Origin of the sequence: Hanamia caeni, assembly GCF_003721595.1 — a bacterium.
GTDB lineage: Bacteria > Bacteroidota > Bacteroidia > Chitinophagales > Chitinophagaceae > Ginsengibacter > Ginsengibacter caeni.
In genome coordinates this window covers 403700-461370 of sequence record NZ_RJJR01000002.1, presented here as the reverse complement: position 1 = coordinate 461370, position 57671 = coordinate 403700, and the positions used below count along the sequence as shown (strand labels likewise).

General features: G+C 38.8%; 46 protein-coding genes and 1 pseudogene (2 of these 47 running past the window's edge). 19 read left to right on the top strand and 28 right to left on the bottom strand.

Annotated features, from left to right (window positions below):
- Together EFY79_RS05210 and EFY79_RS05205 are read left to right on the top strand one after the other, a co-directional pair.
- Positions 1–778, top strand: partial view of a RapZ C-terminal domain-containing protein gene (locus EFY79_RS05210; protein WP_123119616.1) — the 3' portion only. The gene continues 680 nt to the left of window position 1, outside the view; only the last 778 of its 1458 coding nucleotides appear in the window; its start codon lies off the left edge, out of view; the stop codon is at positions 776–778.
- A 6-nt stretch (positions 779–784) separates the two neighbouring features.
- Entirely contained in the window at positions 785–1507 is a 723-nt protein-coding gene (locus EFY79_RS05205; protein ID WP_123119615.1) for a nucleotidyltransferase family protein, read from the top strand.
- Positions 1508–1571: 64 nt separating this feature from the next.
- On the opposite strand, the gene EFY79_RS05200 is transcribed toward EFY79_RS05205, so the two are convergent.
- On the bottom strand, positions 1572–2588 hold the full coding sequence (locus tag EFY79_RS05200; RefSeq protein ID WP_233577923.1) for a homoserine O-acetyltransferase family protein: 1017 nt from the start codon (positions 2586–2588) through the stop codon (positions 1572–1574).
- A 106-nt stretch (positions 2589–2694) separates the two neighbouring features.
- The gene (locus EFY79_RS05195; protein ID WP_123119613.1) at positions 2695–3996 is read right to left on the bottom strand and encodes an O-acetylhomoserine aminocarboxypropyltransferase/cysteine synthase family protein; all 1302 of its coding nucleotides are present in this window, start codon (positions 3994–3996) and stop codon (positions 2695–2697) included.
- 468 nt (positions 3997–4464) lie between these two features.
- Here EFY79_RS05195 and EFY79_RS05190 point away from each other — a divergent pair, with 468 nt between their 5' ends.
- Together EFY79_RS05190 and EFY79_RS22080 are read left to right on the top strand one after the other, a co-directional pair.
- Positions 4465–6690 carry a RelA/SpoT family protein gene (locus EFY79_RS05190; protein ID WP_123119612.1) on the top strand — a complete coding sequence of 742 codons (2226 nt, stop codon included), beginning with the start codon at positions 4465–4467 and terminating at the stop codon, positions 6688–6690.
- A gap of 235 nt (positions 6691–6925) precedes the next feature.
- A complete protein-coding gene (locus EFY79_RS22080) occupies positions 6926–8443 on the top strand; it encodes a peptide ligase PGM1-related protein (RefSeq protein ID WP_123119611.1) in 1518 nt (505 codons plus the stop codon).
- Here the strand turns inward: EFY79_RS22080 and EFY79_RS05180 are convergent, their stop codons facing one another.
- On the bottom strand, positions 8444–9436 hold the full coding sequence (locus EFY79_RS05180) for a Gfo/Idh/MocA family protein (protein WP_123119610.1): 993 nt from the start codon (positions 9434–9436) through the stop codon (positions 8444–8446).
- Positions 9437–9620: 184 nt separating this feature from the next.
- On the opposite strand from EFY79_RS05180, the gene EFY79_RS05175 reads away from it, so the two are divergent.
- The 5 genes from EFY79_RS05175 to EFY79_RS05155 all read left to right on the top strand — a co-directional run bounded on the left by EFY79_RS05175 (position 9621) and on the right by EFY79_RS05155 (position 16510).
- Positions 9621–11993: a S9 family peptidase gene (locus tag EFY79_RS05175; RefSeq protein WP_123119609.1), complete on the top strand. Its 2373-nt coding sequence runs from the start codon at positions 9621–9623 to the stop codon at positions 11991–11993.
- Positions 11994–12262: 269 nt separating this feature from the next.
- The gene (locus EFY79_RS05170) at positions 12263–13612 is read left to right on the top strand and encodes a hydroxymethylglutaryl-CoA reductase, degradative (protein WP_199727442.1); all 1350 of its coding nucleotides are present in this window, start codon (positions 12263–12265) and stop codon (positions 13610–13612) included.
- Between the two features lie 9 nt (positions 13613–13621).
- Positions 13622–14512: a GYDIA family GHMP kinase gene (locus tag EFY79_RS05165; protein WP_123119607.1), complete on the top strand. Its 891-nt coding sequence runs from the start codon at positions 13622–13624 to the stop codon at positions 14510–14512.
- Positions 14513–15562, top strand: coding sequence for a diphosphomevalonate/mevalonate 3,5-bisphosphate decarboxylase family protein (locus tag EFY79_RS05160; protein ID WP_123119606.1), 1050 nt, complete (start codon positions 14513–14515; stop codon positions 15560–15562).
- Positions 15563–15571: 9 nt separating this feature from the next.
- Positions 15572–16510: a mevalonate kinase family protein gene (locus tag EFY79_RS05155; protein WP_123119605.1), complete on the top strand. Its 939-nt coding sequence runs from the start codon at positions 15572–15574 to the stop codon at positions 16508–16510.
- A 269-nt stretch (positions 16511–16779) separates the two neighbouring features.
- On the opposite strand, the gene purH is transcribed toward EFY79_RS05155, so the two are convergent.
- Both purH and EFY79_RS05140 read right to left on the bottom strand, forming a co-directional pair.
- Complete coding sequence (purH, locus tag EFY79_RS05145) at positions 16780–18300, bottom strand: bifunctional phosphoribosylaminoimidazolecarboxamide formyltransferase/IMP cyclohydrolase (protein WP_123119603.1); 1521 nt, start codon at positions 18298–18300, stop codon at positions 16780–16782.
- Between the two features lie 22 nt (positions 18301–18322).
- Positions 18323–20416, bottom strand: coding sequence for a ComEC/Rec2 family competence protein (locus tag EFY79_RS05140; protein ID WP_123119602.1), 2094 nt, complete (start codon positions 20414–20416; stop codon positions 18323–18325).
- Positions 20417–20602: 186 nt separating this feature from the next.
- Between EFY79_RS05140 and EFY79_RS05135 the strand changes: the two genes are divergently transcribed.
- A complete protein-coding gene (locus EFY79_RS05135) occupies positions 20603–22081 on the top strand; it encodes a YitT family protein (protein WP_123119601.1) in 1479 nt (492 codons plus the stop codon).
- A 15-nt stretch (positions 22082–22096) separates the two neighbouring features.
- Here the strand turns inward: EFY79_RS05135 and EFY79_RS05130 are convergent, their stop codons facing one another.
- The gene (locus EFY79_RS05130; protein ID WP_123119600.1) at positions 22097–24403 is read right to left on the bottom strand and encodes an ATP-dependent helicase; all 2307 of its coding nucleotides are present in this window, start codon (positions 24401–24403) and stop codon (positions 22097–22099) included.
- A gap of 292 nt (positions 24404–24695) precedes the next feature.
- Between EFY79_RS05130 and EFY79_RS05125 the strand changes: the two genes are divergently transcribed.
- Both EFY79_RS05125 and EFY79_RS21385 read left to right on the top strand, forming a co-directional pair.
- Positions 24696–25961 (top strand): adenylosuccinate synthase, encoded by a 1266-nt coding sequence (locus EFY79_RS05125; RefSeq protein ID WP_123119599.1) that lies wholly within the window; start codon positions 24696–24698, stop codon positions 25959–25961.
- Positions 25962–26046: 85 nt separating this feature from the next.
- Entirely contained in the window at positions 26047–26451 is a 405-nt protein-coding gene (locus EFY79_RS21385) for a hypothetical protein (RefSeq protein ID WP_158605155.1), read from the top strand.
- 189 nt (positions 26452–26640) lie between these two features.
- Here EFY79_RS21385 and EFY79_RS05115 read toward each other — a convergent pair whose 3' ends face one another.
- The 7 genes from EFY79_RS05115 to EFY79_RS05085 form a co-directional block, all read right to left on the bottom strand.
- Positions 26641–27780: a lytic transglycosylase domain-containing protein gene (locus EFY79_RS05115; protein ID WP_148041856.1), complete on the bottom strand. Its 1140-nt coding sequence runs from the start codon at positions 27778–27780 to the stop codon at positions 26641–26643.
- On the bottom strand, positions 27777–29228 hold the full coding sequence (gene gatA, locus EFY79_RS05110) for an Asp-tRNA(Asn)/Glu-tRNA(Gln) amidotransferase subunit GatA (protein ID WP_199727441.1): 1452 nt from the start codon (positions 29226–29228) through the stop codon (positions 27777–27779). Before gatA ends, EFY79_RS05115 begins: the two co-directional genes overlap by 4 nt.
- 88 nt (positions 29229–29316) lie before the next feature.
- Entirely contained in the window at positions 29317–29580 is a 264-nt protein-coding gene (locus tag EFY79_RS05105) for a Sec-independent protein translocase subunit TatA/TatB (RefSeq protein WP_233577922.1), read from the bottom strand.
- A gap of 312 nt (positions 29581–29892) precedes the next feature.
- Positions 29893–30243 (bottom strand): 50S ribosomal protein L19, encoded by a 351-nt coding sequence (gene rplS, locus EFY79_RS05100; RefSeq protein WP_123119597.1) that lies wholly within the window; start codon positions 30241–30243, stop codon positions 29893–29895.
- A gap of 110 nt (positions 30244–30353) precedes the next feature.
- Complete coding sequence (gene rny / locus EFY79_RS05095; protein ID WP_123119596.1) at positions 30354–31916, bottom strand: ribonuclease Y; 1563 nt, start codon at positions 31914–31916, stop codon at positions 30354–30356.
- A 201-nt stretch (positions 31917–32117) separates the two neighbouring features.
- On the bottom strand, positions 32118–33371 hold the full coding sequence (gene fabF, locus EFY79_RS05090; RefSeq protein ID WP_123119595.1) for a beta-ketoacyl-ACP synthase II: 1254 nt from the start codon (positions 33369–33371) through the stop codon (positions 32118–32120).
- A gap of 29 nt (positions 33372–33400) precedes the next feature.
- Positions 33401–33637 carry an acyl carrier protein gene (locus EFY79_RS05085; RefSeq protein WP_123119594.1) on the bottom strand — a complete coding sequence of 79 codons (237 nt, stop codon included), beginning with the start codon at positions 33635–33637 and terminating at the stop codon, positions 33401–33403.
- A gap of 283 nt (positions 33638–33920) precedes the next feature.
- Here EFY79_RS05085 and EFY79_RS05080 point away from each other — a divergent pair, with 283 nt between their 5' ends.
- Both EFY79_RS05080 and EFY79_RS05070 read left to right on the top strand, forming a co-directional pair.
- Entirely contained in the window at positions 33921–34361 is a 441-nt protein-coding gene (locus EFY79_RS05080) for a GNAT family N-acetyltransferase (RefSeq protein WP_123119774.1), read from the top strand.
- A 206-nt stretch (positions 34362–34567) separates the two neighbouring features.
- Complete coding sequence (locus tag EFY79_RS05070) at positions 34568–35344, top strand: M90 family metallopeptidase (RefSeq protein WP_123119773.1); 777 nt, start codon at positions 34568–34570, stop codon at positions 35342–35344.
- Between the two features lie 3 nt (positions 35345–35347).
- Here the strand turns inward: EFY79_RS05070 and EFY79_RS05065 are convergent, their stop codons facing one another.
- From EFY79_RS05065 to pdhA, 5 genes are all read right to left on the bottom strand, one after another.
- Positions 35348–38152, bottom strand: coding sequence for a T9SS type A sorting domain-containing protein (locus EFY79_RS05065; RefSeq protein ID WP_123119592.1), 2805 nt, complete (start codon positions 38150–38152; stop codon positions 35348–35350).
- Between the two features lie 288 nt (positions 38153–38440).
- Complete coding sequence (locus EFY79_RS05060) at positions 38441–39163, bottom strand: (Fe-S)-binding protein (protein ID WP_123119591.1); 723 nt, start codon at positions 39161–39163, stop codon at positions 38441–38443.
- Between the two features lie 30 nt (positions 39164–39193).
- Entirely contained in the window at positions 39194–39685 is a 492-nt protein-coding gene (ribH, locus tag EFY79_RS05055) for a 6,7-dimethyl-8-ribityllumazine synthase (protein WP_123119590.1), read from the bottom strand.
- 11 nt (positions 39686–39696) lie between these two features.
- The gene (locus EFY79_RS05050; protein ID WP_123119589.1) at positions 39697–40404 is read right to left on the bottom strand and encodes a tetratricopeptide repeat protein; all 708 of its coding nucleotides are present in this window, start codon (positions 40402–40404) and stop codon (positions 39697–39699) included.
- 32 nt (positions 40405–40436) lie between these two features.
- Positions 40437–41429, bottom strand: coding sequence for a pyruvate dehydrogenase (acetyl-transferring) E1 component subunit alpha (gene pdhA / locus EFY79_RS05045; protein ID WP_123119588.1), 993 nt, complete (start codon positions 41427–41429; stop codon positions 40437–40439).
- Positions 41430–41675: 246 nt separating this feature from the next.
- Between pdhA and EFY79_RS05040 the strand changes: the two genes are divergently transcribed.
- The gene (locus tag EFY79_RS05040) at positions 41676–42950 is read left to right on the top strand and encodes a UDP-N-acetylmuramoyl-tripeptide--D-alanyl-D-alanine ligase (protein WP_123119587.1); all 1275 of its coding nucleotides are present in this window, start codon (positions 41676–41678) and stop codon (positions 42948–42950) included.
- 67 nt (positions 42951–43017) lie between these two features.
- Here the strand turns inward: EFY79_RS05040 and dgoD are convergent, their stop codons facing one another.
- The 4 genes from dgoD to EFY79_RS05020 all read right to left on the bottom strand — a co-directional run bounded on the left by dgoD (position 43018) and on the right by EFY79_RS05020 (position 48393).
- Entirely contained in the window at positions 43018–44166 is a 1149-nt protein-coding gene (gene dgoD / locus EFY79_RS05035) for a galactonate dehydratase (protein ID WP_123119586.1), read from the bottom strand.
- A gap of 11 nt (positions 44167–44177) precedes the next feature.
- Complete coding sequence (locus tag EFY79_RS05030; protein ID WP_123119585.1) at positions 44178–44804, bottom strand: bifunctional 4-hydroxy-2-oxoglutarate aldolase/2-dehydro-3-deoxy-phosphogluconate aldolase; 627 nt, start codon at positions 44802–44804, stop codon at positions 44178–44180.
- Positions 44805–44878: 74 nt separating this feature from the next.
- A complete protein-coding gene (locus EFY79_RS05025) occupies positions 44879–46639 on the bottom strand; it encodes a peptide MFS transporter (protein ID WP_123119584.1) in 1761 nt (586 codons plus the stop codon).
- 203 nt (positions 46640–46842) lie between these two features.
- Positions 46843–48393, bottom strand: a complete 1551-nt coding sequence (locus EFY79_RS05020; protein ID WP_123119583.1) for a peptide MFS transporter — start codon at positions 48391–48393, stop codon at positions 46843–46845.
- Positions 48394–48577: 184 nt separating this feature from the next.
- Between EFY79_RS05020 and purD the strand changes: the two genes are divergently transcribed.
- Positions 48578–49891, top strand: coding sequence for a phosphoribosylamine--glycine ligase (gene purD, locus EFY79_RS05015; RefSeq protein ID WP_123119582.1), 1314 nt, complete (start codon positions 48578–48580; stop codon positions 49889–49891).
- A gap of 13 nt (positions 49892–49904) precedes the next feature.
- On the opposite strand, the gene EFY79_RS05010 is transcribed toward purD, so the two are convergent.
- The 3 genes from EFY79_RS05010 to EFY79_RS05000 form a co-directional block, all read right to left on the bottom strand.
- Positions 49905–50762, bottom strand: a complete 858-nt coding sequence (locus EFY79_RS05010; protein WP_123119581.1) for a bifunctional helix-turn-helix domain-containing protein/methylated-DNA--[protein]-cysteine S-methyltransferase — start codon at positions 50760–50762, stop codon at positions 49905–49907.
- Between the two features lie 126 nt (positions 50763–50888).
- Positions 50889–52130 (bottom strand): M16 family metallopeptidase, encoded by a 1242-nt coding sequence (locus EFY79_RS05005; protein ID WP_123119772.1) that lies wholly within the window; start codon positions 52128–52130, stop codon positions 50889–50891.
- A 113-nt stretch (positions 52131–52243) separates the two neighbouring features.
- Positions 52244–53428, bottom strand: a complete 1185-nt coding sequence (locus tag EFY79_RS05000; RefSeq protein WP_123119580.1) for an aspartyl protease family protein — start codon at positions 53426–53428, stop codon at positions 52244–52246.
- 89 nt (positions 53429–53517) lie between these two features.
- Here EFY79_RS05000 and mqnC point away from each other — a divergent pair, with 89 nt between their 5' ends.
- Positions 53518–54642, top strand: coding sequence for a cyclic dehypoxanthinyl futalosine synthase (mqnC, locus tag EFY79_RS04995; protein ID WP_123119579.1), 1125 nt, complete (start codon positions 53518–53520; stop codon positions 54640–54642).
- A 19-nt stretch (positions 54643–54661) separates the two neighbouring features.
- On the opposite strand, the gene EFY79_RS21555 is transcribed toward mqnC, so the two are convergent.
- Together EFY79_RS21555 and EFY79_RS21985 are read right to left on the bottom strand one after the other, a co-directional pair.
- Positions 54662–54823 carry a hypothetical protein gene (locus EFY79_RS21555; RefSeq protein WP_199727440.1) on the bottom strand — a complete coding sequence of 54 codons (162 nt, stop codon included), beginning with the start codon at positions 54821–54823 and terminating at the stop codon, positions 54662–54664.
- 93 nt (positions 54824–54916) lie between these two features.
- Positions 54917–55148, bottom strand: a pseudogene (locus EFY79_RS21985) (ORF6N domain-containing protein).
- 115 nt (positions 55149–55263) lie between these two features.
- Here EFY79_RS21985 and EFY79_RS04985 point away from each other — a divergent pair.
- Together EFY79_RS04985 and EFY79_RS04980 are read left to right on the top strand one after the other, a co-directional pair.
- Complete coding sequence (locus tag EFY79_RS04985; RefSeq protein WP_123119578.1) at positions 55264–55743, top strand: regulatory protein RecX; 480 nt, start codon at positions 55264–55266, stop codon at positions 55741–55743.
- A 71-nt stretch (positions 55744–55814) separates the two neighbouring features.
- On the top strand, positions 55815–56624 hold the full coding sequence (locus tag EFY79_RS04980; RefSeq protein WP_123119577.1) for an amidohydrolase: 810 nt from the start codon (positions 55815–55817) through the stop codon (positions 56622–56624).
- Positions 56625–56780: 156 nt separating this feature from the next.
- Here the strand turns inward: EFY79_RS04980 and clpX are convergent, their stop codons facing one another.
- Positions 56781–57671, bottom strand: the 3' portion of a protein-coding gene (clpX, locus tag EFY79_RS04975) for an ATP-dependent Clp protease ATP-binding subunit ClpX (RefSeq protein WP_123119576.1). It continues 345 nt past the right edge of the window; the window shows 891 of its 1236 coding nt (coding positions 346–1236); its start codon lies off the right edge, out of view; its stop codon occupies positions 56781–56783.

The window sequence follows — 57671 nt, the reverse complement described above, 5'->3', positions numbered from 1 at the left end:
GCTATGGCAGGCAAGGGCGAATCTTTCAGATGAATGGAAAGATTCATTGCTCGGATATTACATGGATTGCGCATCTGAGGTGTTGGGAAAAGAGCTTGACAGGCCACGGTTTATTAATCAATACAACGGATATGTGTTATTAAGATTGATGCAGGTGCTGGGCGCGTATGGCTTTCGCGGATTGTTTGAAAGAAAGGCGCAATTTTTAACCAGCATTCCATTGGCATTAGAAAATATAAAATGGTTTGTCGGCAACAGGAAAATCGGAATCGAATTGTCCGAATATGAAAGGATTTTACAATTAATAGTACAGGATGAAATTATTAACCGCTTCAAACCTTTACAGGCAGACGATCTCACGCCGCTGGTTGTAACCATCAATAGTTTTTCTTATTTAAAATCAGGATATCCGCCAGATAAAAGTGACAATGGTGGCGGCTTCGTTTTTGATTGCCGCGGGATTTTAAATCCGGGCCGGTTCGAAGAATATAAAAAAATTAATGGCCGCGATAAACCCGTGATAGATTTTTTGGAGCAGCAAACATCCATGCCCGAATTTATGAACAGCGTTTATAACATCGTTGACATCTCCGTTGAGAATTATATTCAAAGAAAATTCTCATCGCTCTGCATAAGCTTTGGCTGCACCGGCGGCCAACACAGAAGCGTGTATGCAGCGGATGCACTTGCGCGGTACCTGCGAAACAAATTCAAAGTAAGAATTGAATTAAACCACCTGGAACAGGGAATTCATGAACTAAAGGGTTTTGAAAAATAATGATACATGAAAGCAATGATACTGGCAGCAGGGTTAGGAACCAGGCTGAAACCATTCACTGACCATCATCCCAAAGCATTGGCGGTGGTAAATGATAAAACAATTCTTCAAAGAAATATAGAATATCTCGCCTCATTTGGAATTAAGGATATCATCATAAATGTTCATCATTTTGCCGAACAGGTCTTTTTATTTATGGAAAAAAATAATGGTTTTGGAAGTAACATTTCTTTTTCTCATGAAATGGATGAAGTGCTTGAAACCGGCGGTGGCCTTAAAAAAGCTGCCTGGTTTTTTGAAAAACAAAATGAGCCATTTGTGGTAATGAATGTAGACGTGTTAACGGATATGAACCTTGACGCAATGATTTCGCTACATCAAACTAAAAGCCCCATAGCCACCTTAGCCGTTTCATCAAGGCAGACTTCGAGATACTTTTTATTTGATAAATCCAACATTCTTTGTGGATGGAAAAATGTAAAAACAGGAGAGCAAAAAATAAGCAGGCAATCTTCAGAATATATTGAAAAAGCCTTCAGCGGCATTCATGTTATTTCACCCGGAATTTTTTGTTTAATCAAACAGGAAGGTAAATTTTCGATGGTAGATGTATACCTGGAACTTGCCAAAACCCAGGTAATCCAAGCCTTTGACCATACCGGTTCAAAATTTATTGATGTGGGCAAGCCGGAAAGTATTTTGCAGGCAGCACAGATTTTTCCTAAATAAAAAAAAGATTTTTTGTTCTTTTACTGTCATCTATAGTGGCGGAAAAATGGCTTAAATACCAAAGCTATTTTGACAAAAAACCAGCGATAATTTTAGTTATCTGCTCAAATTCCAGCAAGAATCCATCATGGCCATAATGTGAATGAATCTCAACAAATTCTCCGTTCGGAATATATTTACCCATTAACTTTTGCTCATTCACAGGAAATAAAATATCGGTGGTGATTCCAATGGCAAGCGCCTTTGAATTAATTCTTTGCAATGCCTTTTTAACACTTTCCCTTCCACGCCCGACATTGTGAGCGTCCATTCCTTTACTCAAAAAATAATAGCTGAATGCATTAAATCTTTTTGCCAGCTTTTCACCCTGGTATTTTTGATAAGACTCACTTTTAAAATCTTCAATCTTATTTAAATTCTCCTCGTGTTGAGTAACGTCATACGTCTCATAATTCCTGTACGAAATCAACGCTATGCTGCGAGCGGCTTTCATGCCTTCCATGCCGGCCTGCTTATTTTTTTGTTTCCACGTGGTGTCTGCTTCTATGCACATTCTCTGCGAAGCGTTTAAAGCAATTCCCCAGGGAGAATGTTGCGCATTGGTGCCAATTGGAAAAATATATTCAAATAAATCCGGTTCTTCTATTGCCCATTCCAGTAGCTGCTGTCCGCCCATTGAACCACCAATTCCGATTTTCACTTTTTCGATACCCAAAAATTCCTTCAATGGCTTATAAGAACGAACCATATCCCTTGGCGTAAAAAGGGGGAAATCATGATAATAAATTTGCCCGGTTTCAGGATTTTTATCAAAGGGACCAATGCTGCCATAGCAGCTTCCCGGCATATTTACACAAACAATAAAATATTTTTCGGGATCGAATAATTTTCCTTCACCCGCTAATCCCGGCCACCATTCTGTAGGAACACTGTTGGCTGTAAGCGCGTGAAAAATCCATACTACATTATCCTTTTTGTCATTCATTTTTCCATAGGTGGTATATGCCAAATGATATTCAGGAAGAACATAGCCGGATTCGAGTGTGAGAGGCTTCTTCGATGAAAAAATACTTTTCGTCAAAATCTGTATTTTGAAAATTTTTGCAAAAATAAATGATAACCACATTGCCTGCAAACGAATTCAATTGCAGGCAATAAGGTTATCAGGCAATACTTAATGCAGTCCTCTATTTTGGAAATACCTTTTCAAAGGCCTGTTCTATATCGGCCTTAATATCGTCAATATGTTCAATGCCTACGGCAACCCGCAACAGGCCAGGAGTCACGCCTGCAGACAATTGCTCCTCATCAGATAATTGCTGGTGCGTGGTTATTGAAGGCTGTATAATGAGTGTTTTTGTATCACCAACGTTTGCCAGGTTGCTGATCATTTTTAAATTATCCACAAACTTGGTCGCATTGTCTTTACTGCCCTTCACTTCAAATGAAAGTACGGCGCCGGCGCCCTTTGATAAATATTTTTGGGCATTGGCATAATGAGGGCTGCTTTGCAGGCCCGGATAATTTACCTTTTCAACATTGGGATGTTCTTCAAGCCATTGCGCTAACGCCAGCGTGTTCTGCACATGGCGTTCAACGCGTAATGAAAGTGTTTCCAAACCCTGAATCAGCAGGAATGAATTAAACGGAGAAATTGCAGGCCCAAAATCTCTGAGCCCTTCTACACGGGCGCGGATAATAAACTGGATATTTCCGAATGGCCCTTTGCTGCCGAAAACATCGTTAAAAACCAAACCATGGTATCCTTCAGATGGTTCAGAAAACATAGGATACTTGCCGTTGCCCCAATTATAATTGCCGCCATCGACAATTACGCCGCCGATGCTGTTTCCATGTCCACCAATCCATTTGGTAGCGGCCTGTACCACTACGTTTGCACCATGTTCCAACGGGCGAAACAAATATCCTGCGCAAGCAAATGTATTATCCACTATCAGAGGTAAATCATGTTTTTTAGCCAATTCAGCAAGCTTATCAAAATCAGGAATGTTGAAATCGGGGTTGCCAATAGTTTCTGTATAAATGGCTTTTGTTTTTTCATCAATAAGGCTTTCAAAATTCTCAACATTGTTGTCTTTTGCAAACCTGGCTTCAATGCCGAAACGTTTCAGAGAAACTTTAAATTGATTGAACGACCCTCCATATAAAAAAGGGCTTGAAACAAAATTATCGCCCGATTGTAAAATATTAGTCAACGCCAAAAACTGCGCTGCTTGTCCTGAGGACGTAGCCAATCCAGCAACACCGCCTTCCAAAGCTGCCACACGTTTTTCAAAAACGTCTGTAGTTGGATTCATGATGCGTGTATAAATATTGCCGAACTCTTTTAGTGCAAAAAGATTAGCCCCGTGCTCTGAGTTTTTAAAATTGAAAGAGGTGGTTTGATAAATAGGAACAGCCCTTGAACCGGTGGTAGGGTCAGGCTCCTGGCCTGCGTGCTGCTGTAAGGTTTCAAAATGTTGACTCATAAATGAAAATTTATTTTTTAAAAAATGAAATATTTATAATGGATAGCGCATAGCGCCAGTGATGGATGGTATGAAGTTTTTTTATGCCTTACGGCATACAACGATTATACATGCAAGTATTACAGCAGGTTAAGGATATCATTGAAATTGAAAGATGATTTATAATTAATATCCTACAAATATAGTAGGGAAATAACAAGAACAGCAAATTTTTTTTATTTCAAAAAAAATAAGGCCAGTAAAGCAGCAAAAAGCCGGATTTTATATTTCCTTCTCGAAGCATGTTTATCCGCATACTTTTTCAAAAAGAAAATAAAAGCAAGGTTAAAAATGTGTGGCAACAGGTATTGCAGGTAAAATAAATTCCCCGGTTTTCCGGCCAGAGTTGGCTTTAAATCAACCCTTTCAAATTATTAAAGAGATTTTAATTATTATTTTTCAAAAAAAATTGCTCGTAATTTCGTATCAATGGCACTGGCACTTGATATCCCAAAATATACGATGAACGAAGAAGAAGAAAAGAAAGAAATTCTTCGTAAGTACCGTGCTTTGCTTCGCGCTCTCAAACCCAAGTTAAAACCCGGCAGCAAAAAACAGATAAGGGTTGCTTTTGAAATGGCGGCTGAGGCGCATAAAAACATGCGGCGCAAAAGTGGAGAGCCTTATATTCTTCACCCGTTGGCAGTGTCCATGATTTGCGTGGAAGAAATCGGCCTTGGCGTTCGCAGTACTATTTGTGCTTTGCTTCATGATACGGTTGAAGATTCAGATGTTACGCTGGATATGGTGTCACGCGAGTTCGGCCCGGAAATAGCCAAAATTGTAGATGGCCTCACCAAGATTTCGAATGTGCTGGATGCCAATTCTTCCCAGCAGGCAGAAAATTTTAAAAAGATATTACTGACGCTTACCGACGACCCCAGGGTAATTTTGATTAAACTGGCCGACAGGCTTCACAATATGCGCACACTCGGCAGCATGAAGCGGGAAAAACAGTTAAAAATCGCTTCCGAAACAGTGTATGTTTACGCTCCGCTGGCTCACCGCATGGGCCTTTATAATATCAAAACGGAGATGGAAGACCTCTCCATGAAATACATGGAGCCTGATAGCTATCGCTACATTGCAGAAAAGCTGGCAAATACCAAAAGAGAACGTACGCGGTACATTAATGATTTCATCAGGCCGTTAAAAGAAAAATTAAAGCAGGCAAATTTTGATTTCGAAATCTATGGCCGTCCTAAAAGCATTCATTCTATCTGGAACAAAATGAAAACCAAAAGTGTTTCATTTGAAGAAGTGTACGACCTGTTTGCTATACGGATTATTCTGAATTCGCCTCCCGAAAGGGAAAAAGAAGATTGCTGGAAAGTGTATAGCCTGGTAACTGATGAATACAGCCCTTCCACTAAAAGGCTGCGCGACTGGCTAAGCAATCCCAAAAGCAACGGCTATGAAGCGCTGCATACTACCGTGATGGGGCCGCACGGCAAATGGGTAGAAGTGCAGATACGCACCAAACGCATGAACGATATAGCAGAAAAAGGTTTGGCTGCCCATTGGAAATATAAAGAAGGTACCACTGTTGAAAACCGGTTTGACAACTGGTTTAAGCAAATCCGCGATATGCTTGCCGCACAAGATACTAACTCTGTCGACTTTTTACAGGATTTTAAAGTGTCGTTCCTTGCTGAAGAAATTTATGTCTATTCCCCGAAGGGAGATATTAAAATGCTGCCCAGTGGCGCATCTGCTTTGGATTTCGCTTTCGCCATCCACACTGCCATTGGCGAAAAATGTATTGGAGCAAAAGTGAACCACAAATTGGTGCCAATAGGTTTTAAATTAAGAAGCGGCGACCAGGTAGAAATTATCACTTCCACCAAACAAAAACCCAAAGCAGAATGGCTAAAGATGGTAGTCACCAGCAAAGCCCGTTCTAAAATAAAAGATTCATTAAAAGAGGAGAAAAGGAAAATAGCGGAAGAAGGAAAAACTGCGCTGCATAAAAAATTAGAGGCAATGGGAGTTCCGATGAGCCAGGGGAATCTTGATGAGCTTGCAGAATTTTATAAAGTAAGCTCTCACCTGGATCTGCTGTATGACATTTCTGTTAAAAAAATTGATCTTCATGAGCTGAAAGATTTTAAAATACTAGGCGACAAACTTTCTATTCCGAAGGTGGTGAAGCTACCTGAAGAAAAACCGGAACTTAAAGATAAAAAAGACAAAAAAGATAATGAACTAATCATCTTTGGCGAAAGCAGCGATAAAATCATGTACTCGCTTGCCAACTGCTGCAAGCCCATCCCCGGCGATGATGTGTTTGGTTTTGTAACACAGGGAGAAGGATTGAAAATTCACAGAACTAACTGTCCCAATGCAGCCAGGTTATTATCGAATTACGGGCACCGCGTAGTTAAAACCAAGTGGGTTAAAAATAAAGAAATCTCTTTCCTTACTGGCATCAAAATAATCGGGCTCGACGATGTAGGCGTTATCAATAAAATTACCAACCTTATCAGCGGCACACTAAAAATAAATATCAACGCGCTTACTATCGAAGCTAAAGAAGGCCTCTTTGAAGGAAATGTAAAAGTATATGTACATGATAAAGACGAGCTTGATGCATTGGTTACCAATCTGAACGCTTTGCCAGGCATCGAAAGCGTGGAAAGGTATGATATGGAATAACTTTTCATTAGCAGTAAACCAGTAAATACCGCGTAATTTTATTTTGCAGCTTGCGTTAGCCCTCCCCTTTTTCTTTATCCCAATAGTATTTTCAGGCATATCTTTTTGATGCATTTAGTAGCCATTGATAAAAATTGAATGAATAAATAACGGGCTAATTTTCATAATTTACAGGACAAAAAATTTTTACCAACCAAAAAGTTGATGAGTTGTAAACTCTTAATTCATTAGAAATATGGTGAAGCATTCCGGCGTTTCGGCTGATTTTAAAAAATTACAAAAAAAGTTTTCTGCTGAATACAGTTCTGTTTTTTCTGAAAGAATGACGCAAAAGGCGATAGTAATTGTTCCCAGCATAACCATGGACCAGGAGATTCTGGCAAAAATTGACGGGGTAAATCATTATGAAGAAAGAATGCTTTGCATGTTAATGCTTTTGCGCATGCCCAATACACATGTGATATATGTAACCAGCATGCCGGTGCATAATATCATCATGGATTATTATTTACACTTGCTGCCGGGCATCACAGGCTATCACGCACGCCAAAGATTGAAAACTTTAGCTTGTTTTGATTCATCTCCCAAATCGCTCACCGAAAAAATTCTTGACCGCCCGCGCCTGATAGAACGGATTAAAAAACATATTCCTAATGGTTTTGCTTCGCACCTGGTATGTTTTAATGTGACGGCTGCCGAACGCAAATTAGCCTTGCAACTGGGCATTCCCATATACGGATGTGACCCTGACCTGCTGTATCTTGGAACAAAAAGTTTTAGCAAAAAAATTTTCAGAGAATGCGGCATAGATACGCCATTCGGTTATGAAGATTGCCAATCGGAAGAGGATATTATCGAAGCGCTGTTTTCGCTTAAAAATAATTTTCCAGAAATAAATAAAGCGGTAATAAAACTAAACGAGGGATTCTCAGGCGAAGGCAATGCGATATTTTCTTTTGACAACGCACCGGCAACAGAAACGTTGAAATCCTGGATACACAAAGTTCTTCCCACCCGTTTGCAAATCGTTGCCCGCGAATTAAGCTATACTGGTTTTATTGAAAAATTAAATAAAATGGGCGGCATCGTGGAATCATTTGTAAGCAGCGATACAATCACGTCGCCATCGGTGCAATGCCGCATAACGCCAACCGGCGAAATCAATATCATATCCACGCACGACCAGGTGATTGGCGGCAATATCGGCCAGGTATTTCTGGGTGCGCATTTTCCTGCTGATGCGGAATATGCAGCCACCATCGGCGAATATGGAAGGCATATTTCAGAAAAACTTAAAGAGTATGGAGCAATGGGAAGATTTTCGATCGACTTTATCTCTGTAAAAAGTGATAATCAATGGAAGCACTACGCAATCGAAATTAATCTAAGAAAGGGAGGCACTACACATCCCTATTTGATGCTTCAATATCTGACTGATGGAAGCTATGATTCATCCAAAGGAATCTATCTTACTGCCAGTGGCCAGCAACGATTTTATTTTTTTTCTGACAACCTTCAAAGTGAAAACTATAAAGGCCTGACGCCTCACGACCTGATTGAAATTGCTACCGCAAATGACCTTTTATATGATGGCAGCACCCAGCAGGGAATTATGTTTCACATGATTGGCGCTTTATCGCAATATGGAAAATTAGGTATCCTTTGCGTTGGCGATACCCGCAAAAAATCAATGGAATATTATCATAAAATTGTAGAAGTGCTTAACAGGGAAAAGCACAGTTATGAATATTGACTATTTTGATTCAAAAGGATATTTCAACCCTATTTGCCTGCGAATGGCCGTCATTGTTTCGTGAATACTATGGGAGCGTGAATGTGGAATAATATCACTTTCGATTCTTCCTGATAAGATTTTATCATTGGCATGCTGCATTTCAAAAATAAATCCATGTGAAGTACGATGGTCTTCGTAAGTTTCCACATGATTAAATTCTTTATCGAATATTCTTGCCGCGCCCGCTTTCCAGAAATCAGGAATTTCAATGTAACCTTCTTCGCCAAACAGTTTCAACGTATTGCCCATGCGAGTCACCATGGAGGTAAACAAATCAGCCGTAACATCGCCGTATTGAAAAATCATTCCTACGCTTTCATCCACGCCTGTATGAGTCATCACACCTGAAGCTGTAATTTGCTCAGGCGATTTGCCGGCAAAATAATAAGCCAAAGATATCGGATACACTCCCAGATCCAGCAGAGCGCCACCAGCAAGGTTAGGATTATACATTCTGCCTTGCATATTTTTTTCCATATTAAAAGCAAAGTCGGCCTGGATAACTTTTAGCTTCCCGATGCGGCCTTGCGCGAGCCATTCTTTGGCTTTTTGAATGGCAGGCAAAAAATAAGTCCACATGGCTTCCATCAAAAAAACATTCTTCTCTTCTGAAACAGACAATAGTTTTTTAAACTGGCTATCATTTACAGTAATTGGTTTTTCACACAACACTGCCTTTCCATTTTGCAAACACCGCATCGCTTGTTCAAAATGAAAGTTGTGAGTGGTAGCAATATAAACAGCATCTATACTATCGCTGTTAAATAGCTCTTCATGGCTTATTGCCTCCGGAATATTGTATTCCTTCGCAAAAGAAGCTGCCTTTTCTTTATCGTTGGAAGCAACGGCTATCAACTCTGCATTTTGCATCAAATAAAAATCTTTTGCAAATGCATTCGCAATTCGGCCGGCTCCTAATATTGCCCAACGGACTTTATTTTTTTCGCTCATTGTTTTTTAGATTATGGCTGAAGATAAAAATTCAATTACAATTCATCAAATGAAGTTCAATTAACGTTACTTATATCGGACCATATACCTGAATGCGAAATAAAAATCTGAATTATTTGTTGCTTTACTGCAACGATTCGTTAATTACCTTCACTGGCAAAATGAAATTCAAATATTATTAACAATGAAATACCTCTGTTTTTTATCATTTTTATTCTTTTCGTCTTTTTCATTTGGCCAGCAACGTTTGGATTCTTTAACCATAGAAAAAATAATGAGCGATCCAAAATGGATGGGCTCCTCACCGTCCAATCCTTTCTGGAACGCAGACGGCACGAGGTTATATTTCGACTGGAATCCGGAAAATGCACCGGCTGATTCGTTATATTATATCACTACAAAAAATAAAACTCCCGTAAAAGCCACTGCTTCAGACAAACAAAATATAGTGGCTGCCTATAGCGCGGTTTATAATTTACACAGGTCTGCTTATGTATACGAGCTTGCAGGTGATATTTTTTATAAAGAAATAAAAACAGGTAAAATTTATCGTATTACAAATACAGAAGAAACAGAATTCAGTCCGCAGTTTTCTTTTAATGAAAGCCAGATTGCTTATCAGCAAAATCAGAATTTATATGCATGGAACATGCAAACAGGCGAAACGCAACAGCTTACCAATTTTGTGAAAGAAGATAGTAAAACAGAAGATGAAGAAAACCTGTCAAAGGAAGACCAATGGCTTAAAAATGAACAAATTCAATACATGAAGGTTTTGCGTAAAAGAATAGAGAAAAAACAACTTCAAAAAATGTACGACAGCATTCATGAAAAAAATAGATTGAAAAAAATTGTTACCGGCAACAAAACCGTTCGTGATCTCGCAATAAGCCCTGACGGAAGATTTATCAATTACGAATTATATCAATCACCGGAAAAATCAAAGCCTACTATTGTTCCTGATTATGTAACGGAGTCAGGATACACGAAAAGCATTCCTGGCCGCCGAAAAGTGGGCCAGCCCGAGGGTATGTATCAATTTTATATTTATGACAGGCAGGCGGACAGCATCTTTGAAATAAAGACTGATTCGATAGAAGGCATCAGAGACATTCCCGAATTTATCAAAGATTATCCAACAGAGTGGACGGAAAGAAAAAAGCAAAACAAATTGCGCAACGTTTATTTCGCTTCAGCACAATGGTCGCCACACGGTAAGAATCTTATGCTGGATATTCATGCACAGGATCATAAGGACCGGTGGATTATGCTATGGGACACAGCCACAAAAAAATTAAAATTGATGGATCGTCAGCATGACAGCGCCTGGATTGGAGGACCTGGCTTATGGAACAGCGGATGGATAAATGACGAAGAATATTGGTTTCAATCAGAGGCGACGGGCTTTTCACATTTGTATTCGGTAAATGTGAACACTGCAAAAAAGAAAGCGCACACTACGGGCAACTATGAAGTATTGGATGCGCGGCTTTCCAATGATAAAAAATATTTTTATATATCCACCAATCAAAGCGAGCCAGCGCAGCAACAATATTATCGTTTACCCCTCACCGTTAGTAAGGCTGAAAAAATAACGGACATGATGGGTGGAAACGAAGTAACTCTTTCACCCGATGAAAAAACCATTGCTATATTGTATTCATACACTACCAAACCGTGGGAATTGTATGTGCAGCAAAATAAACCTGGTGCAAAAGCAATACAGATAACCAACAAAGCAGAAAGCGATGAATATAAATCTTACGCCTGGCGCGATCCGGAGATTTTCACTTTCGCCGCACGGGATGGAGCAATGGTGCATGCAAGAATATATAAGCCGGCAAAGCCCGCGGCTGAAAAGCCTGCCGTAATTTTTGTGCATGGCGCGGGCTATCTGCAGAATGTAGACAAATGGTGGAGTTATTATTTCAGAGAAACGATGTTTAATAATTTATTGGCAGACCATGGATATTATGTAATGGATATTGACTATCGTGCCAGCGCAGGCTATGGGCGCGATTGGCGCACAGCCATCTACCGGCACATGGGCGGCAAAGACTTAACGGACAATGTAGATGGCGCAAATTATCTTGTGAAAAAATTTGGAGTAAACCCAAAAAGAATTGGAATATACGGAGGTTCTTATGGAGGATTTATAACGCTCATGGCAATGTTTACCACGCCGGATATCTTTGCTGCTGGCTCAGGCCAGCGCTCTGTTACAGACTGGGCCAATTACAACAACGGCTACACTTCCAACATTCTCAATAAGCCGTATGAAGATAGCATTGCTTACAAAAGAAGCTCGCCCATCTATTTTGTAAATGGCTTAAAAGGGCATTTGTTAATGTGCCATGGAATGTTAGATCAGAATGTGCATTTCCAGGATATAGTAAAAGTTACTCAAAGATTAATAGAGCTCGGAAAAGATAATTGGGAGTTAGCATCTTACCCGATGGAGGATCACGATTTTGAAGATGCATCAAGCTGGACCGATGAATACAAAAGGATTTTTAAATTATTTGAAGATGTTTTGAAAAGCAGGGACAGTGAATAAATAAATAAGACAGAATTATTTCGTACTGGTACGGTTAGTCTAATTACAAATCCCTTACAATCACGGAAAACGCAAAAACCAGTTTGTTCAACAAACAATCGTCCATTCGATTTAATAAAAACACTTTTCGTAATTTCAGGTGAATTTTAATTTACCTGGTCTGGTTAAAAAATTGCAATGGCCTTCTCAATTGCAGTTCTCAAAATAGGTTTATCCGCAGCTTGCTACATCGGATTGGACTTTATAAATTATAGAACAAATTGAAAAATATGTCAAATGTTTTAGAGGGGTTTTCAAAAAAGAATAAAGAGGAAAAGCTCGAGGTGATTGGTAATTTTTTCAAAAACAAAACAGAAATTATCCGATATTTTAAAAGCTTCCATCACCAGGACAAGGCCATCCAGGAACTGATTGAAGAATTTAGTGAAAACACGATTTCCAATTTCCATTTGCCTTATAGTGTAGCACCAAATTTCTTAATTAATCAAAAAGTATATACGCTGCCGATGGTAATTGAAGAGAGCTCTGTAGTAGCAGCAGCTTCGCATAGCGCAAAGTTCTGGTTTGCGCATGGCGGTTTTAAAAGTGAAATCGTTGCGACTGAAAAAGTAGGCCAGGTTCATTTTATATGGAGGGATAATCTGCAATTATTGCAAAGCAGTTTTGCTGAATTAAAAAAAATTCTTATCTCCTCAACAGATTCCATTACTGAAAATATGCGCCGGAGAGGTGGAGGAATTACGGACATTATTTTAAAAGATTTGTCCGGTGAAGAGCCAGGACTAATGCAGCTTTTTTGCACCTTTGAAACAGTAGATTCAATGGGTGCGAATTTCATTAATTCATGCCTTGAACAATTTGCAATCACCTTCAAGAAATGGTACGCTTCACAGCCTGGTTTTTCAGGCAACGGCCTTGAGATTATCATGTGTATACTTTCTAATCTGACACCACGCTGCCGTGTAAAATGTTGGGTTGAAACGCCGGTAAATAATTTTAATAAAGCTGTTCCCGGCTTAAGCGGCCAGGAATTTGCACGCCGCTTTTATATGGGAGTGAGAGTAGCAGAAGTAGACCCGTTCAGGGCTGTAACGCACAATAAAGGAATTTTTAATGGCGTGGACGCTATCGTATTAGCCAGCGGGAATGACTTTCGGGCAGTAGAAGCTTGTGGGCATGCGTACGCAGCGGCAACCGGAAAATATCAGCCGCTAAGTAAAGTAATTTTAGAAAAAGATAACTTCAAATTTATTTTAGAATTGCCACTTGCACTCGGTGTGGTGGGCGGATTAACTAATCTTCACCCACTAGTAAAATTGTCATTAGAATTGTTGAGGCATCCTTCGGCGAAAGAATTAATGTGCATCGCAGCGGCTTCCGGGCTGGCTAACAATTTTTCAGCCGTGAAATCATTGGTAACAACAGGCATTCAAACGGGTCACATGAAAATGCACCTGTTTAATATTATGAAACAATTAGAGGTGCCTGAACAGTATAAACAAAAGATCGTAGAACATTTTAAACATGAAAAAGTTTCTGTGTCCGCAGTCAGAAGAATAGTAGAAAATTTAAAGAAAAATGAAATGTTGACGCCCTCTGAAAAACCGGTAAAGATATAATTAGCCACCATGAACTTTTATGCCTCAGGAAAACTCTTATTATTCGGTGAATATCTTGTGCTCAGGGGATCCGGATGCCTTGCTATTCCACTAAACTATGGCCAAAAATTGCAGGTGGAATCTTCAAAAAATGATTTTTTTGAATGGACCAGCAATTACAATGATGCCACATGGTTTTCATGCATTTTTTCTAAAACGCTCGAAATTATAAATACCTCAGATTTACCAAAAGCGCAAACGCTCACAGGTTTAATGGAACTTATAAAAGAAAGGAATCCTTATTTATTTGAAAAGGGTTTGAATTTTTACACCGAAATGAATTTCAAACCCGAATGGGGCTTCGGTTCCAGCTCAACTTTTATAAGCTTGTTGGCACAATGGAGTAAAATCGATCCTTATCTTTTATTGGAAAAATCTTTTGGTGGATCGGGATATGATGTTGCCTGTGCAACGGCAAAAACGCCTCTAATATATGATATGCAAAGTCGCCACACTGCGCCGGTATACTTATTTCCAAAAATCACTTCAAAAATATTGTTTGTGTATAGCGGCAAAAAAAAAGACAGTAACGAGGCCGTCAAACAATTTAGCGCCGAAACAGTATCTGATGATGATATTGAAAAAATGAAGAGGATAATTATAGCTGCAGCAAATGCCACTCAGGTAGATGTGCTTGAGGAGGCAATGGAGGAAAGCGAAAAGCTGCTAAGCCACATTTTGAAACTAAAGCCAGTAAAGAAAATTTTTTTCGCCGATTATCGATTTGCTATTAAATCATTAGGCGCGTGGGGAGGCGATTTTTTTATGGCAAGTTTTCGAAAGGAAGTTGAAGCGAGGAAATATTTTCAAGAGAGAGGATACTCCACGTTATTTAATTACAATGAACTTATAAAAAAATAAATGCAAGGTATAAATACAGAGATAATAAAGGTTTCATGGCGCTGCCCTTCTAATATTGCTATAGTAAAATATTGGGGCAAAAAAGAACACCAGCTTCCCTGCAATCCTTCCGTTAGCATGACATTAACCAATGCTTTTACGGAAATTGACATGCAGCTTTCTGAAAAAAAATCAAAAGAAGAAATTGTCTTGAATTATTTTTTTGAAGGAAAAAAAAACGAGCTATTTGAGCAACGTCTACTCAAATATTTAATAAGCCTGAAAGCCGGTCTTCCTTTTTTAGGCGATTGGAACCTCACAATACATTCTAAAAACAGTTTTCCGCATTCGGCCGGAATCGCGTCTTCTGCTTCCGCGTTTGGAGCCCTTGCTCTTTGCCTGTCTGATTTGTCGTACAATTATTTTCAGGAAAAAAAAGAAGGAGATTTTTTACAAAATGCTTCGCGACTCGCGCGGCTGGGAAGCGGAAGCGCCTGCCGTTCTGTTTATCCCGGCTTCGTTCTTTGGGGTGATAATAAAGATTTTCCCGGTTCATCTGATGAATTTGCAATACCAATATCCGGAATTCATCAAAATTTTAAAGATTTGCAGGATGCACTTTTAATTATTGAAAAAGAACCAAAAAAGGTTTCAAGTTCTGCCGGCCATGCGCTCATGAAAGATCATCCATTTGCTAACAATCGGTTTGCGCAGGCAAATCAGCGCGCTTCCAGAATGTTAAAAGTATTATCCACAGGCGACTGGGAAGAGTTTATTTACATCGCAGAATCAGAAGCATTAACTTTGCACGCCATGATGCTCACCTCTAAAGATTATTATCTCCTGATGAAGCCAGGCACTTTAATGGCCATTGAAAAAATAACCAATTTCAGAAATGACACAAAAATTCCTGTTTGCTTTACTCTGGATGCGGGCCCGAATTTACACGTGCTTTATCCCGCTTCTGATAAACACACAGTAAACGAATTTTTAAAAAATAATCTGAGAGATTGCGTTAAGGAAATCATTTTCGATAAGTCAGGAAAAGGTCCTGAAAAAATAAAAAGTTAACAGCCGGCGATGGAAAGTTTCAATTCAAAAGTCCTGTTATTAGGTGAATACAGCGCGCTCTATAATAGCATGGCGCTGGTAATGCCTTACGACCGGTTTTCAGGACAACTCACTTTTGCCAACAGGGACACAACAAATAAATTCGCTTTTCGTTCCAATGAATTTTTAAAAAAATTTTCAACTTTTGTCGCTAACCACGCAGATGAAAATTTTGTTTTGGAAGTAAAAAAATTTGAACAGGAAATTGAAAACGGGCTTTTCTTTAACAGCAATATTCCCCAGGGATACGGACTTGGAAGTTCCGGCGCGCTTGTAGTGGCGATATTTTTAAGGTATTTAAAAAAAGCAAAAGAATTTAAGGATGAATTAAAGCATCTCACTTTGGAAACGGCCCAAAAACTAAAAAAAAGTTTAGGCCAGATGGAATCTTTTTTTCACGGAACCAGCTCAGGATTGGATCCTTTAAGCATCATCCTGAATAAGCCTATTCTTTACAAAAATGCCGACGAAATTTTACCTGTATCCATTCCTGATTCAAATGAAAAAGGCAACAACATAATTTTTCTCTTGAATACAGGCATTTCCCGGCAAACATCAGCGATGATGCAGCAATTCAAAAGCTTTTGCGAAGAAACTGAATTCAGAAACAAAATCCAGGACGAGTTGGTAAATTATACCAATGCAAGCATTCAGTCATTTTTAGAAAATAATCCGATCACATTATATCAAAACCTGGAAAACCTTATCCGCTTCCAGCTCGAAGAAATGCAGTTTTTTATTCCTTCTTCTTTTCAAAATGTAATGAAGAAAGGAATTAACAACGGAGATTATTTCTTAAAAATTTGTGGAGCCGGAGGTGGCGGTTTTATGCTTGGTTTTACCGGCAACTGGGCAAAGACGTCCGAAGATTTAAAAGCCTTTTCGCCACAAATTATTTATCGCTACTGATAAAATAAAAATCATTACAATTTATTTGTTTACTGCTATAACGGTGATGGATAAACGAAATTCATAAAATAATTTTGTTTCTTGTTCACACAATATTCCCAAAGTAAAAATTTATGTTGTTGTATAAACGTTGCGGGATTCTTTTTTCATCCCGATGGCGTACGCCGGCAACTTTGTTGGGATATAAAAATTGCTTACACAGTAAACGAAAAAATAGGCATTTTTTTTATTTTGATTAAAACAAAAAAAGCATTGCCGGTCTGCTCCAATTAATGTTTAAAATGCCTCATCCCTGTAATGACCATCACCAGGTTATTTTCTTTACAAAAACGGATGGAATCTTTATCTCTTATTGAACCGCCCGGTTGTATAAAGGCTGTAATACCCGCGTCGTAAGCCAGTTTTACGCAATCATCAAAAGGGAAAAAAGCGTCGCTTGCCACCACTGCATTTTTTAAATCAAATTCAAACTGGTTAGCTTTTGCAATGGCCTGCTTCATGGAATCCACCCTGGAAGTTTGTCCGCAACCTTTTCCCAAAAGTTGCCTGTTTTTCACAATGGCGATAGCATTGCTTTTTAAATGTTTGCAAACAAGATTGGCGAAAATTAAATCTTCCTTTTCCTGTTGAGTAGCATTTCTTGCGCCTTCGTCTTTCCATTCGGCAAAATTGCCTTTGTCATTATCCTGGATTAATAAACCATTTAATATTCTTTTCGATTGTTGTGCTCCTTCAGGAAACTTTTTCAATTTCAAAAGAATGCGGTTCTTCTTTATTTTTAAATCCCCGAGAGCATCCTGGTCAAAAGAAGGGGCTATCAATACTTCGAAAAACAAATCTTTCAAAGCTTCAGCCGTCTTTTTATCAATAGCAGTGTTGGCAATTAAAATACCGCCAAATGCGCTTTCAGGGTCGCCGGCCAGCGCAGCAGCAAAAGCCTCCGATACTGTATCTCTTTGAGCAATTCCGCAAACATTGGTATGCTTAAAAATGGCAAAAGTTACCGCTTCGTCTGGATTATTTTCGAACTCATTCATCAATTGCAAAGCGCCATCTATGTCTACAAGATTATTATAAGAAAGTTCCTTACCACTCAGTTGCTCAAAAATTTCATCCAGGTTGCCCACATAAAATCCTTGCTGGTGAGGGTTTTCACCATAGCGCAGGGTTTTCTTTTCTTCAGAAAAAGGATTGGAAAAATCAGAATGGTTAAAATAATTGGAGATGGCAATGTCGTATCGTGTGCAAACATCAAACGCTTTTCTTGCAAACTCTTTTCTTTCTTCCAAAGAAGTTTCCGCGTTTTTTTCAGATAAAATTTCCCGGAGATTTTTATACTCATTCTTATCTGCAACCACCACGGCATGTTTAAAATTTTTAGCCGCTGCACGAATCATCGACGGGCCGCCGATATCAATTTTTTCAATTATAGCCGCTTCATCACTGGTTGATTTTACAGTTTCTTCAAACGGGTATAAATCCACGATTACCAAATCAATTGCAGGAATTTTATATTGCTCCATTTCTTTCAAATCGCTTTCCACATCGCGCCTGGCAAGAAAACCGCCAAACACAACAGGATGAAGTGTTTTAACACGGCCTCCGAGTATAGAAGGATAACCCGTGAGCGATTCAACGGCAACACAGGAGCCACCGTTTTCTTCAATGAATTTCTGCGTACCGCCCGTACTGTATATGGTAATATTTTGTTGACGAAGCAAAGGGATAATTTCTTTCAATCCCTCTTTATTAAAGACCGAAATGAGAGCTGATTTTATTTTTTGTTGCATTTGTAGACACAAATTTTTTCATTTATAAATTGATAACTATGGCACCCTGTTCCAAAACAGAATGGAAGTGCAAATGTAATTCTTCGCATTCTTTTTTCCATTGCTCAATTTTGTAAGGCGAATTAGAAGCATCAAAAATGTAATTCTTGCAATCAAAATTTTTGGCGATTTGCGTGATTTTTATTTGAGGATTTTTTGAAATAATAATATAATCAATTTTCATTTTTTCATCACTTTGAAAATCACAATTTGATGAATCAATTACTAATAATCTGTTGGAATGAAATTGAAAAAAATTATTTTTTACAAACAACTGTACAGGTTTTGTACAGGTATCATTTAGCTGAAAAGCAATACGCACGGGCTTCAGATTGTAGTTATTCAAAAGCTTGTCGTGCACAACTTCATTGTCGCCGGCATAATAGAAATTATTTCTATCAATAAATTGTATGGCCTTATGTTGCGGGATATTAAAGACAATAATTTTCTTTTGCTGATATATATTCCACTCACGCCGTGCTTTCACGATAAAAAATAACAAAAGAAATGCAGCAGAGAATTTAAAGGTATTCTTATTTCTTTCAATGAAAGCATACACCATGCCGATGATAAAGAAATACAATAACGCGGTTTCAACTTTAGAAACCAAAACACCCTGCCACAAAGAATAAGGAATTGAATCAAAAAACAGAACGGAATGGTTCAAAAACCATAACAAGGCATACAAAATTTTTGCGCAGTAAAATGCCAGCAAATGCAGTGGTGAAACTGCCATTAAAAAAAGACATCCAAATAATATTAAAGTAGAGAGAGGAATGGCAATAAGATTAGCTAATAAAAATAATAACGGCAACTGGTGAAAATAATACAGGCACAATGGAAAAGTAAATAATTGCGCTGCTAATGACACCGCCATGATTTCCCATCCTTTTTGAAGCCATTTGTTTTTAAAAGAAATCCACGCTGATATTGGTTTCTGAGCCACTACAATACCGATGACAGCCAGGTAGGACAATTGGAAACCCACGTCCCACAAAACAAACGGGTCAATGCATAATAACAAAAAGGCAGAAGCCGCAATTGAATTATAAACAGACCCTTTTTTATCAAGGGCAGTTCCAAGAATAATAAAAGAAAACATAAGAGCGGCGCGCAATACAGAAGGTGAAGCGCCCGTAACCAATGCAAAAAACCACAGGCCGGAAACAATTAACAGCAGCCGGAAAGCTTTTGATTTTTTCGTGAAAGGCAAAATTGAAAATAGCCAAAAGAGTACCGAATAAATAATACCAATGTGAAGGCCGGAAATTGCAATGATATGGACTACGCCTGCATTGCTGTATGCCTGTACTAAATCCTTATCAAGGTCAACCTTATACCCGATTAATAAAGCCTTTGCAATTGCCGACTCATCATTTTTACCTAAATATTTTTCAAGAATAGTAACGGTTTTAGTCCGGACCGAAAAAATGATTGAGGCCCAGAGTTTTTTATTTTTTGAAGGCAATACAACCCATTCATTTTCTCTTAAAAATACCTGGTGATACAGTTGGTGATTCGCACAATATTGACGGTAATCGAATGCAGCAGGATTGCCCGGATTAGGAATCGGGCTTAATTGTTTGTTTACTATAATTTGGTCGCCATATTCCAGCTTCGGAGCGCCCTCTTTGGAAAAGTAGGCTAAAAACATCCCGGTTGTTTTTATTATTTTCCCATTTTGAACAACACCATTCGCCTTTAAAATCGCTTTAAAAGATTTTGGCTTTTCCTCCAAAGGCTCAGCTACGGAAGCAATCAAATAATTCTTTTCATTTTTGAATTTTCCATACCAGTTGTTACTATTTCTTACGTTCTTATTCCAGGTAAAAAAAGAACCTGAAAAGAAAAGTAATAACGATAATAATATTCCGCCAGCCATTCTGAAACGAAACCTAAACGCTTCAGGTAGAAATGAAAATAAAACTAAAAGCGCTGCAATAGCGCTGCAGGCAGAAAGCAGCATTTGAATTGTAAAACCCAAATGAACCTGGGTAATAATTCCCAATATAACGGGGATGAGTACACGAATAAACGGAGCTTTTTTCCAGGCAGGTATGTGGTATGATTTTCTCATTAAAAAGCAGTTTTAGCAATAGAACTAAAGCGGAGAATTTGGTAAAAGGCATTTCAATTCAGGACTGAAGATACATTTTTAATAAATTTATTCCACAATATTTAGATTTGTACCCGTTGCTTTTAAAGTAATTCTAAATGGCTATGGTTGTTTAAATATTTTTGCAATAGATAAATTTAAAAATTCTTGACGCAGTCGCAACAAATTCAATTTGAGCAGGTTTATTCATTCCTGACTCAAAAACTCGAAGCAGAATTACCCGCTTATCTTCATTATCATAATGTACAGCATACTAAAAATGTAATTTTAGCTGCTGAGCAATTGGCAAAGGCTGAAAAAATACAAGAGCCTGAACTTACGATCTTAAAAACCGCAGCTCTTTTTCATGATTGCGGCTTTTTGGAAACCTACAGCGACCATGAGGAAATATCCTGCGCAATGGCCAGGAAATGGCTTCCGCAATTTGGATACACAGAAAAAAATATAGATTGGATTTGCGAACTTATACTCACTACCAAATTGCCCCAGCAACCCAAAGACAAACTGGGAAAGATTCTTTGTGATGCAGACCTGTATTATATGGGAACCGACAGTTATTTTGTCACGGCAGATAAGCTATATAAAGAATTGCATGAAGCGGGAATAGTAAAAAACCGCGAAGAATGGAGCGAGGAAGAATTAAAATTTGTGGAGACGCATTCTTATTTTACTCATACTGCGCAAAGCAGGCTGGCAGCACGATTGAAACAAACTGCGGATCAATTACGGCGCAGGCTGGAAAAGAACGGCGGATCAAAAAGCTTCATTGAAATCAGCGCCTGGCTTAGCGATGCCATGTTTATTATTTCAGGCGTTTTGCTGGTCGCCTTTTCTTTGAAAGGATTTTTAATTCCGAATCATTTTTTTGATGGCGGTGTTACGGGCATCTCCTTATTAATAAGTGAACTATATCACTTTGATATTTCATTCGTAATTATCCTGGCCAATCTTCCTTTCATTATAATTTGCATTTATGCTATCAATTTCAACTATGCGCTTAAAACTTTTATTTGCATTTTGTTGTTAGGCTTTTGCCTTTATTTTTTTCCGCATTATTCAATTACTTCAGACAAATTACTGGTTTCAATTTTCGGAGGATTTTTTCTGGGTGCCGGAATTGGCTTAACCATGAGAGCTGGCTGCGCTATTGACGGAATTGAAATTCTTGCGTTGTATACCTGGAAAAAAACAAGCTTTACCATCACCGAAATAATTTTTGCTATCAACATAATTATCTTTGGTGTGGCAGCTTTTGAATTTGGCATCCAGGTGGCATTATATTCCGTGCTTACCTATTTTGCTGCTACGCGCACGGTAGATTATGTGGTAGAAGGTCTTGAGGCTTATATTGGCGTTACCATTATTTCCGGCAAAAGCGAAATCATCAAAGACCGGCTGGTAAATGAAATGGGAAGAGGAATTACCATTTATAAAGGAGAGCGGGGATTCTTACCGGGCAAATTTGAAACACACTCTGACTGCGATATTATTTTTACTGTAATTACCCGGCTGGAAATCCGGAAACTTAAAAATCTCGTGAGTGAGATAGACCCCCGGTCTTTCGTTTTTGCAAGCACTATAAAAGAGGCCTCAGGGGGAATAATTAAAAGAAGGCATGTTCATTAAATCAGTAAACGAACATTATTCAACAATTCTTAATTTGGCATAATTCAACATAATTTTCTTCTCGCCATTGTGTTCAAACTTAACGGTGGCTATCGGGTTATGCGCGGCGCCTTCCAATTTCAACACCTCGCCAAAGCCAAATTTCTGGTGCTCAATTCTCTGGCCAGTTTGCAAATGGCTTGTGTCGCTGGGAGCAAAATCCGGTGAAGGAATGTGTTCTTTTATTTTAATTACCGGTGTAGACACCATATAAGCCGGTTTCTCAGATTTAGTCTCCCTCTGTTGGCTTCCAGCAGATGATTTTGACCTGTCAAAAGCATTCCAGTAATTGTTACTTTGATTAATGCGTGCATTTCCGCCAGCAAAAGATTTATCCAGCCTTTCCGGCGGCAATTCATCTATGAAACGGCTTGGTTCATTTTGGGTAAGATTGCCAAAACGATACCGATTGTTGGCATACGTAAGCCACAGCCTATGTTTAGCTCGTGTAATAGCCACATAAAAAAGTCGCCTTTCTTCCTCAAGCTCTTCACGGGTGTTGATGGCCATTGCATTTGGAAATAAGGTTTCTTCGAGACCTCCTACAAATACTACGGGAAATTCAAGCCCTTTGGCTGCATGAATGGTCATCAATTTCACTACATCGCTTTCCCCTTTATCGTCATCAGCGTCAGTGAGCAAAGTAATCTGTTGTAAATAGCTTCCCAGGCTTTTATCAAGCAATTCACCATCATCAGTTGGCGTTTCGGTGTATTCTTTAATTGAGTTCAATAATTCCTGTAAATTTTCGTAGCGTGCTAACCCTTCCGTAGTTTTATCATTAAATAGCTCTTTTACTATGCCGGTATTTTTTCCCACCAAAACTGCCAGGTCATAAGCATTTTTCTTTTGCAATTCGCTCTGAAACATTTTTATCATCACCACAAAATTGGTGATAGTTTCAAGAGTAGATGCCCTATAACCGAACGCAGCAGCGTTTTCCAGCACATTCCACATCGAAACATTTTCCTGGTTTGCATAAAGAATCGCCCGTTCAACCGAAGTTTTGCCGATGCCTCTTGCCGGATAATTAATAATTCTTTTCAAAGCCTCTTCATCACCCGGATTAACAATTACGCGCAGGTAGCTTAAAAAATCTTTTATTTCTTTTCGTTGGTAAAAACTAATGCCACCATAAATCCGATAAGCGATATTCATTCTTCGAAGGCTTTCTTCAAAGCTGCGGCTTTGCGCATTTGTTCTGTATAAAATAGCAAAATCAGCATTGCGAAAATGATTCCTTAGTTTTTGTTCCTGGATAGCATCAGCAACATATTTGCCTTCATCATTATCTGTGGCAGTCCTTACCAGGTTTATTTTTTCGCCTTCAATATTGCTTGTCCAGAGTTTTTTAGGAATCTGGCCCTTATTGTTGGCAATAATGTGATTAGCCACATGAAGAATATTTTGAGAGCTGCGGTAATTTTGTTCGAGCATTACCACTTTTACTTCATCATAATCCTTTCGGAATTGTAAAATATTTTCAATAGTAGCGCCACGGAAACTATAAATGCTTTGCGCGTCATCGCCCACTACCGCAACGTTTTCGTGCATGGCACCCAACAACTTTATAATTTGATATTGAGCCGTATTGGTATCCTGGTATTCATCAATCATGATGTATCTAAACTTGCGCTGGTATTTACTCAGGCTTTCCGGATGGGTTTTCAAAAGCTGGTAAAATTTCAGCAGCAAATCATCAAAATCCATCGCTCCATTTTTGAAACAGCGATTGCAATAAGCCATATAAATTTGCCCAATCATCGGCCGGTTGGCTCTCATATCTTCCTGTTGCAGCGAAAAATCGTTGACATATTCTTCAGGCGTTATAAGGCTGTTTTTTGCTCCGGAAATGCGGTTGTAAACGGTATTGGGTTTGTAATGTTTTTCATCAAGATTCAGTTCTTTCACTACCGTTTTCACAACGCTTTTCGCATCGTCTGTATCATAAATGGTAAAATTGCGCGGATAGCCCAATTTATCGGCTTCCGCCCTCAGAATCCTTGCAAAAACAGAATGGAAAGTGCCAATGTATAAATTACGCGCTTCATTGTTCCCAAGTATATGGGCCACTCTTTCTTTCATTTCCGCTGCCGCCTTGTTGGTAAAGGTGAGCGCTAATATCTGGAAGGCATCCACACCGGTAGCCATCAGGTGCGCAATCCTTGTAGTTAAAACTTTGGTTTTGCCGCTGCCGGCTCCGGCCACTATCATAATGGGGCCATCACGATGAAGTACCGCTTCACGTTGCGAATCATTCAATCCGGATAAATATTCCTGCATGTTTGCAAATTTACGAAAAGAGGTTTGGAGGAAAGAGTGCGGTGGAAAAATACTGAATCGTCAGGCTACAGTTTTCCAAATTTTATAAGCAGCTATTTTTCAAAGCGAGGTATTCTAAATTCTGGAAAAACTTTTTGTACAAAAAAAATCTGAATTATTTGTTTATTTACCGTCGCCGCGCTGTGGGATTAAAAACAATAATCTTCTTTTTTCTGTAAAAATTATCTTCTTTTCTGTTTTTAATTTTACTTTTACCGCGTTCTAAAAATTGATGATTAAATAAGTTTGAAAAATGGTTGATGTAATTCTCGGGCTCCAGTGGGGCGATGAAGGGAAAGGAAAAATTGTTGATTATTTCGCGCCTCATTATGATATCGTAGCCCGGTTCCAGGGCGGCCCAAATGCCGGCCATACCTTATATGTCAGGGATAAAAAAATAGTACTTCACCAGATTCCTTCCGGAATTTTTCATGAAAATAAAATAAACCTTATAGGAAGCGGCGTGGTGCTGGATGTGGTTACGCTAAAAAAAGAATGCGAATCCGTAGCAGCATTTGGAATAGATTACCGGCAATCTTTATATATCAGCGAAAGAACGCACCTGATTTTACCAACGCATCGCGCACTTGACAGGGCGAGCGAAGCAGCCAAAGGGCATGAAAAAATTGGCTCGACATTAAAAGGTATCAGCCCCGCGTATATGGACAAAACCGGAAGAAATGGCCTGAGGGTAGGCGATATACTTTCCGGTGATTTTCGGAATAAATATGACACATTAAGAAAGAAGCATGAGCAATTGTTGCAAAATTTCTCTTTTGAAGAAGATATTTCTGCAGATGAAGAAGCTTTCTTCGAATCCATTGAGTTTCTAAAAACCCTGAAAATTGTCAATGGAGAATATTTCATAAATGAAAAAATTCAATCCGGCAAAACCGTACTGGCAGAAGGCGCCCAGGGAAGCATGCTGGATGTTGATTTCGGCACATTTCCCTTTGTAACCTCAAGTAATACCATTACAGCAGGCGTTTGCAGCGGCCTCGGTATTGCTCCGCAAAAAATCAAAGATGTAATTGGCATTACAAAAGCCTATTGCACGCGCGTAGGAAGCGGGCCTTTTCCTACAGAACTTCACGATGAAACGGGCGAATTGATTCGACAAAAAGGACATGAATTTGGCAGTACTACCGGAAGGCCCAGAAGATGTGGCTGGATAGATTTGGTGGCACTCAATTTTGCTTGTATGATTAATGGTGTTACGCAGTTAGCAATGACAAAAGCAGATGTGCTTGATACCCTGGATGTTTTAAAGCTTTGTAATAAATATTTAATCAACGGACAGGAAACATCCCAGGTTCCGTTTCAAATGGAAGGTTTCAACGTCAAACCGGAATATAAAGAATTCAGCGGCTGGAAATTAGATATCACCCAAATAAAGGCCTATAAAGATTTACCTTCCCAAATGGATTCTTATATTAATTATATCAATTCAGTGCTTGGCGTTCCCGTAAAATATATTTCAAACGGGCCCGGCACAGACCAGTTAATTGTAGCGGAATGATGAGATTATTTTTTAAAAAATGTTTTATTATTTTTGGTTAATTGAAAATGATATTGAAAATTTACATTAAAATCCTTGGAAAATTATGAAAGCAAAATCTGAAAAGGAAAATAAGATTCCAACGCCAAAAGCCTCCAAAAGTGCCTCTAAATCTTCTCCTAAAAAGGCGTCACAAAAGGAAGAGGATGATGATGATGACGATTTTGATGATGAAGATGAAACACAAAAAAAGAAAGGAAAAACTTCTTCAAAAAAGAAATCTGACGATGATGAGGATGACGATGATGTAGAGGTGGAAGATGATTGGGAAAAGACTGATGAAGATGAGGACTTTGATCCTGATTTTGAAGAATTTGATATCCCAAAATCAAAAGGGAAAAAATCATCTAAAAAAAGCAAAGACGACGATTTTGATGTGGAAGATGATTTTAAATCACTCGATTTGTTTGATGATAATGACGACATTTTTGATGATGACGATGATTTTTAGATCAACTTTCCGCCATTAAAATAACTCATTTATATACCTTCTCTGATATTCAATTTTCAGACATAAAAAAATTACTTTTCCTGCCGGGAAAGTAATTTTTTTACTTCATCCATCCGTTAATTCGAATTGTTGATTCTGAAAGAATTTAAGCTGATTTTTGGCGAATAAAAAAATAAAGAATTTCCTTGTTTACCGGGAAAAGTTTGATTTTACATCCTGTAAAAGTTGCGTTACGCTTTCATTTAAAATTTCGAACTTTTTCGACTTAAATATCTCCATCTTTTCTGAAGGCAACTGCAATTTATAGCTTGAGCCCGTTGAAAGAACGTGGTTGAAACCCGGATTATAATGATCAAAATCTTCCTGGCTCATTGAAATATTTTTAGCGATTATTTCCGATTTATATCTTCCCGCAACTTCCAGTGCTACTGACCCGATCTTTTCTGCTTCGGTAAGATTAGCTGTAAACCGGCTGCTGTCTAATACTGAAAGATCTGAATAATTAAAATTTGAATTTGCTACATTTCCATCGGTATTGCCTGTTTCCATAACATAATGTGTAGCAATAAATTTTTTAACATGGTTTCGCGATTCTTCAGGCAGATTATATTGCAAATCCCAAAAATTGCGGCTTCCGGTTTTTTTTATCGCGTTGAAAACACGGCCTTCGCCGCCATTATAAGCAGCGATTACCAGCAGCCAATCCTTAAGATCTTTGTATAAAGAAAGAAGATATTTTGCCGCCGCATTTGTGCTTTTAAAATAATCGGTGCGGTCATCTTCATTTTGATTAACTATAAGACCATAATCCCTTGCTGTGTAAGGCATAAATTGCCACGGCCCGCGGGCTCCTTTTATTGACAGGGCGGTAGATTTTAAATCACTTTCAATAACGGCTAAATATTTTAATTCTCTTGGCAAGCCATACTGGCTAAGGATTCTATCAATCAGATTGAAATAAGTGACGCCTGTTTTTTTAAGTTGCAGTAAATAGCCCTGGTGCGATTGCAAATAATCCTGCATATAAGTTTCTGCATTGGGGTTTACCTGTGAAGAATAGGGGATCGAAGAATTGTAAGAATAATTTTTAAAAAGGTCCTTGAAGCCATATTTCGTCACGTTGGCGAGGTAATCTACCTTATCTTTTTTCACATTGTCTTTTGAAGCTATCACTTCAGTAATAACTTTATTTTCCGTAGTGGTATCAACCGCAGGTTTTGGCAAAACCGTATCCGTTAAAACTGGTGAAGCATCGGTATTGCCTGCTTTCACAACGAAGGGCTGAAGCATTAACAGTAGAAAAACTAAAACCAATGCGATTTTTTTCACGAAGAATAACGTTTGTAATTTTTTAAAGTGCTTTTAGAGAATTGTAACAATCTTGCCTCATCATGTTTATTAGCAAGTAGCTGAACACCGAAAGGCATCCCGTTTGAATGCCTGAACAAAGGCAGCGAAACTCCCGGAATACCGGTTAAATTTGCATATACGGTAAAGATATCCGCTAAATAGGCTGCTATAGGATCTTTTTCCATTTTTCCTGCTTCAAATGCAGTAGAAGGAACCGTAGGTAAAATAATGAAATCATACTCGTTAAAAATATTTTTTGTTCTGCCTGTTAGCATATTTCTAACTTGCTGCGCTTTTGTAAAATACGCATCATAATACCCTTCACTCAGAACAAAAGTACCCAGCATGATGCGTTTTTTCACTTCTTTACCAAATCCTTTGCCTCTGTTTCGTTTATAAAAAACAGCAAGATCTTCAACTTCATTACTGTCACGAAATCCATATCTTACGCCGTCGTATCTTGATAAATTGGAAGACGCTTCTGCTGTGGTAAGAATATAATAAGCCGGAACAATATAATCTAACAGCTCAAAATCTATTTCCTGAACTTCACATCCTTCATTTCTGAGGGCGCCAGCCAGTTCGTAAATAGATTTTTTAATCTCCGGATCAAGACTTTCATGCTGCATTGCATTTTTAAATAAGGCAATGCGAGGCTTTTTCAAATTATGTGTGTTATCGCCAGGCAAAATAAAATTTGCATTTATTTGTTGATTTACTGTGCTGTCGAATTCATCGGGGCCGCTTATTACTTCCAAAACTGCTTCTATGTCCTGGATATTATTTGCAAATACTCCTATCTGGTCAAAAGAGGAGGCGTAGGCAATAAGGCCAAATCTTGAGATGGTTCCATAGGAGGGTTTCATTCCCACAATTCCGCAAAAATCCGCAGGTTGTCTTACTGAGCCACCAGTATCGCTGCCAAGGCTCACCATGCACAATCCTGCCTGCACTGCTACGGCAGAACCGCCGCTGGATCCGCCTGAAACTTTGGATTCGTCGAGCGCATTTTTCACCCGGCCATATACAGAGTTTTCATTGGTATTGCCCATTGCAAATTCATCACAATTGCAGCTTCCTATAATAATTGCATCTTCGTTTAATAATTTATTTACGCACGTGGCATTATAAATTGAAGAAAAATTTTGGAGAATTTTTGATGAGGCAGTGAGTTTGTGATCTTTATGAGCAATTACATCTTTTATCGTAATTACCACGCCATGCAGCTTGCCTGTTTTTTTGCCCGATTTTCGTTTTTTATCCAGGACATGGGCGCGTTGTAATGACTCAGATTCATAAAAATCTACGATGGCATTCAGCTTATTCGATTTAATCTTTTCCAAATAGTATTCTACAATATCAATACAGTTTATCGTTCCGGAGTTTAATTGATTTTGAAGAGTTTGAATATCCTGGTATGAAAACAATTGAATAATTTTTTAATTAAAAAAGGTTCAGATGTTCATCCATACAGATGCGCATCTCAACCCTTCATTTGAAAATAATAATGCTATTTTATTTAACAGATTCCGTTTCCTTCACAACTTCTCTTTGCGCAGCCTCAGCGCGTTTATCTTTTTCCTTCATTCCTTCATCCAATTCCTTTTTCACGCTTTCTTTCGCATCGTTAAATTCTCTTACGCCTCTTCCTATTCCTCTCATGAGATCAGGAATTTTTCTACCGCCAAAAAATAATAAAACGACCAGCAGAATTAATATCCACTCAGTGCCGCCTGGCATAGAAAATAAAAATTCAGGTTTGAAAAATAATAGAGTCATTGTTTTGAGTTTGAATACAAAGATAAGGGAATAATTTTCTCAGCCATAAACCATCAAGTTAAAATGCCAGCTAAATATTACTTTAAATATTTGCCGCATTTGGCCTTACCATTGGCGGCTTCATAAGGTGTAATGCCACGTGCACAGGAGAAAATCAACAAGGAAAAAATAATGAGAATCCAAAGATTTCTTTTCATGAATCTGTAAAAAGGTTAGGTCAAATTTTTCCGTAGGCAAAAATTAAGCATACAAGTATAAAATAAAAAAAACCGGGAATGAAATATTTCCCGGTCTTTTTATTCTTTTGTATTTTTATTTAATTCTTTTTTCCTTTATCCTGGCACTTTTGCCACTTCTTTCACGAAGGAAATACAATTTAGAGCGGCGAACTTTACCTACTTTATGCAGCTTAATACTTTCAATGCTGGGAGAAAATACAGGGAAAAGGCGCTCTACGCCAACTCCATCGCTTATTTTTCTAACAGTAAAGGTAGCAGTACCGCCTTCGCCCTGGCGTTTTACCACATCGCCTTTAAAGCTTTGAATCCTTTCTTTATTGCCTTCTACAATTTTATAGTTAACGGTAATGTTATCACCGGCTTTAAATTTTGGAAAATCCTTCTTTGTCGTTAATTGGTCGTGAACAAATGCAACTGCATTCATGGCTTTCTAATTTTAGGAGTGCAAATGTAAGGCAATTTTTGTAAAACTTAGCAAGAAAAGATATATTATTACTAATTTTCAGGCTTTTAAAGTAAAACTTATTTTTCTTCCTAACGTGCAACATTCACAGCCCTTTTCTCGCGGATTACAGTAACCTTAATCTGCCCCGGATACACCATTTCAGTTTGAATTTTTTGAGCTATTTCAAAGCTTAATTTATCGCTTTCGCTGTCTGTAACTTTTTCTGATTCAACTATAACTCTTAGCTCTCTGCCTGCCTGAATTGCGTAAGCTTTTTCAACGCCCTGATAAGCTAATGCCAGATTTTCAAGATCTTTAATTCTTTGCAGGTATTGCTGCATTATTTCACGCCTTGCGCCGGGCCGCGCACCACTCATAGAGTCACATGCCTGCACTACGGGCGATATCACGTATTCCATTTCTACTTCATCATGATGGGCTCCGATTGCATTGCACACTGCTGGATTTTCTCCATATTTTTCCGCCAGCTTCATTCCCAAAAGCGCGTGGCTTAATTCAGTTTCTTCGTCCGGAACTTTTCCGATATCATGCAGTAATCCAGCCCGTTTGGCCAGTTTGGCGTTCATTCCCAATTCTGCCGCCATTATCCCACAAAGGTTTGCTACTTCGCGGCTGTGCATTAATAAGTTTTGTCCATAAGAAGATCTGAAGCGCATTTTACCGACTATTCTTACCAGCTCTTTATGAAGTCCATGAATGCCTAATTCAATAACAGTTCGTTCGCCAATTTCCATAATCTGATCCTCAATTTGTTTCCGGGTTTTTTCAACCACCTCTTCTATACGCGCGGGGTGAATTCTTCCATCAGCCACCAACCTTTGCAGGGATAGCCTTGCAATTTCACGGCGCAGTGGATCAAAACAGGATAAGATAATAGCTTCAGGCGTATCATCCACGATGAGATCTACGCCTGTGGCAGCTTCTATCGCGCGAATATTTCTGCCCTCGCGGCCTATAATTGATCCTTTTATTTCATCGCTTTCCAAATTGAATACTGTAATAGCATTTTCAATAGCCTGTTCTGAGGCAGTTCGCTGAATAGTTTGGATGATAATTTTTCTTGCTTCCTTATTAGCCTTGAGTTTTGCCTCATCTACTATCTCCTGCTGGATGCTTAGCGCCTGGGAGTTTGCTTCATTTTTAAGTGTTTCAATTAATTGAGATTTAGCCTCCTCAGCTGTTAGGCCCGAAACTTTTTCAAGCCTTTTTATATGCTCCTCCTGGTGTTTTTCAAGCTCGTTTCGTTTAATATTAACCACTTCAATCTGGCGGTTGAGGTTTTGTTTAATAACCTCATTTTCCTTGATTATTTTTTCAAGATTTTGGTCTTTTTGATTCAGGGATTGTTCTTTTTGTTTTATCCTGTTTTCCGCATCGCTTAACTTTTGATTTCGTTGACTTACCGTCTTTTCATGCTCCTCTTTCAACTGAACAAAATGCTCTTTTGCTTCCAGTTGTTTTTCTTTTTTTAACGTTTCGGCTTTTGACTGTGCATCCGAGATAATTTGTTGAGCCTGGTTTTGCGCGTTTTCTAAGACTTGTTTTGTGTTTTTTGCGAATATGATTTTTCCCAGTAGAATGCCAATAATTAGTGCGATAGCTCCTACTATTATGGGGAGAAGTTGTTCCATTGTTTTTTAAAAATTTTAAGTCTGTTCATAATCTGATTCCTCTTTAATTCCCTAATTAGATACTAATTTGGTTATAAACGAAGATAATAAATTGTAAAAAAGAAATGATGGTAATTAATCTGTTATATCGAAACAGGTGAAAATTGAAAAAGGCAAAAAGCCTTCAATACTAAAGTTATAATAGAAAAATTTGAAGAAATACTACGGCTTATATTTCTTGATTATAACCGATGCGTTGTGGCCTCCAAAACCGAAAGTATTACTCAATGCTGCATTTACTTCTCTTTCCTGCGCTTTATTGAAGGTGAAATTAAGCTTAGGATCAAAAGCCGGATCATCGGTAAAATGATTGATAGTTGGAGGAATTACGTTTTTAGTGACTGCGAGAATACAAGCCAGCGCTTCTATAACACCGGCGGCGCCCAGACAATGGCCCGTCATAGATTTGGTAGAACTGATATTTAAATTATGAGCGCTTTCTCCAAATACTTCCAAAATTGCTTTTGTTTCAGCAATATCTCCCAAGGGAGTAGAGGTGCCGTGAACATTAATATAATCAATATCGTCAGGCTGCATACCTGCATCTGCCAAAGCAATACGCATTACGTTTTTTGCGCCAAGGCCATCAGGATGCGGCGCTGTAATATGATAGGCATCGGCTGTAGCGCCCCCACCTGCAATTTCACAATAAATTTTTGCGCCCCTTGCGAGCGCATGTTCTAATTCTTCAAGCACTAATATTCCTGCAGCCTCTCCCATTACAAAGCCATCGCGGTCTTTATCGAAGGGCCTTGAAGCAGTTTTGGGATCATCATTTCTTTCGCTGAGCGCTTTCATCGCATTAAAGCCACCCACGCCCGATTCAGAAATAACTGCCTCGCTTCCACCCGTTAAAATGATATCTGCTTTTCCCAATCTTATATTATCAAATGCGTCGATCATAGCATTGGTGCTGCTTGCGCAAGCGCTGACGACGGCAAAGTTGGGACCGCGAAAACCATATCGCATTGAAATTTGTCCGGCTGCGATATCCAATATCATTTTTGGAATAAAGAAAGGATTGAAGCGGGGGGTACCATCTCCGCGGGCAAATTCCATTACATCATCCTGGAAGGTGGTAATACCGCCTATGCCACTGGCGAATATAACACCAACTCTGTCCGGGTCTGTGTTATCTTTTGAAATGCCTGCATCTTTAACAGCTTCGTCGCTGGCGATTAAAGCAAATTGTGTGAAACGGTCTAATTTCCTGGCTTCTTTTCTATCGAGGTATTCAGTGGGTTCAAAATTTTTAACTTCACAGGCAAACCTGGTTTTAAATTTTGAGCAATCAAATTGCTGAATATAATCAGCGCCGGAAACACCTTTAGCCAAACCTTCCCAATATTCAGAAACGTTTTTTCCTAAAGGTGTTATGGCTCCCAATCCGGTTACTACTACTCTTTTTAATTCCATAAGCTTACCTGCAAAGTTAAAAGATGTGATTACTTAGCATGCTCTTCAAGGTATGCTACTGCCTGCCCTACGGTGGTAATGGTTTCCGCTTGTTCATCCGGAATAGAAATATTAAATTCTTTTTCGAATTCCATGATGAGTTCAACGGTGTCCAAACTGTCGGCACCTAAATCGTTGGTGAAGGATGCTTCAGTAGTTACTTCAGCTTCGTCAACTCCCAATTTGTCAACAATGATTTTTTTAACTCTTGTTGCAACGTCTTGCATGATTGTAAAGTTTAGTTAATATGCCCACAAAAATATACTTTTTGTAATAAAAAAAAATAATAACTATTTCCGCCAAAAATGCACTTGTAAACATTTATGTCTTATAACAATAATTTCCTATTCCGTTATAAATGAATTCGTTTCAAAAAAAGTTTTATACTGATTTTCTACCAAATATTTTTTGCCGAATTGTTTGAAAAAGATTTTCATCAGTTCATTAATTCGTATTTATCTCAACAATAAATCTTGTATTTTTATTCATCATTTAAACAAGAATTTTTTTATGCCTATTAAACAAATAGATTATGGCACTGCAGAATATGACCAAATGGTTAACCTCAGATATGAAATTTTGCGTAAGCCATTAAGACTTTCGTTTGATAAGGAAGAGCTTGAAAAAGAAAAGGATGATATACTTATTGCAGCTTTTGAAGAAGACAAAATACTGGGGTGTTGTTTATTAAAAAAAATCGATAACAACACGGTGAGACTTCGTCAAATGGCTGTGGCAAATAACTTACAAGGGAAGGGTATCGGCGCAAGCATGATGTATTTTGCTGAAAATGTGGCGCGCGATGCCGGCTTTAAAAAAATCAGAATGCATGCAAGGAAAACTGCTATAGGATTTTATGAAAAACTTGGATACACTGTTATGGGAAATGAATTTTTAGAAGTTTCAATTCCCCACTTTTTAATGGAAAAGAAATTACGGCTTATTGATTAAAGAACTGTCCGGCCTGTCACGACATATCTTTAAGACATTCAAATTAATTTTCATTTCCCATCAGGCTGCATTAATAAACATTTTACATCAATTTGTAAACTGCGCGAGCGGCATTGACAGCAAAGCAATAAATTTAATAGTTTCTTGTTTTGGTAACACCCTTGATAAATTTTAATTTCCTTTTAATTTTTGCGATAGAAAGAAATATGGCACCCTTAATTGTTTTATTTGGATTGGCTTTAATTGTTGTGTTTTTTATATTGTATAAAAGGCCCGTAAAAAAAGTTATCCTCCCTGAAAATTATAAAGACCTTTTGCTAAACCATGTTTCTTATTATCAAAATCTGACTGAGAAAAGCAAATTGCACTTTGAGGAAAAGATAAAAGATTTTTTAAGTTACATACGAATTGATGGCGTAGATACAAACGTGGAAGACCTTGATATACTGCTTGTAGCCTGCAGCGCTGTCATTCCTGTTTTTGGTTTTAAAAGCTGGAAATATTACAATCTAAAGAATGTTTTGCTTTATCCTGCAATGTTTAACCGTGAAAAATTTCTTGCTTCGGGTTATGAAAAAAATACACTTGGCATGATTGGTACAGGCCCGATGCAAAGAGTAATGATTTTGTCTAAACCTGCGCTCCGGGACGGTTTCCTGAACAAATTGTCCACCTCAAATACCGGAATTCATGAATTTGTTCATTTACTGGATAAAGAAGACGGTGAGGTAGATGGATTACCGGAAACACTGGTTGCACGGAAAAATAATTCAAAATGGCTTTCTTTAATAAATCAGAATATTGAAAAAATTACCCTTCAGCAATCTGATTTAAACCCCTATGGCGCATCAAATAAAGCTGAATTTTTCGCCGTTGCTTCTGAATATTTTTTCAATCAACCTGAGCTATTTTCACAAAATCATTTCGAGCTTTTCAAAATTTTATGTACAATTTACAATCAAAATCCAAGCCTGCGCCAGTAGTTGTTAGCGGTTAATATATATCTTTTCAATTTGCTGTTCTCCTTTATTGTTTGTTATCATTAAGACATACATTCCTTCAGCAATCCGCTTGGGGATATTTAAGGTATTGACATCAACACCATAAGTTTCAAACTCTTTTTTGAAAATTAGTTTTCCGGATAAATCTAAAATGCGTGCAATTATTTTATTACCGTTGCTAAAGTTGTCATTATTCCGAATATAAATTTTATCGTATGCCGGGTTCGGATAAATGATAATTGTTTTTAAATTAAATCTTACCATCACTACGGAAGAATAAGAAATTTGCCCCGATTTATCCACTTGTTTTAGCCTGTAATAATTATTGCCATCTTCCGGCAAATAGTCAATAAAGCTGTAGTCTTTTGATTGTGAATGAATGCCATTGGCTTTCACAGTTCCTATAGTTTGAAAATCAGTATTTCCCTTGCTTTTTTGGATTTCAAAATAATCATTATTTGCATCATTTGCAGTAATCCATGAAAGTATAGCGCTCTTATTATTTTGATTCTTGCCTGTGAAAGTAAGCAAATTTGAATCAAGGATTCCACTGATTTGCAAGGCAACATTCTCAACTACGGCGGTGTCCAGAACGCTGTTATTTTTGGTTGTATAAGCAATTCCAACATAAGGATTAGTACCGAGCGCCAAGGTTAATGAATCTAATTTAGTCCAATCGGCTCCATTCAGAGAATAAGAGAAAACGTATTTATTTCCCTTGTTATATACTCTTATCCAACAAGGAGCGCCTTCATTTGCCCAGTTTCCAAAATCAGTAACACCGATGTTTTGAGCAGTTCTTTGTTTAATAAAAATATACCCCGAAGGAACGAGGCTTACCATTACAAATGCAGAACCAGGATCAAGATTTTGACGAAACATGATTCCACATTTGGCAAACGGATCAGTGTTTTTGATTGAATTGATTTTAATAGTCAATTCGGTCTCATTTGTTATTACGGGCTGAAATAAATAATGAAAAGCATCTGCATTATTTCCAATATCATCGCCTGACGCCGTAATGCTAAATGTTCCATTATCAACACAAACATCTCCAGCGAAAGCCACGTATCCAATATCAGCGCTTTGCCACATGGGAGGCAAGGTGGCAGCACATTCAGATGCGGGTGGTGGATTAAGCCCATACACATTTAATTTATTGGAAAAGGTAGCCATATATACTTTTCCATTAGCAATTGTAGGAGGCACAAACTTTGGATGTTTACCAACTGAATCACGTTTGTTGTTCCAATTGCTATTCCACAATTCATGTGTAATATCCATAGCATCATATGCCTGTAAAGCGCCGGGGACAACCATTTGATTTGGATTGCCAGTAAGCGTTCGGTTTACCCATAAAATACCTGTTCCAGGCTTAGATCCATTTGAAGAAAGAGACAGAATGCCTCCTGGCATATACGTAGCAGGCAACATTGTGATTCCATACTTGGTATTTAGTGTATCGAATTTCATCTCGGTCCTGTTAAAAGGGATTTGTTGTAAAAACCCCCTTTCAGCCCATCCATAAATATATTCATTATTATAGATATCCTTATAATAAACAGGTGAGCCGTAGAGGTGGCGGGTGTTTGAAGTGCCTGCATCCCCAAAGTTCAGCCTTTGAATTACGTTTGAATTATCAGCTTTGAAACCGCCCATTTGAGTATTATCAATTACATACAGGCCCCCATCTTTACTTCCTGATAAGGATAAGTTCGTACCTGGTACCAGTAATGCACCGTTAATACCATAATCTCTATCGGCATCATTTAAATATTCATAATTAGAGGGAGTAAAAAAGTCAAGCACTTTTAATTCAGGTGAAAGTTTGAGAAGGCTCGAACCTCTGTTAGTTGTATCATTTGGATTGCCACCCAGGCCGGTTGTACCATTTCCTGTTGTAACATAAAGGTTGCCGTCATCATCTACAGACGGCGGTTGTCCGCTCATCCATATTCCGGCGAGACCGCCTTCAGGCGTTGCGTTATAAACATACTTTTGATGAAGATTAGTTGCACTATAACCCATTATCCAGCCATGATAGGGATACCAATCGCAATGGGATGCCCATGAAATATAAACTGTATTATTATATAGCAAAAGTCCTGGCCGCTGGTTTTGGGTCTGTGCATTAAAAGTAATATAGCCACCGACACTTCCATCGCCTGTCCCTGCAACAGTAGCAGTAATCAAAACGGGCCCTCCACACTTTTCTGCCCCAGTTTTTACATCAATCGCGTGCAAATATTGAACATAATCAGCGCTTGTTTTACTTTTGCTGCGTGCGACAACGTATAAGGTATTAGTTGCCGTATCTATTGCTGGAGTACCTACAATTCCCATATTGCCGCTAAAATCTGCGTAATTACCTCCACAGGCTCCGGTCATATCCGCTTTGTTTACCGGACGATAATTAGCCGGATCATAAGTTAAATCTACCTGCCAATATGGAGCGGTTGCACTTGCATCATCAGCATCAAAGGCATATAACGTATTATTCACCGTAGCAACAAATACAACATTATGAACTCCTCCCGCTATTGGCAGATTGCTTAAAACGAGTGGTTGTGCATAAATTTCATCATCCACATCCCGGGAAAAAATCTTTCCGAAATTACCTCCGCTTACATTGTCTGTCGCCAGGATAGTTTCTCTATTATTCCAGCCTGTTCTTTTTAAATCATTATGATTCATAATAACATCCGCCTGGCCATAAGTTTCTGTGTGCACAATGAGAAATGAAAATATACTCACAATTGTGCAATAAAGTTTCGGGAAATTAGTCTTCATTCACTTGTTTTCCTAAAGAGTTAAAAAAAATATTTTGGGGAGATCGGATTACATGGCGAGTTGGATGACTTATTTACACAACTCAAATATTATTTAGCTCAATTACATAGTCAGCATTAATAGCTAAAGCGTCAAAAGTACTAATTCTTTGATTATTATCCCCATATATCGACATAACAAGTGATAATAATCTCATAATTAATGCATATTTGAAAAGTAAGCAAGAAGAATTTCAATATATTGAAAGATATAAAATAAAAATAAGAGAAGCAAGTGCGATATCAGGTTTTATTCCCACCCAGTTGCCAGAACATCGGCAATATGGAGCGTGGTTAATGGAATTGATTTCTTTTTAATAATGCCTTCCAGGTGCATGAGGCAACTAAGATCAGTAGATATAATATGGCTTGCGCCTGTATTCATCGCATTTCCAATTTTCTGGTCAGCCATTGCAAGCGAAATTTCGGGAAATTTAACGGAAAAAGTTCCTCCAAATCCGCAACAAGTTTCACATTCAGGCATTTCAATTATTTCGAGCCCCCTCACTTTAGAAAGTAATTGCCGGGGGGCCTCTTTTATTTTGCATTCACGAAGAGCCGCGCAACTATCATGGTAAGTAGCTCTCACATTTAATTCTGCCCCATAATTATCAATTTGCAGTATTTGGGTCAAAAACTCTGTAAATTCAAACGTCCTTTCCGCCAGATTTTTTACCTGGTTATGTTGAGAAGAATTTTCAAAAAGGTTTGAATAATAGTTTCTTATAAAACCAACGCAAGAGGCCGAAGGCGCCACAATATAATCAGGGTCTTCAAAATCTTTAATAAATTTTGCTGCAACCGCTTTTGCATTCTCTAAAAATCCGGCATTAAAAGCCGGCTGTCCACAACAGGTCTGATTGGTATTATAACTTACGTCGCAACAAGCTTTCTCAAGTACTTTTACCATATTCATTGCCGTCTGAGGATAAAGCTGATCAACAAAACATGGTATAAATAATTGAACTTTCATAAGTAAGAATATTACGATTGCCAAAAAGTTCTATTTAGAATATTTTAAAGTAATCATTTTTAATGCAGTTAAGGCTGCTTCTTCGCCTTTGTTGCCATGAATGCCACCAGTCCTTTCATCAGCCTGCTGCTGGCTATCTACGGTAAGAACTCCGAAAATAGTAGGTACCGGCAAAAGCAAATTAAGTTGAAGAACGCCATCGGTTATTGCTTTGCACACATAATCAAAATGGGGAGTGCCTCCTTTAAGTACACAACCGAGCGCTATAAATGCCTGTGGTTTTTCAAACTTATTTTGGTAGGTATCCCAAAAATTCTTAATTGCAAATGGGATTTCGAATGCTCCCGGCACACTGATGATTCTATAATTCGTCATCTGGTATTTATCCAAAATGCTTTTGCACCCATCTACCAGTTTATTTACAATTTCCGGGTTCCATTGAGTGTGTATAATAACAATACAGGCATCCTTCGGAAGGATGCCTGTATCAATATCATAAAGATTTTGGTTGACTATTGCCATTATTAAATATGTTATTCTGAAAATTCTCCAAGCCTTGCAAGGTATCTGTCCACCTCTGCTGCCTTCGGCGATAACGGGTAACTTGTCTTTAATTTTTTGAATAAGCTTATGGCATCTTTTTGCTTGCCAATTGATTCAGCAAACAATGCGGCTCTAAAAAGAAATTCAGATGAGGTATAAGTATCCTTGTCGTTTACATTGGCAGCCTTTTGATAATAATCAAGAGCATCCTCATTTTTATTTAATTCAGCGCTCGCATCTCCCATCATTCCCAGTGCACGGCTTTTTATCTGATCTGCCCCATTGGCATCAAAATCTTTCAGAAATTTAATGGATTTGGCATACTGGCCCAACTGCAAATAGCAGGCACCGGCATAATATTCACAAAGATTAGCGGCAGGAGTGCCTGAATATTGATTAATAATCCTCAAAGCACCGGGGTTAGTGCCATCGCCATTTAAAACTTTTGTCGCCAACAATATCTTTGCAGAATCGGTAGCACCCGTAAATTCATTAAAATACTTTTGGGTAACGAAAACTACTTTATCGGCCTTTTCCTGCTTAGGAACTTTAAACATGTATTTGTAGATCATCCAGCCAATAAAGAATATTATGATTGCTGAACCGATATAAGTAACGGGCTTGCTGTAAACAGCCCAAAAACCACGGACTTTATCAACTACATCTACCTCATGTGTGTGTGCTTTTTTCGCAGCCATTTAAATCTTCTATTTAATTTTTTTGGAAAATATTAATCAGTAATGAAAGGATAATCTTCTTCAGCATATACATCTTTGTATATTTCATTGTCATCAGGATAAGGGCTTTCATCGGCAAATTGAACGGCTTCGGCTACCTCATTTTTTACCCTCTCGCTTATTTGATCAATTTCTTCATCAGTAACGCCAAAATTTTCCTGCAATTTGATTTTGGTGGTTTCAATAGGGTCTTTCAGCTTATATTCTTCCATTTCCTCTTTGCTTCTATACTTAGCCGGATCACTCATGCTGTGGCCCTTATAGCGGTAAGTCTTTATCTCAAGCAAAGTAGGTCCACCTTTTTCGCGGGCTCTTTTCACTGCTCTGGATACAGCCTCGTGAACCGTTTCAGGAATCATGCCATCCACCTGGTCCCCCGGCATTTCATAAGCGTCGGCCAATTTGTAAATATCCAGCACATTAGAAGTACGCGCTACTGAAGTTCCCATGGCATAGTTATTATTTTCGCAAATAAAAACTACCGGCAACTGCCACAACATAGCAAGGTTAAAAGTTTCATGCAAAATTCCCTGGCGCGCAGCTCCATCACCAAAAAAGCAAAGAACCACATTTTCAGTATCGAGGTATTTTTCAGCAAAAGCCAGGCCTGCACCGGTGCCAATTTGAGCGCCCACAATTCCATGACCGCCAAAAAAACCGTGCTTAACTCCAAAAAAGTGCATGCTTCCACCTTTTCCCTTGCTGCATCCCGTAGCTTTACCGTATAGTTCGGCCATACATTCTTTGGCGGTAACTCCTTTCGCAATGGCAAGTCCATGATCCCGATAGGCAGTGATAAACTTATCTTCAGGCGTTGTGGCGGTCATGCAACCGGCAGCAACAGCCTCCTGACCTATATAAAGATGACAAAAGCCGCGAATTTTCTGCATTCCGTACATTTGGCCTGCTTTTTCTTCAAAGCGGCGAATCAGGAGCATTAGCTCGTACCAGTATAAATAAGTTTCTTTAGAAAACTTTGTAGCCAAGATTTTTAAATTTAGGTCGCAAAGATAATGGAAAACAAGATAATTTGTTATCGCAAAATAGAATATACAGATAGGCCAATGTGTGGTTTGGCCGCTTTTGAGATAAGCTTGATATAGCAAACCAATAAATAACTTTTTTTTATATTTCGGAGCTTTATTACCAATACTTAAGCGAAATTTTAGATTTGTCTTTAAAATCCTTTTTCGTTTTTTTAACCGGGAAAAGGGAAATATTACATTTGCTCCATGAAAATTGATGAGATTTATGAAATTTACAAACGGTTTCCTAATGTGCAAACCGACTCAAGAAAGCTGCGAAAGGGTGAGATATTCTTTGCGCTGAAAGGCCCAAATTTTAATGGAAATCAATTTACGAAAAGCGCACTGGAACTTGGGGCTTCCTATGTAGTAGCAGATGAATTTCAATTTGAAGATGAAAGGATTATCCTTGTAGAGGATGCATTGAACGCGCTGCAGCAATTGGCAAAATTTCACCGCGAACAATTTGATATTCCATTTATTGCCATCACGGGAAGCAACGGAAAAACCACCACCAAAGAATTAATTCATGAAGTGCTTGCTACCAGTTATAAAACCTACACAACAGTTGGAAACCTGAATAATCAAATTGGAATTCCACTTACCATTTTAAAAATAAAACGGGATGCCGAAATGGCGGTCATCGAAATGGGTGCCAACCATCTTCATGAAATTGCTTCCTATTGTGAATACGCCAAACCTGGTTTTGGATTAATAACTAATATCGGTAAGGCGCATCTTGAAGGATTTGGCGGAGCAGAAAATGTAAAAAAAGGCAAAGGCGAACTTTTTGATTATCTCAGGTTGCATGGCGGAACTGCCTTTGTAAATACAGATGACCCTGCTGTTTTTGACCTGGGCAAAAAGCTGGAAAATGCCATTTATTATGGCAGCATCGGCGGCAATATTAATGGACAAATTTTGGAAACTGACCCTTTTTTGAAAATAAAAATCAGGGGAAAAAGTTCGTTTACTATTCAATCGCAATTGGTAGGAAATTATAATCTGCCCAACCTGGTTGCGGCTTCATGCATTGGTGAATATTTTAATGTAACTGATGAGAATATAAAGAAAGCCATTGAAAATTACCGGCCTTCCAATAGCCGCTCGCAATTAATCACCAAAGATTCCAACACGATTATTTTAGACGCCTATAATGCGAACCCCGGCAGCATGAAAGCTGCAATAGAAAATTTTGCAAATATGAAAGGCGACAATAAAATTCTTATGTTGGGCAGCATGATGGAACTTGGCCAGGACAGTCAAAAAGAACACGAAGAAATCGTTTCCTTAATCGATAAATACAAATGGCATGCGGTAGTACTTGTTGGCAAACAGTTTAATGATATAAAACAATCTTATATCAATTTTGAAAATTCGCGACAGGCAAATGAATGGTTTAAAAACGAAAAGCCGCAAAACTCACAAATTCTTGTAAAAGGCTCGCGCAGCATGCAGATGGAAAAAGTTTTAGATTTCTAAAGGCAGTAAACTAATAAATAAACAGAATTTCTATTTAAAAAAAACACAGCAAGGCTATTTTGTTTTATCACCATTCGGCAACGCTTCCATCTTTATGTCGCCAAACAGGATTTTTCCAGTTATGGCTTTTCTTAGCCATTACTTTTACATATTCCTCATCAATTTCAATTCCAAGGCCAGGCCCGGATGGTATTTGTACATACCCATCTGCATATTGAAAAACAGATTTATCTTTTAAATAATCAAGCAGGTCACTTCCTTGGTTGTAATGAATACCAAGGCTTTGTTCCTGGATGAAAACATTGTGGCAGGTGGCATCTACGTGCAGGCAGGCAGCGAGCGCAATCGGGCCCAGCGGGCAATGAGGCGCGGCTGCAATATCGTAGGCCTCAGCCATCGAAATAATTTTCTTACATTCTGTAATGCCGCCTGCATGGGAAACGTCAGGCTGGATAATATCAACATAACCCTCTTTAAAAAGATTTTTAAAATCCCACCGGCTGAACATTCTTTCGCCGGTTGCAATTGGAATAGAAGTGTGTTGGGCAATTTCTTTTAAGGCTTCATTATTTTCCGGGAGCACGGGTTCTTCGATAAACATGGGATGGAATGGTTCCAATTCCTTCGCCAATACTTTTGCCATGGGTTTATGCACCCGTCCATGAAAATCTATGCCAATACCAAACGAACTTCCGCCTGTTTCTCTTGCAGTTGCCACTCTTTCCAGCGCACGTTCTATTTTTTCAAAAGAATCAATGTATTGCATTTCCTCGGTTGCATTCATCTTCACGGCAGTGAATCCATTAGCCATCGCCTCTTTTATTCCAACAGCAATCTCCGATGGCCTGTCGCCTCCTATCCACGAATAAATTTTCATTTTATCCCTTGCCTTGCCTCCCATTAATTCGTAGATTGGCGCGTTGTAATATTTCCCTTTTATATCCCAGAATGCCTGGTCGATACCTGATATAGCGCTCATTAAAACAGGGCCGCCGCGATAAAATCCACCGCGGTACAATGTGTTCCAATGGTCTTCTATGCGCAGCGGATCTTTACCAATTAAATATTGCATTAATTCTTCCACCGCCGCTTTAACGGTATAAGCCTTTCCTTCTACCACAGGTTCGCCCCAGCCTGCAATTCCTTCGTCAGTCAGGATTTGCAAAAAAAGCCAGCGCGGAGGTACCAGGTATAAATTGTAGTTTTTTATTTTCATAAAAAAGATTATTATTTTTCGTTGATAATGTCAACAAATTGCCGGGCTCTTGCGGTAAGATTTTCAAGATAAAGCTCATTGATTTCTTCCATGTTATTGGCCAGCGAACTGCCGATACCATAAGCAGATGCCCCTGCAATTTTGTAAGCTTTAATATTTTCAAGCCCGATACCTCCTGTGGGCATCACCGGTATTTTACTCAAGGGCGCCAGGATACTTTTAATATATTCCGGGCTTTGAGAAGGAAAAATTTTAATTAAATCTGCCCCATATTCATAGCCGGTATAAATTTCAGAAGGCGTAAAAGCGCCGGGAATACTTACCACTGCATTATCCACCGCAGTTTTGATTACTTCCGTATCTGTAATAGGAGAAATTAAAAATTTTGCACCTGCATCTATGGCTTTTCGTGCATCCTTCACCGTTAGTACGGTGCCTGCCCCTATCTGCAGCTTATTTTCATATTTAATGGAAAGTGTTCGTATCAATTGCAAAGCATCTGCAGAATTGAGCGTTACTTCAACCAGGCGAATTCCACCTCCGTATAAGGCTTCTGCGATATTCGGGACGTCGTCTTTTTTAAAGCCGCGGAGTATGGCAACTATTTGGTGTTGCAGGATAGTATTTAAGATAGTCACCTTTATATCTGTCTTTTTTAGTTAATGGATTTTTATCAATATGCCAAAATCTTCTACATCATTATTGTAAATATTCAGGCCGAACCCGTTTTTTCTTTTACGATGGCATTCAAAAATTTTAGCCTGCTGAAAATTAAAATTCCTCCTATAAATGCCGACACTACGAGTATCAGGAAAAAAATCTTTTTATCAGTGAAGTCATTCCAAAAGCTGGTCATAACTCCGGCAAGTTTGCCCCCGATGGAAGTGGATAAAAACCAGCCGCCCATCAGCAATGCGGTGAGCCTGGCAGGTGCCAGCTTTGACACAAAGGACAAACCGATCGGACTTAAAAGTAGTTCGCTGATGGTAAATACAAAATAAGTTCCCCAAAGCCAATAGGGAGATGTTTTATCCTGGTAAACTGAAGCTACCGACATGATAGCAAATACCATCACCAGCGAAGAGCAGCCGGAAATAAACATTGCCAAACCAAATTTGGTAGCAGTCGTTGGTTCTTTATTTCTCCTGCGCAAATAACTAAATAGCATCACCAGCAAGGGCGTCAGAATAATGATAAATAACGGGTTAATAGATTGAAATAATTCAGTGTTAGCTAATTTTTCGCTGTGATTTGGCGGCCACTCGCTCTTCGGCACATTATTAAAATATGGATCAGGCCCCATCTCCTGAACAATCTTCGTCTTATTATCCACGATATTGCCATCTACCAGCTTTGAACTATACTCATTGTAAGGAGATGCAATCGCCGCATAATCTTTTACATCTACAAGGTGCTCATCAACTTTGTTTACCATGCGTGGCGTATCGCTTACGGTTTGCAAAAACCCAAGTGAACCTGCAATTTTTTCGGCAGTTGGCGACACAGTTCTGTCGGTATAATTTTGCGCCCACAAAGTAAGCGAAGTAGAATTTTGATTATAAATAGTCCAAAAAATAATTGAAATAAAAAATATAAAAAGTAAGGCGCCAATACCACGCTTGTCGGGGCCTTTGGCATTTATATAAAGTGAAATATAAAAGGCAATGATAGGAAGGCATGCGAAGATAAATGCATCATTGGATTTGCTGCCCAACAGGGTAGAACCAAAAACCATGGAAGGAACTATCCATCCAATAATGGCAGCAATTACGGCGGGCAAAAAAACGTAGCCCAATATTTTACCAATCGGCATATCTTCCGGCCGCTTTTCTTTCTTTATCTCTCCCACGCGCACCCGCTTTAGCGAGGTGGCCAGAACAATCATTCCTATCACAAGACCCACGCCGGCTGCGGCAAATGCATATCCCCAGCCATATTGATTTCTTAAATAAGCAGCCACAAAATTGCAAAAGAGCGCACCGATATTGATGCCCATATAAAAAATATTATAGGCGTTATCTTTTAATGGTTTCAGATCTTCACGGTTGTAAATATTTCCAAGAATCGTAGAAATGTTAGGTTTGAAAAAACCATTGCCCACGATAATTAACAGCAGCGAAACATAAAGCGCCGTATTTCCCGGCAGTGCAAGGCCAAAATATCCAAGCGCCATCAACGTTCCACCTAAAAAAATAGATTTAATATACCCCAGGTACCTGTCAGCAATCAAGCCACCGATAAAAGGCGTCAGATACACAAGCGCGATAAAGCTTCCCACCACATCAGCGCCCATTTTTTCAGTCATTCCTTTGCCGCCCGTTTTATCGTCAATCAAATAGAGCAATAAAATTCCTACCATCAGGTAATAAGCAAACCGTTCCCACATTTCCGTCATAAAAAGTACATAAAGCGCTTTCGGATGTTTTCCTTTTTTTTCTTCGGAAATATCGGCAGGAATTGTTGTGTCTTCCATACTGTGTTTGGTTTAAAATTATTTTTAATGAATTCTAAAGTACACAGATTTTAAAAAAAGCTGCTAATTTTTTATTACAGGCCGATACATATCCCATCGTCAGCGATACAAACCTTTCAAATAGTAGAGCGATAAATAATGCCTTTTTTTATTTTTTTCTTAAATAAAACGGTTGTTATTGGCTGGTAAAAAACCGGTGCTGCTTAATGAATGCCATGCATCTTTTTAATCAGCGATTTATTCAACCCAAACATAACAAGCCCGGCGGCTATCGGGATTACAGTAAAAATCATAAAGAAGGTGGAAATAGAATATTGCTGTGTGATGCTGTCTATCAGGCTTCCGGTAAGGCCTGCTAAAGTATTGGCAATAAAGGTGGCTACAAACCAAATTCCGAACATGAGGCCGAGAATCTTTACGGGCGAAAGTTTACTGATATAAGAAAGCCCCACCGGCGAAACACAAAGCTCGCCTAATGTGTGAAAAAGATAGGCAAGAATTAGCCACACCATGCTTACAGAAGCAGTTTGGGCGCCCTTTTCGATAGACAATCCGCCGAAGGCCAGGATGGCAAATCCGATACCAAGCAAAACGAGGCCCAGCCCGAATTTTACCGGGCCGGATGGATTAAACCGGCTTTCCCAGATTTTTGAAAATAAGGGCGCAAAAGTGATTATAAAAAATGAATTTAAAATGCCAAACCACGAGGCGGGCACTTCTGCTACCGGAGCAGTAAATTCCTTATTAAGCATCCAGAAAATTAATCCCCAAATGATGATGAAGCTTAAAGCGAGGAATGCATTTGACAATGCATATTTTTTAAAAGTTTTTTTGAAAAGATTGATTAAAACAATGGTGAGGATAATCATCGGCACTACTACCAGCAGCGCATTTACCCATTTAAAAATGGCGGCGCTTTCGCCCGATAAAACCCTATTTGTGTAGTCTTTTGCAAAAATGGTCATTGAGCCTCCGGCTTGTTCAAATGCCATCCAGAAAAAAATAGTGGAAATCGAAAAAACTACAATAACAAAAATCCTGTCGCGAATGATCTTTTTTGATAAATGGCTTTCTTCCACAATTTCCTCAGTAACCGGATTTGCATGAGGATCTATTGTAGCTAATTCTTCTTCTTTTTTGGGCGAAAGGCCAATGCTGCCAAATATTTTTTGTGCAAAAGCAAATTGCAGCATACCTAAAAACATAAATATTCCGGCTAAACCAAAACCGTAGCTCCAGCCCACTTTTTCACCAATGTATCCGCATAGCAAAATACCAAGGAATGCACCGGCATTCACGCCCATATAAAATATTGTATAAGCAGCATCTTTTTTGGAGCCTTCGTTGGTATACAACTGGCCTACAATGGATGAAATATTTGGCTTAAACAAACCATTTCCAAGAATTAAACAGGCAAGGCCTGTATAAAAAAAAGCGTGAGTTTCGGCAGCCATGCAGGCGTGCCCGGCGGTCATTATGATGGCACCGATGATCACGGCTTTTCTGTAACCTGTAAATTTATCTGCTATCCATCCGCCGATGATGGGTGTAAGATAAACCAGGCCTGTATATACTGCATAAAGCTGCAGCGCTTCTTTTCTTTCCCAGGCCCATCCGCCATCTATCAAAGATGTTACGAGAAACAAAACCAATAGCGCGCGCATTCCATAATAACTAAATCTTTCCCACATTTCGGTAAAGAATAGAATAAATAATGCCGGAGGATGCCCTGTGTTCTCGGTTGTTTTCTGCATAAGTAGCTATTAAGGTGTTTTTGATAAATTTTAAAGTTTTGTAGGAAGAGGTTGTAAAATAGTAATTAATTTTAAATACATCGTGCATTTTAGATAAATTGATGTTAAGAGTTTTCAGAAGGAACAGAAACGGTAAGTTTCATAACTTGCCAAACCTTTTTGCTCATCTAAAAATTAATTTGTTTTGAATATTCTAATTCTCGGATCAGGCGGCAGAGAACATGCTTATTGCTGGAAAATCAGCCAAAGTAAATTATGTGATAAATTATGGATTGCGCCAGGCAATGCCGGCTCTGCTGAATTGGGCCAAAATATAGAAATCGATATCAATGATTTCGGGGCGGTTAAAAAAATATGTCTTCAGCATAAAATTGATTTGGTAGTGGTAGGCCCTGAAGAGCCGTTGGTCAATGGCATTTTTGATTTTTTTTCGGAGGATGAAAAATTAAAAAGTATCATAATCACCGGGCCATCAAAAGAAGGGGCGAAACTGGAAGGAAGCAAAGCTTTTGCGAAAGCATTCATGAAAAAATACTCAATCCCCACAGCAAAATACAAGGAATTTGATATTACAAATTTTGATGAGGGAGTGGAATACATTCAGCACCATCCCTTGCCGGTAGTATTAAAAGCGGATGGCCTGGCTGCCGGAAAAGGCGTAATCATCTGCAATAATTATGTAGAAGCGCTAAGCGAATACGAGCTGATGATTCAAAAATCCAAATTCGGAAACGCTGGCAAAAAGGTGGTGGTAGAAGAATTTTTGGATGGAATTGAATTAAGTGTTTTTGTATTGACGGATGGGAAAAATTATGTAGTGCTGCCGGAGGCTAAAGATTATAAAAAAATAGGCGAGGGCGATGTAGGGCCAAATACAGGCGGTATGGGAGCCATAAGCCCCGTGCCTTTTGCTACAGATCATTTCATGAAAAAAATTGCCGACCAGGTTATTGAGCCAACCATTAAAGGATTGCAAAAGGAAGAAATTGATTACAAAGGCTTTATTTTTTTCGGTTTGATAAAAGTAGCTGAAGAGCCGGTGGTGATTGAATATAACTGCAGAATGGGCGACCCTGAAACGGAAGTTGTTTTAATTCGTTTAAAAAATGATTTGGTGGAATTATTAGTTGCCATGCATCAGCAAAAATTAGATGAACGAAAAATAGAAGTCGAAAAAAATGATGCAGTAACCATCGTCGCGGTCAGCGGCGGCTACCCGGGCGATTATGAAAAGGATAAGGAGATAGCATTCAATTATCTTGAAAACCCCGAAGCTATCAAACATATTAACGACGAAGGAATGGGCGCACAGGTTTTTCATGCAGGCACAAAAAAAGTGGGCGCCAAAACTGTTACCAACGGAGGAAGAGTGCTGGCGGTATCTGCAATGGCGGATGGGCTGGGCGATGCAATTGAACTTTCAAAAAGTATTCTGGATGAGATTTCATTTGAAGGAATGAACTACCGCGGCGATATTGGATATGAATTTGTAGATTGATTTTTAACTCTCCTCATTCTAAAAGATTATTTTCATTTATTTTAGCCGCTTCCCATCCAACAATGGCCGCCTTTCTTGCAGTTCCCCAATGATAGCCGCCAAATATTCCTGAAGATTGAATTACACGATGGCAGGGGATAAGCCATGCCACCGGGTTTGCGCCCACTGCTGTACCCACTGCACGGGGCGCTTTGGGCATTTTAATATCTCCGGCTATTTTGCCGTAGGTGGTTAGTTTACCAACAGGAATTTTTAATAATGCTTCCCATACTTTAAGCTGAAAGTCGCTGCCTTTGAGGTGAAGTTTTATGAGCGGTAAATTGTTCCAGTCTGCAGAAAAAATGCCTGCCGCCTTCCTCTGGATGTCGTCTGGTTTTTTTTGAAAAAGGGCATTAGGAAACCTCTTTTTCAATACCTGCACAGCGCTTGGTTCATCATCTGTAAAAGCAAGATGGCAAATTCCCTTATTAGTAGAGGCCACTATGGTTTTGCCAAAAGGGCTTTGAAAAAAATCATAATTGATGGATAAGTTTTCTCCGCCATTTTTATACTCGCCGGGTGTCATCCCTTCGATACCGATAAAAAGATCGTGCAGGCGGCTGCTTCCCGACAGCCCTGATTCAATAGAGGTATCAAAAAGTGTTTTTTTATTTTCAGAAAGTAAAGACTTGGCATATTGAACACTAATGTATTGAAGAAACTTTTTTGGGCTGGTGCCTGCCCACCTGGTAAACATTCTTTGAAAATGATGTGGGCTCAAAAAAACCTGTGCAGCTACCTGCTCCAGGGTGGGTTGAGATTTGAAATTGATTTTAATATAATCAATCGCTGAGACTATTCTTTCAAAATCAATTTTTTGCTGCTCTTCCATTTTAAATTCTTGTATTTCTTGAAGAGCAAAGATAAAAACGTGATAAAGTTTTTTGCACCCGAAATTTGCTATTTTTTTAAAAACATTAAAACAAAAATCTTTGAAATTTATTTACCCACTGGCAGGCTATTTTACTGTAGATCTGTAATACAGCGTACTACTATTATCATCGGAAAATATTTTTCGGCATTCTTCCAGGATTTCTTCCCTCGTTACTGCATGATATTTTTCCAGTTCAGTATTCATCAGGTTGGCATCGCCCAGCAATTCATAGTTGGCCAGGCTGTTTGCGCGGTTCATTAAGCTGATGTCTTCAAAAGCCAGCATGCTTTCCGTTTTGTTTTTTACTTTTTCTAATTCAACCACGCTTATCATTTCAGTTTTTATTTTTTCCAACTCTTCGAATACGGCGTCTTCGCCTGTTTCGGGTGAAATGCCTTTTACCAGCCTGCCGCTGATAGTCAGTAATCCGGGATCAATACTTCCCATGTGCGAACAATCGATGTCGCTAAAAAGCTGTTTTTCCTTCACGAGTTTTTGAAACAATCGGGATGAAGTGCCGCCACCCAAAATTTCAGTAATTATTTCTGCGACATAATAGCCATTATCAAGCCTGGCGCCCATGTGCCATGATTTGTATAACGCATCCAGCGGCACCGGCGCCGCCACTTCCATCATCCTTGATTTTTCCTGTTTAGGTTCCTGCCTGATATTGCGCACATATTTATCACCGGCAGGAATATCGCCGAAATATTTCTCTGCAAGTTTCTTCACCTGGTCTGTTGTAACATTGCCCGCTACGGTAAGTATTGCATTGGAAGGCGTATAGTGTTTGCGAAAAAAATCCTTCACTTCCTGCAAGGTAACCTGTTCAATATGGCTGATGTCTTTTCCAATTGTCATCCACTTATAAGGATGAACTTTATAGGAAAGGTCGCGCAGTTTATGCCATACATCACCATAAGGTTTATTAATGTAATGCTCTTTAAATTCTTCTATTACCACCTTTCGTTGCACTTCCAAAGAGTTGGGGCTAAAGGCAAGAGAAAACATCCGGTCGCTTTCCAGCCAAAATGCAGTTTCTATATTTTCTGCGGGCAGCTGGCAAAAATAGTTGGTAAGGTCGTTGGTCGTATAAGCATTATTTTCACCTCCGGCCATTTGCAGCGGTTCATCATAAGATTCAATGTGCATGCTTCCTCCAAACATCAGATGTTCAAACAAGTGAGCAAACCCCGTATGCGCTTCATCTTCATCACGCGCACCTACATCATACATTACATCTACCACGGCCATTGGGGTGCTTTTATCCTCATGAACTATCACCCGAAGCCCGTTATCTAATACAAATTTTTCAAAGTTTATCATAGCTGCAAAATTGCGGCAAACGAAAGCATTTGCCAAATAGATGATAAAAACAAAAAATACCCGGAAACCGATGGCCTCAAAATATAAATAAGCAATAAAGGCTCGTTTACTGCTTACTTTATTCTTCCGATTTTTAAGTGAATCATGAGTGGGCCTTTTTGTCTCATAATTAAAATTGAAGTTCTGTACCCCGTTTTTTGCAAGAGATTTTTATAAATTTCAAGATTTCCTGAAAAATTATTTTCGATTCCCATAATTGCATCTCCATTTTTCAGGCCGGCCTTTGCTGCAGGCGAGCCTTTTACAATATCATCAACATAAATTTGCCCATCGAGGCTATACATCGTCATGCCGGTATAGGAATAATCGAAATCATCGCGAAAATGAGTATTTGGGGTAAGGTGAATTTCTCTTTTCGGGTAATTAAGAATAAGGTTGAACCGTCTGAAAATGTCGTCCCCTACAAGGCCGGATCTTTGCGGGTAAGCAAGTACGTTATACTCATCCTCAAAAAGGTAAGTGGGCACTTTCCTGAATTTATAATTTCCCAATTGCAACTCTTTGATGAGCGTTAAATGCATTCTTTTTTTTCCGCCCATTCCCTGTACTTGGATTTCTACAGGCTTCCTTCGTCTTATTAATACAGAACTGTCTTCATTAAGCTGTGAGCTTATTAAGAAACATAAGCCCGCACCGGTATCAAAGAAAAATTTCTGCGTAAATTCTTTTGAGTCTTTAAATGTAACCGGAAAAATTGGTAAGCCCTGGAATTGAGGGTGAAGCAACAAGCCTTTGGCCGGATAAGAAATATATCCGGGCTTATAAACACTAATCTTCAGGCTGTCAAAATTTATTTTTACGATATATCTTGAAAAAAAACTATAGCCAATAATGCCGTCTATTTTTATTCCATACACACTTGTTAAAACATCATAATCATTAATATAAAAATCAAGACTATCTACTTTTAATCCCGGAAAATTTAAGGATTGATGGGGTGCGTAATCCACTTTACGAACGCCCGCGATGCCATAAATATATCTTCCTGAAGGAACATGTTTAATGTTGTAAGTGGCGGTGGTAGTTGAATCAAGTGAAATTCCGCCGCTGCCGGTATCAAGAATATAATTGAAAGAATCCGGTATATTATTGAACTGTGCTTTGATTAGCACCACTCCTCCATTTAATTGCCTGAAAGGAAATGAAGTAATGAACTGGGCTGGTTTTTCCCAATACATTTCCTGGGCTGCAGCAGAAATGCAGAATAAAAGTAAAGCCAAAAAGGTGAGCAGTCTCATACCGGATAAAATCTAAATTTAAGATTTATGCATGTATTTTTGTTCAACAAATTCATTATTTCTCCAAGAAGATAAGGATAAAAAATTACATGAAAACATCAGAGTTATTAAGAAAAGCCTTACGTTTTGAATCTCTTTCAGTTGAAGAAGGAAGCTTTCTGTTTAAAAACGCGTCTTTAGCTGATTTAATGGCCGTAGCCGATGAGCTGAGGCAAATCCAGGTGCCGCACGGAAAAGTAACCTGGATAATCGATAGAAATGTAAATACGACGAATGTTTGCATAGCCAATTGTAAGTTTTGCAATTTTTACCGGATTCCGGGGCATAAAGAAGCGTACGTTACCGACATCGAAACCTATAAAAGAAAAATTGAAGAAACCTTTAGATACGGAGGCGAGCAGTTGCTGTTGCAGGGCGGTCATCACCCGGATTTGGATTTGAACTATTATGTTTCGCTATTCAGGGAACTGAAAAAATTGTTTCCAAAACTAAAACTGCATGCGCTCGGGCCGCCGGAAGTGGCCCATATCACCAAAATTTCAAAATCAACACACCGCGAAGTGTTGCTGGCGCTTAAAAATGCTGGCCTTGACTCCATGCCTGGGCCGGGAGCGGAAATACTGACAGACAGGGTGAGGCGCCTGATAAGCAAAGGAAAATGTGGTTCGCAGGAATGGCTCGATATCATGCGTGAAGCCCATAAAATAGGGCTCACCACCTCAGCCACAATGATGTTTGGCCACGTGGAAACTATCGAAGAACGATTTGAACATTTGGTAAAGCTTCGCACCGTACAGGCAGAGAAACCAGAGGGCGCAGTCGGCTTTTTGAATTTTATCCCATGGACATTCCAGGATGTGGATACCTTGCTGGCAAGAATCAGGGGCGTACATAATCTTACCACGCCCGAGGAATACATCAGGATGATAGCCATGAGCCGAATCATGCTGCCCAATGTAAAGAATATACAGGCGAGCTGGCTTACAGTAGGCAAACAAATAGCTCAAATTTGTCTTCATGCCGGCGCAAATGATTTTGGTAGTATTATGATTGAAGAAAATGTAGTAAGCGCTGCCGGAGCGCCGCACCGCTTCACAGCTAATGGAATACAGGATGCAATTCGCGAAGCTGGCTTTGAACCTCAGCTTAGAAATCAGCAATACGAATTCAGAAAGATGCCGGAAGTAATGGAAGAACAGGTAATTGATTATTAATTTATCTTCGATTGTTCAATTAATTATCCGGTTTGAATCCTATTCTTTTTCTTGGTTCGTGCGGCGGGCTGAGTAATTGCTTCAACGCTTCAAAAATTAACCGGATATCATTATCGTGTGCAGTTAATTTCTTTTCTATTTTTTGCATCTGCATTAAAATATCTTTATTCGTTGACAACATTTCCCGCATTTTTACAAAAATTTCTATTACTCTGTACTTACGTTTAATGCCTGGTCACTTTTTAATACATTTGCCAGCATCAACACGCCATGTTCAGTAAAAGCATAAAGGCAGAGATCCTCCGAGATGCTGTTTTGATGGTATCGCATTTTGCGATACCATTATCTCAACTTCTTTGGCTGTGAGCCGAAACATAAAATTATAAGGGAAACGCTCAATGTTTCTTTTTACCTGCTCTCAATCGAATCGCTTGTACACCGTATAAATCCGCCAGGTCTCTATCTAACATTATTCTTTGCTTTCGTATATAGTAAATTTTATTCACTATTCATCAATTAAAGCGGTTTCTTTAACTGCTTTTCTCATGTTAGTTTTTTATTTAAAAATAAGGAATCCGATACGAACAGTTGAAGATGCTTTTAAAATAATATTTTTACACAATGGCGTTTCAAACTTTTACTCCCGAACAGTCGCTTCTAAAAATAAAACAATATTGCGCTTACCAGGAAAGATGTCATTCTGAGGTGAGAGATAAATTGTATTCTTTTGGCTTGCATCAAAATGAAGTGGATGAAATTATTTCAACCTTAATTACAGAAAACTATTTAAATGAAGAGCGCTTTGCTGTTCACTTTGCCGGTGGCAAATTCCGCATGAAACAATGGGGCAAAATTAAAATAAGGCAGGCCTTAAAAAACAAACAAGTGAGCGAGTATTGCAGCAGAAAAGCCTTAAAAGAAATTGATAACAACGAATACCGTCAAGCATTTTTCAAACTGGCAGAACAAAAACTGAAAACATTAAAAACTGAAAAGAATATTTTTATTAAAAAAAGAAAATTACAGGATTTTTTGCTGCAAAAAGGATATGAAAGAGAAATGATAACGGACGCGGTAAAAAATATGATTGCAAAACGCTAAACCGGGCAAGTAAACCAAAAATCAATTGGCAGAGTTACGGTTCGCTCGCTGATAAATCAATCCAAACAAATATGTCTTCGCTTACCATTACCCTTATTCAATCCAATATTTTCTGGGAAAATAAAAAGGCCAACCTTGACATGTTTGAGCAGAAAATTGAGCGAATAAAGGAGAAAACTGAAATGGTGATTCTTCCTGAAATGTTCAATACGGGCTTCAGCATGAAGCCGGAAATTTTATCGGAGACTATGAACGGAGAAACTGTAAGATGGATGAAAAGGGTTGCCTCTGAAAAAAAAATTATCCTTACAGGAAGTGTAATAATTCAGGATGCAGCCCCAAATCAGCAACAAAAAAAATATTATAACCGGCTAATATGGATGTTGCCAAACGGTGAAATTGGTATCTACGACAAAAGGCATTTGTTTGCCTTTGCAGACGAAAATGAACATTATTCCGCAGGCAGCAAAAAGCTGATTGCCTCTGTGAAAGGATGGAAAATTAATTTACAGGTTTGCTATGATTTGCGTTTTCCAGTATGGACACGCCAGGAGCCCCACGCCGCTGAAAACCAATATGACGTACTCATCAATGTGGCCAACTGGCCCGAAAAAAGAAACATAGCGTGGCAAACTTTATTACGCGCAAGAGCCATAGAAAACCAATGTTATGTAATCGGTGTAAACCGGGTAGGCGAAGATGCCAATAAGATTGCATACGATGGGGGCAGCACCATCATCGACCCGTTTGGAAAAATAATTTATGAGAAAAAAAACCAGGAAGACATCTTCACCTATACTTTGGAAAAAGACACCATTTCGCAATGCAGAACCCAATTTCCATTTTTAAAAGATGCTGATGATTTTATTATAAAAAAATAATTACAACAGTAAAAGGATAACACCGGAGATTTTTATTTTTACTGGAATTTGTTTTTCCATGAGATTACATAAGGCAAACTGGTTTCAGGTAATTTAAATTAAAAAAGCCGGCTATCATGGTTGATATCCGGCCTTTAGTATTATCGAAAGTAAACCTTAGGCTACCTTAAGCATGCTTAACTTGCTGATGCTGAATTTGCGTTCAGCATATTCCTTGCTGACTGTAAATGTTTTTACTTTTTGAGAAGGCAACTCATACATTGCATCGGTCAAAATGCTTTCACAAATGCTTCTTAATCCCCTTGCGCCTAATTTATATTCCATCGCTTTTTCCACCATAAAATCATATACCGCATCTTCAATTACCAGGTTAATTCCTTCAAGTGAAAATAGCTTTTTGTATTGTTTGATGAGCGAGTTTTTAGGTTCTGTCAGAATATTTCTTAAAGTAGTAGCGTCGAGCGGATTCAAATAGGTAACTACCGGCAGTCTTCCGAGTAATTCGGGTATAAGACCAAATGATTTTAAATCCTGCGCATTTACAAATTGCAGTAGATTTTTTCTTTGATATTCCTGTAGTTCCTTATTCACGCTAAAACCAATCGCGTTGGTATTAATTCTTCTTCCTATCAAACGGTCAACTCCGTCAAACGCACCGCCACAAATGAAAAGAATATTGCTGGTATTTATCTTTATTAATTTTTGCTCAGGATGTTTGCGACCTCCCTGCGGTGGAACAAGCACTTCAGTACCTTCCAATAATTTCAGTAAGCCCTGTTGAACCCCTTCGCCGCTAACGTCCCTTGTAATGCTGGGATTGTCGCTCTTGCGGGCAATTTTATCAATCTCATCAATATACACAATTCCTTTTTGTGCAGCATTCACATCAAAATTGCAAACCTGCAACAGGCGGCTTAAGATACTTTCCACATCTTCTCCTACATAGCCTGCTTCAGTAAAAACCGTTGCATCCACAATCGCAAAAGGAACATTTAAAATACGGGCTATCGTTTTTGCCAGCAGGGTTTTACCGGTTCCGGTTTCCCC

What these genes read in the sequence shown, in the direction of transcription:
- EFY79_RS05130 (WP_123119600.1), bottom strand. Translation starts at nt 24,403, where the DNA reads ATGCAGGAATATTTATCCGGATTGAATGATTCGCAACGTGAAGCGGTA.
- EFY79_RS05025 (WP_123119584.1), bottom strand. Translation starts at nt 46,639, where the DNA reads ATGGAAGACACAACAATTCCTGCCGATATTTCCGAAGAAAAAAAAGGA.
- purH (WP_123119603.1), bottom strand. Translation starts at nt 18,300, where the DNA reads ATGCAACAAAAAATAAAATCAGCTCTCATTTCGGTCTTTAATAAAGAG.
- EFY79_RS21385 (WP_158605155.1), top strand. Translation starts at nt 26,047, where the DNA reads ATGAAAGCAAAATCTGAAAAGGAAAATAAGATTCCAACGCCAAAAGCC.
- EFY79_RS05050 (WP_123119589.1), bottom strand. Translation starts at nt 40,404, where the DNA reads ATGGCTGCGAAAAAAGCACACACACATGAGGTAGATGTAGTTGATAAA.
- EFY79_RS05000 (WP_123119580.1), bottom strand. Translation starts at nt 53,428, where the DNA reads ATGAGACTGCTCACCTTTTTGGCTTTACTTTTATTCTGCATTTCTGCT.
- rny (WP_123119596.1), bottom strand. Translation starts at nt 31,916, where the DNA reads ATGGAACAACTTCTCCCCATAATAGTAGGAGCTATCGCACTAATTATT.
- EFY79_RS05170 (WP_199727442.1), top strand. Translation starts at nt 12,263, where the DNA reads ATGTCAAATGTTTTAGAGGGGTTTTCAAAAAAGAATAAAGAGGAAAAG.
- EFY79_RS21555 (WP_199727440.1), bottom strand. Translation starts at nt 54,823, where the DNA reads ATGTTGTCAACGAATAAAGATATTTTAATGCAGATGCAAAAAATAGAA.
- EFY79_RS05005 (WP_123119772.1), bottom strand. Translation starts at nt 52,130, where the DNA reads ATGATAAACTTTGAAAAATTTGTATTAGATAACGGGCTTCGGGTGATA.
- EFY79_RS04985 (WP_123119578.1), top strand. Translation starts at nt 55,264, where the DNA reads ATGGCGTTTCAAACTTTTACTCCCGAACAGTCGCTTCTAAAAATAAAA.
- EFY79_RS05140 (WP_123119602.1), bottom strand. Translation starts at nt 20,416, where the DNA reads ATGAGAAAATCATACCACATACCTGCCTGGAAAAAAGCTCCGTTTATT.
- EFY79_RS05040 (WP_123119587.1), top strand. Translation starts at nt 41,676, where the DNA reads ATGAAAATTGATGAGATTTATGAAATTTACAAACGGTTTCCTAATGTG.
- EFY79_RS05020 (WP_123119583.1), bottom strand. Translation starts at nt 48,393, where the DNA reads ATGCAGAAAACAACCGAGAACACAGGGCATCCTCCGGCATTATTTATT.
- EFY79_RS05165 (WP_123119607.1), top strand. Translation starts at nt 13,622, where the DNA reads ATGAACTTTTATGCCTCAGGAAAACTCTTATTATTCGGTGAATATCTT.
- EFY79_RS05070 (WP_123119773.1), top strand. Translation starts at nt 34,568, where the DNA reads ATGGCACCCTTAATTGTTTTATTTGGATTGGCTTTAATTGTTGTGTTT.
- EFY79_RS04980 (WP_123119577.1), top strand. Translation starts at nt 55,815, where the DNA reads ATGTCTTCGCTTACCATTACCCTTATTCAATCCAATATTTTCTGGGAA.
- ribH (WP_123119590.1), bottom strand. Translation starts at nt 39,685, where the DNA reads ATGGCAATAGTCAACCAAAATCTTTATGATATTGATACAGGCATCCTT.
- rplS (WP_123119597.1), bottom strand. Translation starts at nt 30,243, where the DNA reads ATGAATGCAGTTGCATTTGTTCACGACCAATTAACGACAAAGAAGGAT.
- mqnC (WP_123119579.1), top strand. Translation starts at nt 53,518, where the DNA reads ATGAAAACATCAGAGTTATTAAGAAAAGCCTTACGTTTTGAATCTCTT.
- dgoD (WP_123119586.1), bottom strand. Translation starts at nt 44,166, where the DNA reads ATGAAAATAAAAAACTACAATTTATACCTGGTACCTCCGCGCTGGCTT.
- EFY79_RS05065 (WP_123119592.1), bottom strand. Translation starts at nt 38,152, where the DNA reads ATGAAGACTAATTTCCCGAAACTTTATTGCACAATTGTGAGTATATTT.
- EFY79_RS05190 (WP_123119612.1), top strand. Translation starts at nt 4,465, where the DNA reads ATGGCACTGGCACTTGATATCCCAAAATATACGATGAACGAAGAAGAA.
- EFY79_RS05155 (WP_123119605.1), top strand. Translation starts at nt 15,572, where the DNA reads ATGGAAAGTTTCAATTCAAAAGTCCTGTTATTAGGTGAATACAGCGCG.
- EFY79_RS05175 (WP_123119609.1), top strand. Translation starts at nt 9,621, where the DNA reads ATGAAATACCTCTGTTTTTTATCATTTTTATTCTTTTCGTCTTTTTCA.
- EFY79_RS22080 (WP_123119611.1), top strand. Translation starts at nt 6,926, where the DNA reads ATGGTGAAGCATTCCGGCGTTTCGGCTGATTTTAAAAAATTACAAAAA.
- EFY79_RS05180 (WP_123119610.1), bottom strand. Translation starts at nt 9,436, where the DNA reads ATGAGCGAAAAAAATAAAGTCCGTTGGGCAATATTAGGAGCCGGCCGA.
- EFY79_RS05160 (WP_123119606.1), top strand. Translation starts at nt 14,513, where the DNA reads ATGCAAGGTATAAATACAGAGATAATAAAGGTTTCATGGCGCTGCCCT.
- EFY79_RS05060 (WP_123119591.1), bottom strand. Translation starts at nt 39,163, where the DNA reads ATGAAAGTTCAATTATTTATACCATGTTTTGTTGATCAGCTTTATCCT.
- fabF (WP_123119595.1), bottom strand. Translation starts at nt 33,371, where the DNA reads ATGGAATTAAAAAGAGTAGTAGTAACCGGATTGGGAGCCATAACACCT.
- EFY79_RS05085 (WP_123119594.1), bottom strand. Translation starts at nt 33,637, where the DNA reads ATGCAAGACGTTGCAACAAGAGTTAAAAAAATCATTGTTGACAAATTG.
- EFY79_RS05105 (WP_233577922.1), bottom strand. Translation starts at nt 29,580, where the DNA reads ATGACTCTATTATTTTTCAAACCTGAATTTTTATTTTCTATGCCAGGC.
- EFY79_RS05205 (WP_123119615.1), top strand. Translation starts at nt 785, where the DNA reads ATGAAAGCAATGATACTGGCAGCAGGGTTAGGAACCAGGCTGAAACCA.
- EFY79_RS05195 (WP_123119613.1), bottom strand. Translation starts at nt 3,996, where the DNA reads ATGAGTCAACATTTTGAAACCTTACAGCAGCACGCAGGCCAGGAGCCT.
- EFY79_RS05010 (WP_123119581.1), bottom strand. Translation starts at nt 50,762, where the DNA reads ATGGAAGAGCAGCAAAAAATTGATTTTGAAAGAATAGTCTCAGCGATT.
- EFY79_RS05080 (WP_123119774.1), top strand. Translation starts at nt 33,921, where the DNA reads ATGCCTATTAAACAAATAGATTATGGCACTGCAGAATATGACCAAATG.
- EFY79_RS05125 (WP_123119599.1), top strand. Translation starts at nt 24,696, where the DNA reads ATGGTTGATGTAATTCTCGGGCTCCAGTGGGGCGATGAAGGGAAAGGA.